Here is a 55,414-nt window from a genome sequence, read left to right on the forward strand (position 1 = left end):
TCGTACCACGAGCCGTACAGGGCCCGTTCCCGCTCCACCAGCAGCGGCATCGGATCCGAGGCGGTCACCAGCTCCCGCAGCGGATGACGGGCCAGCAGCGCCTCCACCTCCGGTGACAGGGCGGCCTTCAACCGGTCGTGCACCGACAGGGAGTCGTCGCCGAGGGCGTGCGCGGCGGCCAGGACCAGCTGGCGCTCCGGGCCCTTGGGCACGCCGGCGGCGGCCCGCTCGTACAACTCGGCGCCCTCCTCCAGCACCAGACCGGTGTCGATCCCGGCCGGCACCTTCACGGAGGCGGTGTGCCGCCACGTCGCCAGCGGATGGCTCCACGCCTCCACCCGGAAGGTCCAGCGGCCGGTCGAGTCGGGGGTGACCTCGGCACCCCAGCGGTCGCTGCCCGGGGACAGCTCCCGCATCGGTGTCCAGGGGCCGCGGCGGCCCTTGGGATCGCGCAGGACCACGTTCGCGCCGACGGCGTCGTGCCCTTCTCGGAACACGGTGGCCGTGACCTCGAAAGTCTCCCCGGCCACCGCTTTCGCCGGGCGCCTGCCGCACTCCACGGCCGGCCGGACGTCGCGTACCGGTACACGGCCGATGGCCGGGGTCCTGCGCATGTATCTCACCTCCGCCGTGCGCGGAGCCGGGCACCCGGCCCGGCTCCGCGATCCAGGGATCGGGCCGGCGTGTGCCGGTCCCGAGAGGAACGCCTTGTACGGTGCCAGGTCAGGGGCTTGACGCCGTGGAACGCCGCTCCGGTGGCGGCGCTCTTCTGGCCGCCCGACGCGGCTGCGGCCGTCCGTCCTGCTCGCGCAGGTAGGTGACCAGGTTCGTGCGGAGATAGCGCTCGGCGGCGTCCGCGGCCTCGCGGGCGCAGCGTTTGCCCATCAGCACGCACAGGGTGTAACCCGAGTCCTCGAAGGTGGCCCGGACCGTGCGGTCGTAGGGCGAGGCGAGCATGACGCGCTCCCACGCCCGGTAACGCCGCAACTGCCGGGCCACTTCGGCCTTGGCGGGTAGCAGCATGGCCCTCATTCACCTTCCACGCTCTCGACTGGGCGCGTTCCCGACGGTCGGGTGGTGTCCGCGCAGGGGAGGGCACGGCACCGTTACGGCGATCGAGGCTTTCACTTATGGTGCACGGGTGACGACGCAGCGTCTTGTTGGAGCTTCAATTAACGGGGTGTCGGTGGCTCCTGTTGCACGAATGGCGTAGTGCCCTCACCGTGGAGGTGACTCAGAAGCGATCAACGCTCACGCTGGGTGTCCGGGATCCCTCCCGGAGGGGCGAGGGGAGCGATGAGCTTCGCCGGTGAGGAGCAAGCGACGATGAAGACCGCAGTGCCCTGCTACTACCACCTCGACGTGGAAGTCAGCCCGGAACGGGTGGGACAGGTCAGCCGCATCCTGGCCGCCCATCTCCGCTACTGGGACCTCGACAACCTCGTGGACCCCGTCTGCCGCGGCACCGAACTGCTGCTGCGGGCGATCGACGCGCACGCCAACGACAAGCACACCTCCATCGAGATGTGGTGGAACGGCCAGCACCTCATCACCGCCTTCGGCGACGACGACCCGGACCTGCGCCCGGACACCGACCTGCGGTCCTGCCTGGCGGACATCGCCGCCATGAGCGACGGCTGGGGCTGCTGCGCCTCCGAGACCGGCAGCAAGATCATCTGGTTCTCCCGGCGCGCCCGGGCCGGCCAGCGCGTCCCGCTGGTGCCCATCGCCCCCGACCCCGCGCTGCGGGAAGGGCTCCGGGTGCCGCGCGAGGAGGCCGTGGCCGTACTGGCCGCGCCGGCGCCCGCCGCCGACGACGCCCTGGAGGGCCGCCGGTGACCGCCCGCAAGTCCCGCAAAGGGGTGCCCGTGTGGAGCGGGCACCCCTACCCGTTGGGTGCCGCGTTCGACGGACAGGGCACCAACTTCGCCCTGTTCAGCGAGGTCGCCGAGCGCGTCGAGCTGATCCTGGCCGACGACGCCGGCACCCTGACCCCCGTCCGCCTGCACGAGGTCGACGGCTTCGTGTGGCACGCCTACCTGCCCGGCGTCGGCCCCGGCCAGCGCTACGGCTACCGGGTGCACGGCCCCTGGCAGCCGGCGCTCGGCCACCGCTGCAACCCGGCCAAGCTGCTGCTCGACCCCTACGCCCGCGCGGTGGACGGCCAGATCGACAACCACGCCTCGCTGTACGAACGCGCCCCGGACGGGCCGGCCCCGGCCGACAGCGCCGGGCACTCCATGCTCGGCGTGGTCACCGACCCGTTCTTCGACTGGGGCGACGACCGCCCGCCCCGGACGCCGTACGCGGACTCGGTGATCTACGAGGCCCACGTCCGCGGCCTCACCATGACCCACCCGGACGTCCCGGAGCGGCTGCGCGGCACCTACGCGGGCCTCGCGCACCCCGCCGTGACCGAGCACCTCACCTCGCTCGGCGTGACCGCCGTCGAGCTGATGCCGGTGCACCAGTTCGTCCAGGACGGCGTGCTGCAGGACCGCGGCCTGTCCAACTACTGGGGATACAACACCATCGGCTTCTTCGCCCCGCACAACGCCTACTCTGCCTTCGGCACCCGCGGCCAGCAGGTCAACGAGTTCAAGGCCATGGTGAAGGCGCTGCACGCGGCCGGCCTCGAAGTCATCCTCGACGTCGTCTACAACCACACCGCCGAGGGCAACGAGCTGGGCCCCACCCTGTCCTTCCGGGGCATCGACAACGCCTCCTACTACCGCCTGGTCGACGGCGACTGGGCGCACTACTACGACACCACCGGCACCGGCAACAGCCTGCTGATGCGGCACCCCTACGTGCTGCAGCTGATCATGGACTCGCTGCGGTACTGGGTGACCGAGATGCACGTCGACGGCTTCCGCTTCGACCTCGCGGCCACCCTGGCCCGGCAGTTCCACGAGGTGGACCGGCTCTCGGCCTTCTTCGACCTGATCCAGCAGGACCCGGTGATCAGCCGGGTCAAACTGATCGCCGAGCCCTGGGACGTGGGGGAGGGCGGCTACCAGGTCGGCAACTTCCCGCCGCTGTGGTCGGAGTGGAACGGCAAGTACCGGGACGCCGTACGGGACTTCTGGCGGGCCGAGCCCGGTTCGCTCGGCGAGTTCGCCTCCCGGCTCACCGGCTCCTCCGACATCTACCAGCGCAGCCGGCGCCGGCCGCGCGCGAGCGTCAACTTCGTCACCGCGCACGACGGGTTCACCCTGCGCGACCTCGTGTCGTACAACGACAAGCACAACGAGGCCAACGGCGAGGAGAACCGGGACGGCGAGAGCCACAACCGGTCCTGGAACTGCGGGGCCGAGGGCGAGACCGACGACCCGGCCGTCCTCGAACTCCGCGCCCGCCAGCAGCGCAACCTGCTGGCCACGCTGCTGCTCTCGCAGGGCATCCCGATGCTGTGCCACGGCGACGAACTCGGCCGCACCCAGCGCGGCAACAACAACGCCTACTGCCAGGACAACGAGATCTCCTGGGTGGACTGGAACCTCACCGACGGCCAGCGCGGCCTCGCCGAGTTCACCCGGCACCTGATCGCGCTCCGCGCCGCGCACCCGGTGCTGCGCCGGCGGCGCTTCTTCCGCGGTGAGACCGTGACCAACGCCGAACAGCCGCTGCCCGACCTGATGTGGCTCAGGCCCGACGCCCGCGAGATGACCGACCGGGACTGGCAGCGCGGCGACGCGCACTCGGTCGGCGTGTTCCTCAACGGCGACGCCATCGCCGAACGCGACCCCTACGGCCGCCGCATGATCGACGACTCGTTCCTGCTGCTCGTCAACGGCTACTGGGAACCGGTCGTCTTCCGCCTGCCCGACGGCTCCTTCGGCGAACGCTGGACCACCCTGATCGACACCGCCGACCCCGACGGCATCCCCGACGAACGCGAGCACAAGGCGGGGACCAGGCTCCGCGTGGAGGCGCGCAGCCTGGTCCTGTTGTCACGTCCGTCGCGTGCCGGTACCTGACCCGCTCGCCCGGCGGGGCCGCGGACGGCCGCTCCGCCGGCTCAGCGGGCGCCCCGCGACGTCACCGTGAACTGGGCCCCGTCGGCGTCCCGCAGGATCGCCTCGGTCTCGCCCTCGCGCAGGACGCTCCCGCCGTGCTTCTCCGCCGCGCGGGCGCAGCCGGCCACGTCGGCCACCGAGAAGTGGATCTGCCAGTGCGGCCGTACCGAGGGGTCCGGAGCCGCCTCCACCGCGCCCGAGTCGATCCGCGCCACGATGTCACCGCGGCTGCGCAGCACCACCTCGCCACCCTCGTACTGCACCTCGCAGCAGCCCGGCAGCCCGCTCGCCCAGTCCAGCACCTCGCCGTAGAAGATCGCGGCGTCGAAGGCGTCCCGGGTGTGCAGCCGGACGAAGGTCGGCGCCGCCTGCCGCCAGACCTCCCAGTTGGTGACCAGCTCGCCCTGCCAGATCCCGAAGGTGGCCCCGTCCCGGTCGGCGAGCAGAGCCGCCCGGCCCGGCGGGAAGGACAGCGGCCCGACCGCCGACGTGCCGCCCCGCTCCCGGACCCGGGCCACGGCCACGTCCGCGTCGGGCACGGCGAAGTACGGCGTCCAGGCCACCGCCATCTGCCACATGGAGGCGACGGCGGCGATCCCCGCCACCGGGACCCCGTTGGCCAGGGCGATGCGGAAGTGCTCGCCGAGCTTGGCGCCGCGCCAGCGCCAGCCCAGGACGGCCGCGTAGAAGTCCTGGGTGGCCTGGAGATCGCGGCTGGTCAGACTCACCCAGCAGGGCGCACCGAAGACGGAGTCGGTGGAGATGACTTCTTTTCTGCGCGGTCCGGAGCCGGCGGGGGTGTCGTGGTTCATGGCAGTCGCGTCCTGCTCTCGGGGCCGGGCGGCCACCGGTCTGACACCAGTGTCCAACCGGAACGGGGTGGGGTGCCTCCCGAGTACCCCGGGTGGCGGGTGTCCAGCCCCCTGCGCAGGATGGAGGGATGGGAGAGAGCGAGCCGGACCGGGTGGCCGCGCTGCAGGCGGAGGTCCACCAGCTGAAGGAGGCCATGGTCTCGCACGCGGTCGTGGACCAGGCGATCGGCATGATCGTGGCCCTCGGCCGGGTCACCCCCGACCAGGGGTGGCAGGTGCTGAAGGACGTCTCCCAGCACACCAACATCAAGCTGCGCAACATCGCGGAGCTGATCCTGATCTGGGGGCGGCGCGGCGACATCCCCCCCGACATCCGCGCCGCGCTGGAGGACGCCCTGGACCGGTACGGTCCCACCCAGGTGCCGGGCTCCGAGGAGAAGTAGCCCTCAGCGGGCGCGGACCTCCGCGAGCAGTTCCTCGCGCAGCCGGTCGAAGCAGCCGCTGAGCAGCCGGGAGACGTGCATCTGCGAGATACCGAGCTGCTGGGCGATCCGGCTCTGGGTCATCCCGCCGAAGAACCGCAGGTAGAGGATGGTGCGCTCGCGTTCCGGCAGGGCCGCCAGGCACGGCTTGACCGCAGCCCGGTCCACGACGAGGTCGTACCCCGGATCCGGTCCGCCCAGCGAGTCACCCAGGGCGTACCCGTCCGTGCCGGCCACCTCGGCGTCCAGGGACAGCGCGGAGAAGCACTCCAGCGCCTCCATCCCGGTGCGCACCTCGTCCTCGCTCAGCCCGGTGTACGCGGCGATCTCGGCGACGGTGGGGGCCCGGCCCGGCGTCGTCTGCGCCAGCTCCTTCGTGGCGGTGCGGACCCGGTTGCGCAGGTCCTGCACCCGGCGGGGCACGTGCAGGGTCCACATGTGGTCCCGGAAGTGGCGCTTGATCTCGCCGGTGATGGTGGGGACGGCGTACGCCTCGAAGGCACGGCCGCGGGCGGGGTCGTAGTGGTCGACGGCCTTGACCAGGCCCAGGGCGGCCACCTGGTAGAGGTCCTCCAGGGCCTCGCCGCGGCCACGGAACCGTACGGCGATCCGCTCGGCCATCGGCAGCCAGAGCCGGACCAGCTCGTCCCGGAGCGCCTGGCGCTCGGGTCCGTCGGGCAGTCCGGCGAGGCGCTCGAAGGCGCCTCCCGTGTCCGGGGCGTCGTCGTGGGGGTGGGGCTTCGTACTGCCAGTGACACGCATCGGGCGCACCTCTCTCAGCAGGTGCCGGATGGACAGACACCGTGGGAGGTGCGCTCGGACCTTGGATGACACCGGGGCGCCGGCAGGTGCCGCCTCCCACGGACGTGCCTCCTGTCCGAAGCACTGTTGTGCCCTTTCCCGCTGATGGACATCTCAAAACAAATACGGGCAAACAGGAATTTCGGTCCGGGGTGCTCTGGACCCTGCGCGCGGCCCTGCCGGCCCTGCGCCACGACCGACACCCCGAACACCCTCAGTCGGCGATTTCAACGCGATCTTCCACGGCGTCCAGATCATCAAGTCACCGGCCCGGGCGGTCGTCTTGATCCGCATCGCCGCGCTGCTCGGCCGGCCGGCTGATCTTGTCGCGGACGTGATGTGCCACACGCGCCCGCGGCCGGCCGGAAGGCGCCGCGAACGAGTTCTTCCTGCGCAGCGCTTGATCACTGATCAAAGCGGGTGAATTCCCTGGCCACAGCGCATTCTGCTCATTTGACAGTGCGCTCAGCGCACAGATAGACAGCAGCTCTCGAAGGTCGAGAGGGGCACTGTGTACGAGCCGAACGTGGTCGGGGACTGGCAGGAGTACGAGGAGCATGCCGGTCTGCGGGTCCGCGTCCACCGCCTGGAGGCGGCCGAGCCGCCGCGTGGACGCGACGACGCCGCGGCCGGCCTGACGTACTTCAGTGTCCGCGTGACCGTCGAGAACCGCGGTGCGCGCCACTACGGCATCCACCTGGAGGACGGTCAGATCGACGTCCGGGTCGGCCCGGACGGCGAAGGCGCCTTCATCGACTGGCGCAACTCCCAGTTCATCGAGGGCTTCGACGTCTATCCGCTGCGCCGGGCCACCGCGGTCCTCTACGCCGCCGCGCCCGAGGCCGCCCTCACCCACGTGGACGTACAGGTGCAGCTGCGGGTGGACGACGAGTGGACCGACCGCCGGCTGTGGGCGGGCGGCATCGGCACCCTGGAGTCCACCGCGCCGGCCGCGCCCTCGGGCACCGGCCAGAGCAGCCTGGCCCACCAGGTCAGCGCCTTCCTGAGGGACCAGGCGGAGCCGGGCTCCGCCTGATCCGGGCGGGCGGCACCCGCCGTACGGCGTCTCAGTGCGGGATGCCGTCGATGATCTCGCGCGCGCCCTGCCGGAGCAGCGCCACCGCGACCGACGTGCCGAGCGTGGCCGGATCCAGCCGGCCCGCCCACTCGTGGGCGTTCAGCCGGGTCTTGCCGTCCGGGGTGAAGACACAGGCCCGCAGGGACAGTTCACCGCTGCGGTCCACACGCGCGTACCCGGCGATGGGGCTGTTGCAGTGGCCCTGCAGCACATGCAGGAACATCCGCTCGGCCGTCGCCTCCCGGTGGGTGGCCGGGTCGCCGAGTCCGCTGACCGCGTCGATCAGTTCGGTGTCGTCCTCCCGGCACTGCAGGGCGAGGATGCCCGCGCCGATCGGCGGCATCATCGTCTCCGGGGACAGCACCTCGCTGACCACGTCCGTCCGGCCGATGCGCTCCAGGCCGGACACCGCCAGCAGCAGCGCGTCCGCCTCGCCGGCGGCCAGCTTCTCCAGCCGCCGGTTGGCGTTGCCGCGGAACGGCACGCACTCCAGGTGCGGGTGGGTGGCGGCCAGTTGGGCGATCCGGCGCACCGCGGAGGTGCCGATCCGGGTGCCGGCCGGCAGCTCGTCCAGGGTGAGGCCGCCCGGGTGCACCAGCGCGTCCCGGATGTCGTCCCGCTTCAGGAACGCGGCGAACACCGTCCCGGCCGGCAGCGGCCGGTCGGCGGGCACGTCCTTGACGCAGTGCACCGCGAGGTCCGCCTCGCCGGCCAGCAGGGCGGCGTCGACCTCCTTGGTGAACGCCCCCTTGCCCTCGACCTGGGACAGATCGCCGAGCCACTTGTCGCCGGTGGTCTTCACCGGGACGACCTCGGTGCGTACGCCCGGATGCAGGACCGCCAACTCGGCGCGGACCCGCTCCACTTGGGCCAGGGCCATGGGTGAGTCACGGGAGACGATTCGGATCAGTTCGGGAACCGGCATGCGCACACGATAGACCCCCGCGCCTCATCCCACGTCCTCGGGCAGGTCGGCCGCCGACTCCTCCGGGGAGAGGTCGGGGCGCAGGCGCAGCCAGGACGGCTGGCGCAGCATCCCGTGCCGGGTCCGGGTGCTGTAGCCGACCTCGCCCACCAGCCGGGGCAGCACCCAGCGGGCGCCCGGCACGCGTGGCACCGGGTCGAAGGGGCACCGGTCGCTCGCCGCGTCCCGCAGCAGTTCCGCCAGCCGGACGCGCTCGGCCTCGCTCCAGCCGGTGCCCACCCCGCCGACGTACCGCAGCCGGCCGCCGGCGTCGCGCTGGCCGGCCAGCACCGCGCCGGGCAGCCCGGTCAGCCGCCCCTTGCCGGGCAGCCAGCCGCCGACGATCACGTCCTCGGCCCGCATGTTCCGGATCTTGATCCAGGCGCGGGAGCGCACCCCGGGCTCGTAGACCGAGTCCAGCCGCTTGCACACCAGGCCCTCCAGGCCGTGCTCCCGGGTGGCGCGCAGCGCCTCGGCGCCGTGCCCGGTCACGGCGGCCGGCGTCGACCAGTACGGCCCGGCCAGCCCCAGCTCCTCCAGCCGCGCCCGCCGTCGCGCGTACGGCAGCCGTACCAGCGGTTCTCCCAGGTACGGCACGTCGAACAGCACCAGGTGCACCGGCACCTGGGCGGCCCGGCGCGCGGCCCGTGCGGGAGCGTGCGCCAGGCCCATCCGGCTCTGCAGCAGCTGGAAGTCGGCCCGCCCCCGCTCGTCCAGGGCCAGCACCTCGCCGTCCAGCACGGCGGGTGCGGTGCCCAGCGCACCGCCGAGCGGCCGGAGTTCGGGGTAGGCCGCGGTGATGTCGTCGCCCGAGCGGGCGCGCAGCAGCACACCGCCGTCGCCGGGCAGGTAGACCATCACCCGCTGCCCGTCCTGCTTGGTCTCGTACGCCCACCGCGCGTCCTGGGCGGCCGGCGGCAGCGTCCCGGGGGTGGCGAGCATCGGCGGGATGAGCGGCAGGGTCACGGCGGTCACGGCAGAAGGTCTCGACCGGGCCCGGCACGCTCACGCTCCTTTCCGCGCGGGTTCCCCTGAACGGGCCCGCCGCGCGGCGCCGTAGCGCACCGCCCGCGCGGCGGGGTCGGGTACGGCACGCCCGCGCGGGCACCGGACCCGCTCGGCCGATCCGTTCGGCCGACCCGCTCAGCCCACCCGCTCAGCCCACCCGTTCGGCCGACGGCTCGGTGGCCGACGGTGTGGCGGCCGGGCCGTCGGGGCGGTGGCGGGGCAGGAAGGAGGCGAGGACGAAGGCGAGGGCCGTGGCGCCCGCACCGAGGGCCATGACCGCCTTGAAGCCCTTCGCGGCCGGCAGTGCGTACCCGCCGAGGCTGATCGCCGGATGTCAGGCTGTTGATCCTGCACACCTGCGCCGAGCGGGAGCGCGCTCTGGCCCAGGGCACCCCGACGCCGCGGGCCACCTGGGACGAGGCGGCGACCGGCCTCGCGGACGCGATCGTGGGCCGGTGGCCGGCCCCCGTCGGCACCCCCGCCGGCCTGGGAGCGGCTGAGCCCGGGCGGCGCCGCCCGGCGAGGACTCCCCTCGGGTCAGGGCGTGCGGGGTGTTCTGACCCAGCCCAGCGACCGTTCCACGGCCCGCTGCCAGTTCTCGTACTCCGCCTCCCGCCGCTCGGGGTCCATGGCGGGCAGCCACTGCCCGGCCCGGTGCCAGTTGCGGTGCAGCACCTCGAGGCCGGGCCAGTAGCCTGCGGCCAGCCCGGCCGCGTAGGCCGCGCCGAGGGAGACGGTCTCGGCGACCATCGGCCGTACCACCGGCACGTCGAGCACGTCGGCCACGAACTGCATGAGCAGGTTGTCCGCGGTCATGCCCCCGTCCACCTTGAGCTGCTGGAGGGAGACGGCGGAGTCGGCGTTCATGGCGTCGACGACCTCCCTGGTCTGCCAGCCGGTGGCCTCCAGGACGGCGCGTGCCAGGTGCCCCTTGGTGATGTACGAGGTGAGGCCGACGATCACCCCGCGCGCGTCGCTGCGCCAGCGCGGCGCGAACAGTCCCGAGAAGGCGGGGACGATGTAGCAGCCCCCGTTGTCCTCCACCGTCCGCGCGAGGGTCTCGATCTCCGGGGCGCTGCTGATCAGGCCCAGGCGGTCGCGGAACCACTGGACGAGGGCGCCGGTGATGGCGATCGACCCTTCCAGGGCGTACACCGGCGGCTGGTCCCCGATCTGGTACGCGACGGTCGTGAGCAGGCCGTGCCGGGAGCGCACGAGGTCGGTGCCGGTGTTGAGCAGCAGGAAGCTGCCCGTGCCGTAGGTGCACTTGGCCTCGCCCGGGGAGAAGCAGGTCTGGCCGAAGAGGGCGGCCTGCTGGTCGCCGAGGGCGGCCGTGATGGAGACGCCCGGCAGCAGCGAGCGGGCCTCGCCGTACGGCTCGGCGGACGACCTGATCTCCGGCAGCATCGAGCGGGGCACGCCGAAGAAGTCCAGCAGCTCGTCGTCCCAGGTGAGCGTGCGGATGTTCATCAGCATCGTGCGGCTGGCGTTGGTGGCGTCGGTGATGTGCAGGCCCCCGTCGGTGCCCCCGGTGAGATTCCAGATCAGCCAGCTCTCCATCGTCCCGAACAGCACCTCGCCGTCCCGGGCGCGCTCCTCGATCCCCTTGACGTGGTCGAACAGCCACCGGATCCGCAGCGCCGAGAAGTACGTCGAGGGCGGCAGCGCGCACCGGTCGAGGAAGAACTCCTCGCCGGGGTGCTGTCTCAGTTCGTCCACGAGCGGCGCCGTACGGGTGTCCTGCCAGACGATCGCCCGGCTCAGCGGGGCGCCGGTGCGCCGGTCCCACAGCACCGTCGTCTCGCGCTGGTTGGCCAGACCGACGGCGGCGATCTGGTCCTCCCCGACACCGGCCTCGGACAGCGCCTCGGGTACGACGCGCCGCAGGTTCTGCCAGATCTCGACGGCGTCGTGCTCGACCCATCCCGGCCGGGGGAAGTGCTGCTGGTGTTCCTTCTGCGCGACCGAGACCAGCCGCCCACGGTGGTCGAAGAGGATGCAGCGGGTCGAGTTGGTGCCCTGGTCGATGGACATCACGTACCGTTCGGCCATGATCGGGTCTGCCTTCCGACGGATCGAGGGCGGCTGTCCTGGGCTACCAGCGGGCGGCTCCCAGGTCTCTGGAGATCGCCCGCGCGGCCTCGCGGATCAGGCTGATCAGAGGGGGGCGGGGGTGGCCCTGGCTGTCGCAGATCCGCTCGACCGGCCCGGACAGCCCGATGGCGCCGACGACCAGGCCGCCGTGCCCCCGGATCGGCGCGGCGAGCCCGGCCTCGCCCATGCTCATCTCCTGGATCTCGGCGGCCCAGCCGACCTCCCTGACCTCGGCGAGCGCCCGGGCGAGCCGCTCGGGGTCGACCAGGGTGTGCCGGGTGTAGGCCTCCAGAACCGGCTCCCGGCCCGGCTCGGCGACCGCGGTCCCGAAAGCCAGCAGGACCTTGCCGAGCGAGGAGGCGTGCAGGGGGAGCAGCGCGCCCACGTCCAGCGTCTGGAAGGTGTCGTCCGGCCGGAAGACGTGGTGGACGATGAGCACCTGGCCCTCCAGCGGGGTGCCCAGGCGCACGGATTCCCCGCTGCGGGCGGCCAGCGCGTCCGCCCAGTTCAGGGAGCGCGAGCGTAGCTCGTTGACGTCCAGGTAGCTGGTGCCCAGGTGCAGCAGCGCGGCGCCGAGCTGGTACTTCCCGGTGGCCGCGTCCTGCTCCACGAAGTCCACGTGCTGCAGCGTGCGCAGGATGCCGTGGGCGGTGCCCTTCGCCAGGCCGAGCGACGCCGCCACCTCGCCGAGACCGAGTCGGCGGGGGCCACCGGCGAGCAGGCGCAGAATCGCCGCCGCCCGTTCGATCGACTGGACTGGGCCGGCCATGAGCCGAGCCTATTACCGCCGCGGACGCTTCGCCGTGCGGGCGGGATGCGGCGGGCGGGGCGGTGCGTTCGGTAATGCCGACCGCTGTTCATTGACCAGACCGATTTGTCTCCATAGCGTGCATGAGAGCCCGGAAGACGCCGAGCACGGCGCCCGACCGGGCGGCACACACCATCGGGAGAGAAAATGGCGGCACAGCTCAACACGCTGCTCCGGGCGGCATGCGAACACGTGTGTCCGGTGCCGCCCGTCGCCGGCGCGGTCTCGGCCGTACGCCGGCGCGCGGCGGCGGTCCTCGCGGACTGGAGCGTGTCTTCCGAGATCGTCGAGGACGCCCTGCTCGTCGTGTCCGAGCTGACCACCAACGCGGTCATCCACGCCCGTCCCCCGGCCGAGCTGCGGCTCTCATGGGGCGGCGGCGACGGCGACCGCACCCTGCGCGTCGAGGTCACGGACGCGGGACCCGCGCGTCCGGCGGTCCCACCGCTCGGCGAATTCGACCCGGACGAGCACGGCCGGGGCGAGGCGATCGTGCGCGCGCTGGCGACGCACTACGGCATACGGATCCACCCGGGCGGGGTCACCCGCTGGGCCGAGCTGGTCGCCGGCTGAGGCGAACCCGTGACGGTGTGGAGAGCGGCTTCCGGCACGGAGGGCCCCGGGGGCCCGGAGACCGGCTCCTGCGCGCTCTCCTTGCGGAGCAGGAGCAGCGCGGCGTCGTCGTGCAGCCGGCCGCCGACGTGCGCCAGCAGCTCGTCATGGAGCGCGGTGAGCGTGCGGGCCGGCTCGTCGCCGGCGTGGCGGGCCACGCCGTCGGCCAGCGGATAGAACTCGCGCGCGTGATCGCGCGCCTCGGTGACCCCGTCGGTGTAGAGCAGCAGCTGCTCGCCCACCGCGAAGGGCAGCCGCTGCAGGCGGGGGGCCTGGCCCGACAGGGCGCGCAGGCCGAGGGGCGGCGCGGCAAGGTCGGCCTCCAGCGCCTCGACCTCTCCGGACGCCGATATGAGCAGCGGGGGCGCGTGCCCGCAGTTGACCACCTCCAGGTGTCCCGACCCGGGGCAGCCGGCGACCACGGCGGTGACGAAGTCGTCCGGGCCGAGGTTGCGCGCCAGGCTCCGCTCGATCCTGCCGACGACGGCGAGCAGGTCGGGCTCGTCATGCGCGGCCTCGCGGAACACCCCGAGCACGAGCGCGGCGGTCCCGACGGCGGGCAGCCCCTTGCCGCGCACGTCGCCGACGATCAGCCGGATGCCGTGCGGGGTGGGTACCAGGGCGTACAGGTCCCCGCCGATCCGGGCCTCGGCCGCCGCGGCGCTGTAGCGCACGGCCACCCGGAACGGGCCGACCGTCTCCGGGACGGGCTGGAGCAGGGCCTGCTGGGCGGCCTCGGCGACCGAGCGGACGGCCGCGAGGACCCGCTCCCGGCGGCCCCGCAGCACGCTGGCCAGGCCGCTCGCCGCGGTGACGGCCAGCAGGGCGCACAACACGGCCACCAGGTCCCGCGCGGGGGTGCCGTGCATCGTGCCCAGCGCCGTGCCCGTCGCCGCGGCGAGGAGACCGGCGCCCAGCACACCGCGCGGCCCGTTGGTGCTGGCCGCCAGCGCGGGTCCGGCGGCCAGCAGCGGCAGCCAGACCATCCCGGCCCCGCCGGCGACGTCGACGAGCACGACGACGGAGACGACCAGGACCGGGAGTGCGGGCATGCCCGCGGCCAGCTGCCCGGAGGCGCGCCGGCGGACGGATTCCCAGACCTCGGACGCCCTCCTGGAAAGCCGCGTCGGTGCGTGGTCATCACCATGGTGTCGGGGCTGGCTCATGTCTTGTCCGCAGTCCTCGCCGGTAGGGGGTGCACACCCGGAATGTCCGTTTCATCCAGCAAACGGGGTGGGTGAGGCGGCGGCAAGGAGGAGATTTTCAGATAGTGAGCGAGAGCCCCCTGGTCACCCGGCTCGCGATCGGCAGCAGCCGGGCCCGGATCTCCGGCAGGCGGTCCCGCCGCTCCACCGGCAGGGAGACGCCGAGCGAGCCGAGGACGCCGCCGCGGTAGACGGGGACGGCGACGCACACGGTGCCCAGCGTGTACTCCTCCAGGTCCGTGACGGCCGGTGCCAGCGGGGGCGACTGGATCCTGCGCAGCAGCTCCGGGACGCTGGTGACCGTCCGGGGCGTGAGGTCGGCCATGTGGTGCCGGGCGAGGTAGTCCCGGCGGGCTTCCTCGTCCATCTCGCGCAGCACGGACTTGCCCAGCGCGGTGGCGTGTCCGGCGTCCTCGAACCCGACCCAGAGGTCCACCCGGGGAGTGCGGGGCCCGTCGACGATCTCGGCGACCCTGATCTCGCCGTCCTCGTAGAAGGTGAGGTAGGCGGCGGTGGACAGCTCGTCCCGCAGGGCGGCCAGCGTCGGGCGCACGCGGCTGAGCAGCGTCTGGGTGCGGCCCGCCGCGTGCAGCGAGTTCAGCCGGTCGCCGAGGACGAAGCCGCCGTCGTCCAGCTTCCGCACGTACCCGTCGTGCACCAGGGTGCGCAGCAGGTGGTAGGCGGTGGCCAGGGGCAGCCCCGTCTCGCGTGCCAGCTGTTTCGCGGGCGCGCCGTTCTCGTGCTCGCTCATCGCCTCCAGCAGCCGGAACGCCCGCTGCACGGAGCCGATGAGGGTGGGCCCGTCCTGACCACCCATAGCACCAGGCTGCCCCGCGCTACCCGGCGTCGGCAAGAGTGGGATCACCCCACGGCCGCCCCGGTCCCGCGCACGGGTCCGCCTCGGTCCGGCGCACGGGTCCCTCTGGTCCCACGCATGGGTCCGCTCCGGTCCGCGCACGGGTGCGCCCCGGTCCGCCATCGGCGTCCGCGGCCCTGCGCACGTCCCGGCGTGCCGAGCCCAGCGAGCCCGGACAGCGGCTGGTCACCGCCGGCTGACGCCCGCGCCTCGCGCCCGGCGCCGGCCCAGCTCCAGGGCGCGGCGCCGGGCCGCTTCCCGTGCCGGGGATGCCGAAGGTGCCGCAGGGTCGGGTGCGGAGATCCGGGGCGCCCGACGATCACCCGGCCTACCGTCCAGTAATATCCGGCGGCAGGCCACCTGAGGAGGAACCGTGTCCCGGTCCGAACGCTCACCCCTGCTGCTCGCCGGTCTGCTGGCAGCCGCCGGAGTCGCCCATTTCGCCGCCCCGCGCCGGTTCGACGCGACCGTCCCCCGTGCACTGCCGGGCTCGCCCAGGGCCTGGACGTACGGCAGCGGGGCCGTCGAGCTGGCCCTGGCGGCCGGGATCGCGGCGCCGCGGACGCGCGCGGTGACCGCGAGGGCGGCCGCCGCGTTCTTCGTCGGCGTGTTCCCGGCGAACGTCAAGATGGCGGTGGACTGGCGCGACCGGCCGGCGCCGCTGAAGGCCGCGGCCCTGGCCCGGCTGCCCCTCCAGCTGCCCCTGGTGCTGTGGGCGCGCGGGGTGGCCCGCGGCGGGGAGGGACGGTCGTGACCGAGCGCCTCGCGATCGGCGACAAGGCCGAGGACTTCGCCCTGCCCGACGAGACCGGCACCACCCGTCGGCTCACCGACCTGCTCGCCGACGGCCCGGTCGTCCTCTTCTTCTACCCCGCCGCCCTCACCCCCGGCTGCACGGCCGAGGCCTGCCACTTCCGCGACCTCGCCGCCGAGTTCGCCGCCGTGGGCGCCCGGCCGGTCGGGATCAGCGGGGACACCGTCGACAAGCAGCAGGAGTTCGCCGGCCGGCACGGCCTCGGCATGCCGCTGCTCTCCGACGCCGACGGCGCGGTCCGCGAGCGGTTCGGCGTCAGACGCGGCTTCTCCCTCGCCCCGACCAGGCGCGTGACCTTCGTGATCGCCCAGGACCGCACGGTGCTGGACATCGTCCGCAGCGAACTGCGCATGAACACCCACGCCGACCGGGCCCTCGCCGCCCTGCGCGCCCACCAGGGCTGAACCGGCCCGCCCCGCGCTGCACACGCGGCGCCCTCCAGGGACGCGAGCGGATACCGCCGCGCACCTGGAGGCACAGTGATCCGGATTCGTCCGACGGTGCGCCGCGGTGCGGCCGTCAGCACCGGGGTGATCGCCCGGGCCTCGTCCAGCGCGTCCCGGAGCGGTGGCTCACCGGACACGGGCCGACTCCGGCGGCGGCCGCCGTCGCCGGGCCCGGACGTAGAGGGCGGTGACGCAGCCCGACAGTCCCGCCACGCACACCAGGGCCGGCCCGGGACCCAGACGCAACAGCAGGGCGCCCACGATCCCGCCGACGAACACGCCGAACACGGTTCCGGCACGTCGCACCTGAGCCGGCAGCGGCTCCCGGGGCACCGCGGAGCGCCCCGGCAGGAGGTCCGCGAGCAGTTTGACCAGGGTCATCTGCAGCACCGTGGTCGGCATGTCCGGGATGCGTGCCTGCACCATGACGCGACTGCGCCACCCCATGGCGGCCGCGAGCAGGGCGACGGCCACGGCCGTGACCGGCTCCGAGGGGGTGTGCCGCCCGCTCGCGCCGGCCACCAGCAGCCCGGCGAGCAGCACCGTCACGCTCTCCGCGGTGACGGCCCGCACGAACCACCGGCGTCCGCGGCGGACGAGCCCCGTGACGACCAGGTGGGCGGCCGCGGCCCCGACGGCGAAGGCGGCCAGGGCCTCGGCGGGGCGGGCGACCGGTGTCCCCGCCCGCACCGTCCCGAACCCGAGGAACAGCACATTGCCGGTCGTCAGCGCGGCGAACGCATGCCCCAGCCCGAGAAAGGTGATGGCGTCGATCGAGCCGGCGGTCACGGTCAGCGCGAACAGCACGACGGCGATCCGGCCCTGCTTGGGCGTCGGTTCACTGTTCACACCGTCCACCGATCGGCCGCTCGGCAAGGAACCGGCCGGCGCCCGGAGCGGGCCGTCGCACCGGCGCGCGAGCCGACTTCATCCTGCGGCCGCCCGCCGCCGCCCGCATCCGGTGCTGACCCGACCGGCCCCACCGGCACCTTCCGAACGCCCATGTCGTCCTCCCGGTGTCCCGGATAGGGTGAACAGCGATCAACGTGGCGGGCGGGGAAGAGAGCAACGGACGGCATGGGTGGCGGCGTGGACAGCAACGGCGTGGGCGGTGGGCGGCCCACCTCGCGGGACGTCGCCCGGCTCGCCGGTGTCTCGCACACCGCCGTCTCCTTCGTCTTCAACGGCCGCGCCGAGGGCAACCTGTCACCCGCCACCCAGGAACGCATCCGGCAGGCCGCCGCCCGGCTCGGCTACCGGCCCGACCCCGTCGCCCGCGGCCTGCGCAGCCGCCGTACGGCCGTGATCGGCCTGGTCACCGACGAGATCGCGTCCTCCCCGTTCGCCGGGCGGCTGCTGCGCGGGGCCATGGAGACCGCCTGGGACAGCGACCATCTGGTGCTCACCGTGGACTCCGGCGGCGACCCCGCCAAGGAGGACGCGGCCGTCGCCGAACTCCTCGACCGGCGCGTCGACGGCATCATCTACGCCGCCATGTCCCTGCGCCGGGTCCGGGTCCCCGAGGGCCTGCACCGCACCCACTCCGTGCTCGCCAACTGCCTGCCCGCGGACGACTCGCTGCCCGCCGTCATCCCCGCCGAGCGGGCCGGCGGCCGCACCGCCGCCCGCCTGCTGCTGGAGGCCGGGCACCGCAGGGTGGCCCTGGTCGGCGGGCAGGACGACATCGCCTCGGTGGAGCGGCTGCGCGGCTTCCGGGACGCGCTGCGCGCCGAGGGCATCACCGTGCCCAAGGAGTGGGTCGTGCGCACCGGCGGCGAGATCACCGGCGGCCACGAGGGGGCGGTCCGGCTGCTCGACGGCACCGCCCCGCACCAGCGGCCCACCGGGATCTTCTGCTACAACGACCGGGTCGCGGCAGGCGTGCTGCACGCCGCGACCCGGCTCGGGATCGCCGTACCCGGCGAGCTGTCGGTGGTCGGCTACGACGACCAGGAACACATGGCCGCCTACCTCACCCCCGCCCTCACCACCGTCGCGCTGCCGCACCGGGCGATGGGCGAGGCCGCGGCCCGGCTGCTGCTCGACGCCATCGGCACCGGCCGCACCCCGCCCGCCACCGTACGGCGGCTGGCCTGTCCCGTGGTCAGCCGCGCCTCGGTGGGACCTGCTCCCACCCGCTGACCTCGGCATCGCCCTCGACCAGCAGCTCGGGCACGTCGTCCGGCCGGTGGTAGACCCGCTCGGTCACCGTCGCCCGGTCCGCCACGAACAGTTCGAGCAGCGAGCCGTCCCCGAGCACCCGGACGGCGAGCGGGCCCGGCGGCACCCGCACCGTCACCGGGCCCGAACCCCCGGCGCCCGCGCGGGGCCAGCCCGAGCGGTCCAGAACGACGGTGCCCGTGTCCGGGTCCAGCCGGACCGCCAGCGCCCGGCCCGCCGACCGCAGCAGGGTGACCGTGGTGGCCCCGCGTGCCGTCACGGCCAGGTCGTACGCCGGCGGCAGCGGCACCGCCCGGCCCGGTCCGGTGGCGAACGGCTCGGCGGCGCGCAGGAGTTCCAGCTCCGGGGCCGGTACGACCCGCAGCGCGCCGTCGGGACGGGCGTCGACGACCCGGGGCGCGGTCAGCGTGCCCGCCCAGCCCGCCGCCAGCACCGCCGTCTCCTCCCTCGCCTCCCACGACCAGCCCCACAGCAGCGCCCGGCCGGAGTCCTGGCGGACGGCGGGAGCGTAGAAGTCCCGGCCGTGGTCGAGCCGGCCACCGGCGCGGGGAAGCAGGCTGAGCGTGCCCGCGTCGGCGGCCAGCCGACCCGTGACGTAGCCGGTGGTGAGGGGCGTGCCGTCCCACAGGGACACCACCAGCACGTGGTCGCCGGTGGAGGTCTCGAACAGCTGCGGGCACTCCCAGCCGGCCGCCTTGTCGCCGAACGCGTCGGCGGCGACCGGGTCGTGGCCGTCCAGCAGGACGCCCGCGAACCGCCAGTCGGTCAGCTCCTCGCAGTCGTACAGCAGCACGGACGGGGTTCCGTCGGCGTGGCCGGCTCCCACGAGGGCCCAGCGCCGGCCGGCGTGCCGGAAGACGAAGGGGTCGCGGAACATCACCACGCCGAGCCCCGGGGGCGGCCCCGGGACCACCGGGGCGGGCAGGGGCCGCCAGTCGAGGAGCCTGTCGTCGGCCGGGTCGGCCGCCCGGGCCAGGCAGACGGTGCCGAGCCCGGTGTGGGCGTGGTCGACACCGGTGTACACCGCCGTCGGCACCCCGTCGTCGTCCACCACACAGCCCGACCAGCAGCCCGCCTCGTCGGGTCCGCCGGGCGTCGGCGCCAGGGCGACCGGGTGGTGCTCCCAGTGCACCAGGTCGGGGCTGGAGGCGTGGCCCCAGTGGACGTTGGCGTGCACCGGCGCGTCCGGGTTGTGCTGGTAGAAGAGGTGGTGGCGGCCACGCCAGCGGAAGGGGCCGTTCGGGTCGTTGATCCACTGGGCGGGCGGGCGGACCCGGAAGCGGGGGGCGGCCGGGTCCGGGGCGGGAGCGGCGAGGCTCAACGGTTGACTCCTGCGGAGGTGATGCCCTCGCGGAGAGGGCGCTGGCCGACGACGAACACGACGACGGCGGGGATCATGGAGAGGACGACACCGGCGAGGACGACCGAGATGGACCCGGTGCCGAGATTGCCCTGCAGGGAGACCAGACCCAGCGGCAGGGTGTAGTTCTGGCCGGAGGTCTCCAGGATCAGCGGGCGGAAGAACTCGTTCCAGTGGTAGTTGAAGGCGAGTACGCCGACGATCGCCAGGCCCGGCCGGGCCAGCGGCGCGTACACGGACCGGAAGATCCGCCAGGGCCCGGCGCCGTCCAGCATCGCCGCCTCGCCCAGGTCCTTCGGCATGCCGAGGAAGTACTGGCGCATCAGGAAGGTGCCGAACGCGGTCGGGAACGCCGGGACGATCAGACCGAGCAGGGTGTCGGTCAGGCCCGTCGTCTTGAGCACCAGGAACACCGGGACGATCGTGACCTGCAAGGGGACCATCATGGTCGCCAGCACCAGACCGAACAGCGGCTTCTTGAAACGGAAGTCGAGCCGGGCGAACGCGTAGCCGGCGAGCCCCGCGGTGATCATCTGGCCGATCGCGATCAACGCGGTCACCAGGGTCGAGTTGAGGGCCAGCAGCCACACGTCGATCTGCCCGAAGACACCGTGGTAGGCGGCGGTACTGGGGTGCGCCGGGATGATCTGCGGCGGCAGGTCGAACGAGTCCGCCGGCGTGCGCAACGAGGTGGACACGGTCCAGACGACCGGCCCGAGCGTGAGCAGCGCGCACACGGTCAGCCCGGCGATCCGCGCCCACGGTCCGAGCGTGTACCGGGCACGGCTGAGGGTCAGGGTCGGTTGGCTCATGGGACTCCCCCGGCTCACTGGTAGTGGACGAAACGCCGGCTGAGCCGGAACTGGACGGCGGTGATCGCCATGATCAGCACGAACAGCAGCACGCCCACCGCGGACGCCTCGCCGAACCGCAGCTGCTCGAACGCCCGCTCGTAGATGACCATCACCACCGTGCGGGTGGAGTCACCCGGGCCGCCGTCGGTGAGGACGTAGGGCTGCTCGAATACCTGGAGTGCGTTGATGATGCCGACCACCGAGGCCACCAGCAGCGTGGGGGAGAGCAGCGGCAGCGTCACGGCCAGGTGCTTGCGCAGGCCGGTCGCGCCGTCGAGAGCGGCGGCCTCGTGGATCTCCTTGGGGATGTTGTTCAGCCCGCCCACGAACAGCAGGAACGAGAACCCGAACTGCTGCCACACGTACACGATGACCACCGTGGCCATCGCGCCGTGCTCGGAGGTCAGCCAGGGCACGGGAGCCAGACCGAACTGGCCGATCAACCAGTTGACCACGCCGAAGTCCTGGTTGAACAGGTACTTCATCACGACCGAGATGGACGCGGCGGAGAGCACCAGCGGGAAGAAGAACGCCGACCGGAACACCGGGCGCAGCCACGCCGGCAGCCGGCCGTTCAGCGTCAGGGCGAGCGCGAGGGCGATCAGGAGCTGCGCGGCGACCGCGAAGACCATGAAGACGAGCGTGTTGCGGAAGGACACCAGGACGGTCGAATCGCCGAACACCTCCCGGTAGTTGGCCGTCCCGGCGAACTCGGGCGGGTCGATCACGTTCCAGTGGAAGAGGCTCAGCACGACCGAACCGATGATCGGTACGACCGTGAAGACCACGATCCCGGCCACGGTCGGCGCCAGGAACAGCGCCGCCAGCAGCCGCGTCCCCCGCTCGCGCGCACCGGGCCGCACGGCCGCCACGGCCGGGCCCGCGGCCCGCGGCCGGACGGCGGGAATCCGGGTGTCCGTCATACGTCACGCTCCATGGCCTTCTCCAGGTCGCCCTGCATCCGGCGCAGCGCCGGTCCGACCGCGCCCGGGCTCGACAGCGCCGTCCCGGTGTGCTTCAGCAGCACCTGGGTCACCTCCGCGACCTGCGGAGGAGCCGGGATCGGCCCGGTGTCGGGGAACTCGTCGAGGGTGTCGTAGAAGACCCGCCAGTGCGCCGGGCCGGTCTCCCGGTAGCGGTCCGCGGTCAGCATCGAACGGCGGGCCGGGGTCGTCTGGTTGGTGGTGAACAGCTTGGCGAGGGTGTCCCGCCGGGCCGAGTACTTGATGAACTCCCAGGCCGCGTCCTGCTTCTTCGAGGTGCGCAGCAACGCGTAGCCGGCCGCGCCGAACTGGTGCCGCTGGGTGTGCCGGCGCGGGAAGTACTGCACGTCGAAGCCGTCGGCGCGCATCCCGGCCAGGTGCAGGCCGCCCGCCCAGAAACCGCCGGCCGGGGTGACCCCGACCCGGCCGGTGGAGAACACCCCGATGAGGTTCTGGCCGTTGCCTCCCTCGGGACGGGTGCACAGTCCGTCGTGGACCAGGGAGGCGAGATAGTCGTAGGCCTCCGCCACCCCGTCGGCCGTGGCCTGCGGGGTCGTCCAGCGGAAGCCGCCCCCGCGGCCCCGCCGCCGGTCCGCCGGATAGAAGCCGTCCCACAGCCAGGAGCCGCCCGGTGCCTTGGACTCGGCGAGCAGGTTGGTGCCGTTGGCGAACAGCCAGGGGACCACTCCGCCCCACAGCCGGTTGGTCCAGAAGTACGGCGTGAAGTGGGAGTCGCTCGCCTTCTTCATCCGGCGCAGCAGCGCGGTGAAGTCGTCCCGTGTCCAGTCGGCGGCCGGGAACTCCGCGCCGGCCCGCCGCAGCACCCGGGTGTTGAGGTACATGTCGGCGGCGTTGAACTCGATCGGCAGCTGGAACAGGCTGCCCTCGTACATCATCGACTCCACCAGCGAGGGGTGGACGTCGGCGAAGTACTCCTTCAGTTCGGCCGCGTCCCGCCGCACCCAGCGGTCCAGCGGGACCCCCAGGTGCCGGGCGAACAACTGCACGCCCTCGGTGGCCACGTAGACCAGGTCGGGCGCGGTGCCCGCCGCGATCTGCGTGAGGATCTTGGCGAAGAAGTCCGACCAGTCCACGGCCTGCACCGCGTTGATCCGGACCTTGATGTCGGGGTGCAGCGCGCGGAAGCCGTCGACCAGGGCGCGGACCCCGGCCGGAGCGAACGCGGAACCCAGGGTCGCGACGACCAGCGAGCCGTCGTCGCGGCCGGGTATGTCGGCCCCGGTGAGCCGGTCCCAGCTCGCGGCGGTGCCGGCGAGCGCGGCGGCCCCCGCGCCGTAGGCGCCGTAGCGCAGCAGGGCGCGGCGGGAGAGGAGCGAGTCGGTCATCCAAACGTGCCTAACTCGTGTTAGTCGAGGGGTGATGCCCCAGATGATGAGAAGCGGGCCGGAGCCGTGTCAAGGTGCGGGACCGCTTGACCTTTAACGAGTTAGGTCTACAGTCCTGGAAGCCGACGACCCGTCAGGAAGGGGACCATCCATGACGCGTGGCCTGAGCAGAAGAGCCCTGTTCGCCTCTTCGGCGGCCGGTGCCGGCGCGGCGCTGCTGCCCGCGGTGCCCGCCCGGGCGAAGCCGGGACACGGACCGGCGGCCGGATGCGCGAGGTACCGTGCCGACTACCACTTCACCGTGCCGGACCAGTGGAAGAACGACCCGCAGCGGCCGGTCTGGATCGAGGACCATTCCCTGTTGCATTAGCGTGTTGATGAGGCACAACAGGCAGCGGTGGCAAGTGGGTTGGCGGGTGTAGTGGGTACCCGAGCGGCGATCGGTACCCGCGGAACGGGTACCCGTACTCACGGGAATGGAGGACCTGGTCGACCGTGAGGATCGGCTCGGACTCCATCCGGGAGACCCGATCATGCTGTCGCCGGACTACCGGATCGACGAGCTGTTGAGCCTGTGCCTGTGCCGATCGGGGTTCGCGAGGCTGGAGCCGGGGACCAGGCGCAACTACGCGGACGACTACCGCTTGTTCTTCGACTTTCTGTGGGACCGGGGCAAGGTCTGGAACCAGGCCACAGACGAAGACGTCGCGGACTTTGAGTACTGGAGGACCCGGGCCGGCGCGAACCCGGGAAAGGTTGGCGGTTCACGGTGGAACCGGGGGCTTGCCGCGCTCACCCGTCTCTACCAGTGGGCCGAGCGACGTGAGTACATCGGACGAAGTCCGGTGCTGATGCGTGACTTCATCGGTCGCACAGGCGAGTTGATCCGGGTTCCGCAGGCGCGGGCGAAGGAGGCACTGGTCGGCGCACTCCACCAGGTCCTGATGGGAAGCCGTCGGCTCCGCCTCCAGGCTGCCGAGCGGCCCGACAATCCACATGTCCTGCCGAGCCAGTCCCGACCACCAGCGCGGCGAGAGACCCAGGAGCGGACTCACCGTCGCTGAACAGGCAAAGCCAGGGCACTGCCCCTCGGCTCCACCGATGCTCGACGGGGCCCCGAAAAAATCTTGGTGCGAAGCAGTGATGATCCGCGGCCATCCGCGTCTGTGTCTGCGGGAGATGGACGATGCGCACGTCGCTCCTGCCGCCGCCGGCGGCTGGTCCGTGGAGAGGGACGCCACCTTGGCCCGATCCAACCTGAAGCCGCACCCGGTAGTGAGTGAAGCCACTTACCGAAGGCCGAAGGACGCCGTTCGAATGGACGGCACGCGTTCGAAGCGCTTTCCCGAAGAAGGCGCGAGTGGATAGCCCGAAACCTCAGGATGCCGCGACGTGGCTGACTGAGAATATCGGAGCGCTCCACACCTTCATGCGGCGAAGGGAAAGCAATCCTCACACCGCTGAAGATCTCAGCCAGAAATTGGCTGAGAAAATATTAAAGAGCGAAGCAAGTGGCATAAGGATCGAAAACATCGGTGCTTACGCCTGGCGAGCTGCGCACACAACCCTGGTCGACCACTACAGGGCCAAGGCGCAGATCCCTCTCGATGAGATCGGGGATGAGTTCTCCGACCGACGAGAGCCTGCTGAGCATATTCACGAACTCCGGGCACTGCTTCACCCTGAGATCAAGAATCTGCCCATGCGCATGAAGCAAGTCATTTGGCTTCGCTACTACGAGGGTATGAGATCGAAGGAAGTCGCGGAGGTCCTCGGCATTGCCGAGGTGACCGTGAATAACTACCACCATCTGGCTGTCAATCGACTGAGAGTCGAGCTGGCCAAGCGTGGAGTTACTGATCTGGAGGGCGCACTTGAGCATTGAGGCGATGCTCCGCCGAGATGCTCAGGCCCTCACCCGGGGCGCGACACCTGTCGAACGGCAGCAACTGCGGGATGAGTTCTTGTCCGCAGGTCAAGCACCGGAGAGTACGGCCGAAGGGCGGGTCGGCAGCCTCGCGGCTGCCGGCTTCGCCCCCGACCAGGGCCTGAGCGCAGCACAAGAAGCGCAAGCAATGGCGGCGGGAGACCACACGGTCCTCGACCGCTACCTACGAGAAGGGAGCCAAGGGCACGCGACGAGCGCACGTCGCGCGGCAGAACTGCTGGAACTGATCGGAGACAACGAGTCGGCACGGAGCTGGTGGCGCACCGCAGCTCGACTCGGTGACGAGGACGCACTCGACTATGTCGAGGCAATCCTGTTCGACGTCCTGGACGAAACCCGCTCATCGCGGGCTGAAACAAAGGAGGTGAACTTCAATGACCGATGACCGCCCTGAGCGCACGAACGGGGAAAAGTGCTTTCTGCTCGCCCTGCTGATCGCTTGCGGGACGTGCTTCGTGACGATGTCCGGGGGGACTCCGTCACGCACGCACTACAGCACTCGCAAAGGGGCGGCAATCCGGCCGCTTCGCATGGGAGCTAGTCTGATCTACTCTCTCATAGAGTGACCGACGGCGACGGCCCCAACCCTTTGGGTGGGGGCCGTCGTTCTCCTTTTTGCACAGTGATATTTCGCTGCCTCACGCGTCTCCTATGGCAACACTGCCTACAAAGAGGGGGCTCGGCATGGCGGCCGCGTCCAATGAGTCAGGTTCCAACCGCAACGCCGGGGCGCGAAGGACCGCACGGAAGAGGCTGCTGAAGCGCATCCTCTTCAAGGTCGGTATCGGCCTCCTGTTTCACGAAGGAGCCCCCGAGCTGGACGATCTGCTCGACGACGCATCGGAAGCTGCACAGGATGCTCTGGAGCAGCTCGAAGATCATTTCGCGGACGATGACGGCAGCGACGAACCGCCCTGTTGACGAGGGGACGCGGCCGTCACCTTCGAGAAGCGGGACGCGGCCGGCACCCCGGACCCCGCCGCGCGCCACGCCCTGGGCTGGCTGAACAACTGGGCCTACGCGCACACCACACCCACCATCGACTGCGACGGCTTCAACGGCACCGACTCGATCGTCCGCGAGATCACCCTGAAGAAGTCCGCCGCCGGCGGCTACTACCTCGCCTCGCGCCCGGTCGCCGCGCTCGACGCGTACGTCTCCCGCACCGTACGGCTCGGCGACCTGACGGTCGACGGCACCCGCCTGCTGGACCACACCGGCATCTCCTACGAGCTGACCACGGAGATCACCTGGTCCCACCTCACCGGCGCGGGCGTCCAGGTGCGCCGCTCCCCGGACGGCGGACGCCACATCGACGCCGGGGTCTACGCCGACTACGCCTTCCTCAACCGGCGCGGCACCGTCAACCCGGACACCGGCGGCGCCCGGCAGGAGAGCCGTACACCGTTCGACCCGTCGGCGGGCCGGGTCCGGCTGCGCATCCTGGTGGACCGCACCTCGGTCGAGATGTTCGTGGACGACGGCCGGTACGTGCACTCCGCCGCGGTGTTCCCGTACCTCGTCGACAACCGCCTGGCCCTGTTCGCCGTCGGCGGCCCGGCCGTGTTCCGGAACACGGTGATACGGGAGTTCGCCGTCTGAGGCCCGCGGGTGCCACGATCTTCCGGTAGCGGTACGGACGAGCACCGGAGGACGCATGAGGACCGACAGGGCGGCCGGGGACGGGACGGAGCGCGTCGTGGGCGTGGAGGTGACACCGGTCGCCGGGCACATCGGCGCGGAGATCACCGGCGTGGACCTCGCCGGGCCGCTGGAGGACGCGGTGGTGGCCCTGGTCCGGCAGGCCGTGCTGCGCCGGAAGGTGGTGTTCTTCCGGGGGCAGCGCCTGGACCACGCCGGGCATGTCGCCCTCGCCCGCCGCTTCGGCGAACCCGTGGTCCCGGGCCGGCGGGGCAGCGTCTCGCCGGCCGGCTTCCCCGAGGTGGAGACCACGGCGGATCGCCTGGAGCTGGGCGGCCGGTTCGGCATGGACCACGCGGAGTGGCTGGACCGGCGGCGGCACACCCTGCTGCGCGGCTGGCACTGCGACCACGGCGCCCGGATCGACCCGCCGGCCGCGACGATCCTGCGCGCCGAGACCGTCCCGCCCTACGGCGGCGACACCACCTGGGCCAACCTGGCCGCCGCCTACGCGGGACTGTCCGCCCCGGTCCGCGCCTTCGTGGACGGGCTGCGCGCCGAGCACCGGCTCGGTGTCGGCTACCAGCCCCGGTCCGGCGACGACGCGTACGTCCGCCATCTGCTGGACCATCAGGTGGCCTCGGTCCATCCGCTGGTGCGGGTGCACCCCGAGACGGGGGAGCGGGTGCTGTTCGTCAACGGCTACTACCTGGAGCGGATCACCGGCGTCTCCCGCCCGGAGAGCGCGGCCCTGCTGGAGATGCTGCTGGAGCAGGCCGTCCGCCCCGAGTACACCGTGCGCTTCCGCTGGGAGCCCGGCAGCGTCGCCTTCTGGGACAACCGGGCCACCATGCACCTGGCCCCGAGCGACCACGCGCACGTGGGTGCCCCGCGGATCATGCACCGGGTGATGCTCGCGGGGGAGGTGCCCGTCGGTGTGGACGGCAGGCCCTCCGAGGCGGTCGTGGGGACGGAGCCGGGACGCTGGTGACCGCCGGCGGGCGCCCGTGCGACGGCGGTACCGCTGCTGAGGAGGTGGCACTCGGCGGAGGCCGGCCTGTTCGGGCAGGAGAGGTGTCGCCCCGGGCGTCCGGCCGAACCACCGCGTTCCGCTGCGCCGGCACCGCGCCCGCCGTACCGGCCTGCCGGCGCGGGGGACGGGGCGAAGGCGGCGATCAGTCCGCCGCCGGCCGCCAGCCCAGCGCCGGACCCAGCTTCGTCGCCATGTCCGTCAGGATCTGGACGTAGTCCTCGTGACCGAAGGTGAACGGCAGCGCGAACGCCACCTCGTCCACCTCACGGAAGGCGGCGTGCGCGTGGAGCCGTGCGGCGATCTCCTCGGAGGTGCCGACCAGGTCCGGGGCGAACAGCAGGCGCCCCGGGCCCTGCGGGGAGGCCGTGCGGGGCAGGCGCTCGGCCGCGTACGCCGCGTACCTGGCGCGCTGCTCCGGGCTCGCGGAGTCGGTGGGGATCACCACCAGGCCCTGGGAGACGCGGGCCGCCTCGCCGTCGGGGTGGTGGGCCCGGAACTCCCGGATGTGGGACAGCTGGATCCCCGCGAAGTCCGGCGGCCCGTCGCCGTCCCCGGCCTTGACGACGCTGCTGGTCAGGAAATTCATGCCGTGCTCGCCGGCCCAGCGGGCCGAGCCGAGGCTGCCGCCGCCGTACCACAGCCGCCGGCCGAGCCCGGGGGAGTGCGGCTGGACGACGTCACTGAACACCTCGAAGCCCTCCACCCCGCTGAAGTCGGTGGCGGGCTCGCCGCGGACCAGGTCCAGCAGCCGCCGTACGCGCTCGTACCCGAAGTCCTCCGCGTCGGCGGTGTCCGGGTAGAGGGCGTCCTTGACCTGCGCGTAGTGCATCGGCGGGCCCACGCTGACGCCCGGGTTCAGGCGGCCGCCGGACAGGATGTCGACCGTCGCCAGGTCCTCGGCGAGCCGCAGCGGGTTCTCCCAGCCGAGCGGGATCACCGCCGTGCCCAGCTCGATCCGGCGGGTGCGCTGCGAGGCGGCGGCCAGGACGGCGACCGGGGACGAGATGCCGTACTGGAGATGCCGGTGGCGGACCCAGGCGCTGTCGAAGCCCAGCCGCTCGCCCAGCTCGATGATCTCCAGCGTGGACTCGTGTCCCCGGGCCGGGTCCGCCGCGTCGAACAGGCCGATGGTGAGGAAACCCAGTCTGCGCAGCGGGCGAGGGGTGGACGGCACGGCTCCTCCAGCGGTCGTACGTCGGCTCCGCCCCGATTCTCGCAGGTGAGTGTGACAACCGTGTGATCACTTCAGCGGGATGACGACCTCGTCCTCGACCGGCGGATCGAGTTCCTGCGCGCGGTTGCCGGTCGCGGCGAAACAGCGCAGCCGCACCGCGTCCGGGCCCACGTCCAGCCGCAGGAAGCACTTGAAGAACGGCGGGCTGTACGTGGTGGACGACGGCGAGAACAACCGGGTGTAGATCTTCCGCACGGGCAGCCGGAACCGGGCGGGACGGTCCGGGCGGCGGCCGGCCCCGAGCAGCCCCGCGACCAGGCGGACCCGGCGGGTGACCCGGGTGCCCGGGGCGGGCGCGCGGGTCGGCTCGATGCCGAGGCGTTCGGCGATCACGGCCGTCGCCTGCGCCTCGGTCAGGGTGAAGAAGCGGCGCAGCCGGAGCCGGCGGCCGTAGAGCCGGCTGTAGAAGGCGAGCGAGTCGCCGCGCAGCGGGTAGCAGCGGAACTCGCGTTCGGTGACGCCGCCGACCGACACCCGCGGGATGGTGTGCGTGGCGTGCGTGAACGCGCCGCCGCCGCCCGCGACGACGTACTGGACGGTGCGGCCGTCGACGTCGACCGGGTAGCGCTGGTAGTTGTGGATGTCGCCGCCGATCGCGGCCACGTAGTGGTGCTCGGGGGCCCGGACGATGTCGTCCACCGTGCCGCCCCCCTCGATGGGGCAGGGGTGGTACTCGCCGTCGACGTACAGCGGCGACCCGGTGACCAGGATCTTCGGCCGGGGACCCGTCGACACCTCCCGCAGCCAGGCGCCCTGTTCGGCGTCGACCGTGCCCAGCAGGCCGGTGTCGATCCCGACGATCCGCACCGGGCCCGCGTCGATCGCCCAGTACGGGCCGGGCTGTTCGGCCTGCTGCCCCGGCGCCGCGCGCAGCTTCCGTGCCTCCGCGAGCCGTCGTCCGTCGGTGGGGCGCGGCCGGTGCCACAGCAGGGAGCGCCACCAGGCGGCGGTGAGCGGACGCGGCCGGGGCTCCGGGTCGAGCGGCGGGGTGTCGGCGCAGAAGACGCGCATGAAGGCGCCGAGGTCCTCGTACCAGTCGTGGTTGCCCGGAATGGCGTAGATCGGCGCGGGATAGTCCTGGTAGGGACGGAAGAACTTGTCGCCGTAGTCGTCGGCGGCGCCGACGGGGTAGATGACGTCGCTGGCGATCACCGCGAAGTCGGTGCCCCGGCTCTCCTTCAGGAAGCCCGGGACGACGGCGTACTGGGAGTCGTCACCTTCGCCGGTGTCCCCTATCACCATGAAGGAGAACCGCTCCGGCACCTCCCGCCGGATCACCTTGTCGGCGGGCGCCCCCGTCGCCGCGCGCCGGGCCACCCAGCGGCTGCGGGTACGGCCGGTCGGGTCCCCGAACCAGGACGCCAGCACGCCGTTGCGGGCGGCCCACAGGATCCGGGGGTTCAGCCACGACAGCTTCTCGACGTGGCCGGGCATCAGCTGTTTGTAGGTGCCGGGTTCGGCCGCGCCCCAGCCGGCGCCCTGTGCGGTATCGCGTGAGGAGTCAGACACGCGGTGCACGGTAACAACGCGCCGGCCGGAAGCGGGCTGCCGGGGTCCGACCCAACGCACGTGCCGACCAGGAGGGTTCCCGCACCGGCGCCGAACGGCGGCGGTCCGCCGGGCGCCGGCGTGGGAGTGGTCACCGCTGTTCCCGCGGCGGTCACGGCTTCCGCGCCAGGCCCCCGTGCTCGGCGACGGTCTCGGGGGCGGGCGAACCGGGCTCCGGGCGCCACCGGGTGACCGGTACGACGCCGGGTTCGACGAGTTCCAGGCCGTCGAAGAACGAGGTGATCGCCTCGACGGTGCGCAGGTTGTACGGGACGGCACCGCTCTTGTTGTAGGTCTCCTGGGCCTGCTCGAAGACCGGGTCGATGCCGAGCGACCCGTCGTTGACGGCGAGGTAGCTGCCCGGCGGCAGCGCGCCCATGAGCCGGTCCACGATCGAGCGTGCCTGGTCGTGGTCGGCGACATGACCGAGGATGTTGCTCAGGATGAGCGCGGTGGGCCGGGTGAGGTCCAGCGTCTCGGCGGCGGCGGCGAGGATGCGGTCCGGGTCCCTCACATCGGCGTCGATGTAGGCGGTCGCGCCCTCGGCGGAGGAGTACAGCAGGGCCCGGGCGTGGGCGAGCACCATCGGGTCGTTGTCGACGTACACGATCCGCGCCTCGGGGGCGAGCCGCTGGGCCACCTCGTGGGTGTTCTCGGCGGTCGGCAGGCCGGTACCGATGTCCAGGAACTGCCGGATGCCCGCTTCCGAGACGAGGTACGCGATGCTGCGGCGCAGGAAGGCGCGACTGCCGCGGGCGATGGCGACGATGCCGGGGAAGACGGCGGTGTACGCGTCGCCCGCCTGCTCGTCGACCGGGTAGTTGTCCTTGCCGCCGAGCCAGTAGTTCCAGATACGGGCCGAGTGCGGCACGGACGTGTCGATCTTCTGGAGCGCGGCCTGCTCGGGCGTCGTGGCCGGATCGGTCATGAGTCGTGTCCTTCTTTCAGCCAGGGCGTGGAGTCAGCCACGGCCCAACCTATGCCGAACCCCCGCCTCCCACCTCCCTGTTCGGGTCCTCGGACCGATAGGGAAAACCCTCGATTGACCCGCCAGAACGTGACATGACTCGGTCAATGGTGTCATTCTCGCCGCACGCTGATCCACCCCACCGCAGCACGGATCACGGTCCCGCACAGCTCAGCTCACCCGGGCAGCAGACCCCTCTGCCCGTCTGTCACCGGCCGCCGACCGGCGGCCGCAGCAGGAGGAGTACGAGTGAGACCCCACAGACCCCTTCCCCACAAGCGAGCCACGGTCGCAGCCGCCCTGGTCTCCACCGCGGCCTTCCTCGCCGTCGGCCTCCAGGCCGTTCCGGCGACCGCCGCCCCGGCCGCGGCCCACCCCAGCCCGCTGCGCGCCGGCGGCCTGGAGGCCGAGCTCAGCCCGGCCCAGCACCAGGCGCTGATCAAGAGCGCCCGGCAGCAGACCGCCACGACCGCCCGCAGCCTCGGCCTCGGCACGCAGGAGAAGCTGGTCGTCAAGGACGTCGTCAAGGACAACGACGGCACCCTGCACACCCGGTACGAGCGCACCTACGCCGGGCTGCCCGTCCTCGGCGGCGACCTCGTCGTGCACACCCCGCCCGCCTCGCTGGCCAAGGGGACGGTGAGCACCACCTTCAACAACAAGCGCACGATCAAGGTGCGTTCCACCACCGCGACCGTCAGCAAGGCCGCCGCCGCGACCTCGGCCCTGAAGGCCGCGAAGTCCCTGCGCGCCGAGAAGCCCACCACCGACAGCGCCCGCAAGGTGATCTGGGCCGGCCACGGCACCCCGAAGCTCGCCTGGGAGACGGTGGTCGGCGGCCTCCAGGACGACGGCACGCCCAGCCAGTTGCACGTCGTCACCGACGCCACCACGGGCAAGGAGCTGTACCGGTTCCAGGCGGTCAAGACCGGCACCGGCAACACCCAGTACAGCGGCACCGTCACCCTCAACACCACGCTGTCGGGCTCGACGTACCAGCTGTACGACACCACGCGCGGCGGTCACAGGACGTACAGCCTCAACAAGGGCACCTCCGGCACCGGCACCCTGATGACCGACGCGGACGACGTCTGGGGCGACGGAACCGGCTCCAACACGCAGACCGCGGGCGCCGACGCCGCCTACGGCGCGCAGGAGACCTGGGACTTCTACAAGAACACCTTCGGCCGCAGCGGCATCCGCAACGACGGCGTCGCCGCCTACAGCCGCGTCCACTACAGCAGCGGCTACGTCAACGCCTTCTGGGACGACAGCTGCTTCTGCATGACCTACGGCGACGGCTCGGGCAACACCCACGCCCTGACCTCGCTGGACGTCGCCGGCCACGAGATGAGCCACGGCGTCACCTCCAACACCGCGGGACTGGAGTACAGCGGTGAGTCGGGCGGCCTGAACGAGGCGACCTCCGACATCTTCGGCACCGGTGTGGAGTTCTACGCGAACAACTCCAAGGACGTCGGCGACTACCTCATCGGCGAGAAGATCGACATCAACGGCGACGGCTCGCCGCTGCGGTACATGGACAAGCCCAGCAAGGACGGCGGCTCCGCCGACAGCTGGTACTCCGGCGTCGGCAACCTGGACGTGCACTACTCCTCGGGCCCCGCGAACCACATGTTCTACCTGCTGTCCGAGGGCAGCGGCACCAAGGTCGTCAACGGCGTGACCTACAACAGCCCGACCTCCGACGGCGTCGCCGTCACCGGCATCGGCCGCGACGCCGCGCTGAAGATCTGGTACAAGGCGCTGACGTCCTACATGACGTCCAGCACCGACTACGCCGGCGCCCGCACCGCCGCCCTGAACGCCGCGGCCGCGCTCTACGGCACCAACTCCACGCAGTACGCGGGCGTGGGCAACGCCTTCGCGGGCATCAACGTCGGCGGTCACATCAACCCGCCGAGCAGCGGGGTGACGGTCACCAACCCGGGCAGCCAGTCGTCCACCGTCGGCACCGCCGTGAGCCTGCAGATCCAGGCGAGCAGCACCAACAGCGGCGCCCTGACGTACAGCGCCTCCGGTCTGCCGGCCGGCCTGTCGATCAACAGCTCGACCGGTCTGATCACCGGCACGCCCACCACGGCGGGCACCTCCAGCACCATCGTCACGGTGAAGGACTCCACCGGCGCGACCGGCACCGCCACCTTCGGCTGGACGGTCAGCACGACCGGCGGCGGCTGCACCTCCACGCAGCTGCTGAGCAACCCCGGTTTCGAGTCGGGCGGCACCGGCTGGACCGCGACCAGCGGCGTCATCACCACCGACAGCGGCGAGGCGGCCCACGGCGGCTCGTACAAGGCCTGGCTGGACGGGTACGGCTCCTCGCACACCGACACGGTGTCCCAGTCGGTGACGATCCCGGCGGGCTGCAAGGCGACCCTGACCTTCTACCTGCACGTCGACACCGCCGAGACCACCACCAGCACCCAGTACGACAAGCTGACGGTGACCGCCGGTTCGAAGACCCTCGCCACCTACTCGAACCTCAACGCGGCCTCCGGCTACAGCCAGAAGACCTTCGACCTGTCCTCGCTGGCGGGCTCGACGGTCACGCTGAAGTTCAACGGCGTGGAGGACTCCTCGCTGCAGACCAGCTTCGTCGTGGACGACACGGCCCTGACGACCGGCTGAGCACTCGACAACGCCGCGGTCCCGCACCCCGTTTCCCCGGGGTGCGGGACCGTGCCGTGTCAGCTGAGCGGATCCAGCGTCAGGTACGCCTGCTGCGGTCCGCCGTCGTGCACCAGGGACTCCTGGTTGCCGACGTCGTCGAAGGCGAACGCGTACGCCTTCCCGTCGGCCATCTGCGCGTGGATCTTGCGCGCGTAGTGGTTGGTCACCGTGTCCTGGTAGAAGTTCGCCGTCGTGGTGTCCGGCTGGTTGGGGTTCACCAGGAGCGTCGACCGGTTGAAACCGGCGCACAGCGTACGGGAGATGGGCCCGCGGATGTTGTCGTTGGGCGCGTCCAGCAGCTTGTGGCAGCCGAAGATGCTCGCCGCGTCCGGCTTCTGGAAGCTGGTGACGACCGCACCGGAGGTGTTCGTGAAGTTCATGACGTTCCCGGAGACCCGGCCGTAGTACTTCGTGTTCGGCTGGTCCGCGAACGGCGTGACGGTCAGCGTGGAGGTCGTGTACTTCTGCCAGACCCGGTTGACGTAGTCGTCCATCACGTTCGCCGGCAGCGCGCCGGTCTCCACCCCGTACAGCGGGGACAGCGCGCGCAGCACGGTGCCGTCGGAGCGGGTCTGGATCAGGCCGGACCAGCCGCCCGGCTGTCCGCGCAGCGCGTTGAAGAAACCGGTCCAGCCACCCGACTTCAGGTGCCCGGTGCTGCTCACACTGCCGTCGGCCCGTTGCACCCCCACCGCGTACGGCGCCGAGAACATGTCCACCTGGGTGCTGTTGAGCCACAGCCCGGAGCCGTTGAGCGTGTACTCCGACCAGTTGAAGAGGATGTTCCGGTTGGGGTCGGAGGGGTTCTGCACGGCCGGCTGGACCAGTCCGCCGGTGGTGAGTCTGAAGTCCAGCTTCTGGCCGTAGGAGAAGTAGATCCGGCCGGAGAACTTCGGGATGCGGATCGTCTTGGACTGGCCGGCGGCCGGACCGGGTATCGCCGCGTCCGGCGCGGGCGTCGGCGGGTTGCCGCCCGCCGGCCACGCGTGGAAGACGCCGTTCGCGTCGGCCCAGCCCTGGCGTCCCGAGGACAGCTGGGTGCCGAGGTCGTAGACGTAGACGGGCTCGGAACGGCCCGAATTGTTGGTGATCTTCAGGGGAATGGTGTCGGGGACGGCGGCCTCGGCGTGGTCCGGCGCGCCGAGGGCGAGCAGCCCGCCGAGCAGCGCCGTGGCGGCGGTAAGGGGCAGCGCCCGGCGATTGAGCCTGTGCGGCACTCTCCACCTCCGTGTGGGGTCGGGGTCGTACGGAATTGGTCCGTACCTGTTTTGAGAGCGCTCTCAGATTCCGGCCGGGGCGAGTTCATGTCAATGACATGGACAGGAAATGTCGGCGGCGGGAGGGGCGTGGGCGGGAAAGGCGTGGGCGGGAAGGGGCGGGCACGGGCCTGGCCCGGCGCGCACCGTCGGGCGGGCGCCGGGGACCGGTGTCAGAAGGTGCGCTCCAGCAGGTCCAGCAGCGCGGCCCAGTGCCGCTCGGCGGCCTCCGGGTGGTAGGCGGGGGTGTCCGCCTGGGTGTAGCCGTGCGCGGCCCCGGCGTACACCTCGCAGGTGTGCCGTACGCCCGCTGCGGTCAGGGCCTCCTCGAAGCGCGCGATCTGCTCCGGGGGCAGCGACGGGTCCTCGTCGGCGTGCCCGAAGTACAGCTCCGCGGTGATGTTGCGGGCCTCCAGGTGCGGGCTGTCCAGGTCGTCGGTGGCCAGACCCCCGCCGTGGAAGCCGGCCGCCGCCGCGACCCGGTCCGGGTGGGCGCCCGCGGTCCACAGGACGAGCCGGGCGCCCATGCAGTAGCCGGTCAGCGCCACCGGGCCGTCGGCCGTGAGCGGGCTGTCGGCGAGCCACCGCAGATAGGCGTCCGAGTCCCGCTTGACCAGGTCCGGGGTCAGGGCGGCCAGGATCGGGCCGATCCGCTCCCAGATGGTCGGGTCGGCGCCCGGGTCGATGAACTCGGGCAGCTCCACGACCGGCGCCCGGCCCTGGCGGTAGAAGACGTTCGGCACCAGCACCGTGTAACCGGCGCCGGCGAGCCGGTCGGCCATCGCCCGCAGGTGCGGGCGCAGGCCGTAGGCGTCCTGGTAGAGCAGCACGGCCGGACGGGGGCGGCCGTCGGCCGGGTGGGCGAGGTAGGCGTCGGCGACGCCGTCCTCGGTGGGGATGTCGACGGCGGTCGCCTGGACATCGGTCATCGCGAGAAGGCCCTCCCTCGGGGATGGGCGGCGGGCGGCGGATGCCTGCCCGGCGCCGCGGCTACGGCCATGCTGCCACGCGCCCCGCGGGCGACCGCACCCGGCATCCGGCCTGGTCACCGAAGAGGCCGGGGTTTCCGGCGTCCTGTCCGCCGGTCCGGGGCGGCCGGTGTTCCCGGCGTCCCGGTTGCCGCCCGGAGTGGCCGCGGTGGCCCGTCTGCTACCGGGGGTCGGTCGGTGGCCCGTTTGCTACCGGGGTCGGCCGGTGTCCCGGCCGTTCACTCGAAGCGGTCGGTGTCCCCCGCGCCCCGCCGGACGATCTCCGCCTCGCCGCCGGAGAAGTCGACCACCGTCGTCGGCTCGGTGCCGCAGTCCCCGGAGTCGACCACCGCGTCCACCACGTGGTCGAGCCGGTCCTTGATCTCCCAGCCCTGGGTCATCGGCTCGTCCTCGTCCGGCAGCAGCAGCGTGCTCGACACCAGCGGCTCGCCCAGCTCCTCGAGGAGCGCCTGGGTGACCACGTGGTCGGGGATGCGCACGCCCACGGTCTTCTTCTTCGGGTGCTGGAGCATGCGCGGCACCTCCCGGGTGGCCGGCAGGATGAAGGTGTAGCTGCCCGGCGTCGACGCCTTCACGGCCCGGAACACGTCGTTGTCCACCCGGACGAACTGGCCGAGCTGCGCGAAGTCCCGGCACATCAGCGTGAAGTGGTGCCGGTCGTCCAGCCGGCGGATGGAGCGGATCCGGTCCATGCCGTCCCGGCTGCCCAGCCGGCAGCCGAGCGCGTAGCAGGAGTCGGTCGGGTATGCGATGAGCGCGCCCGAACGGACCGCGTCGGCGATCTGGCCGATGCTGCGCGGCTGCGGGTTGTCGGGGTGCACGTCGAAGTACTTCGCCATCCGCCGAGCTTATGCCGTCCGAAGCGGCGAGGCGCGCAGCGGCAGCCCCCGCCCGGGATACCTATGACCTCCTACCTGTTTGACATGGTGCTCAGGCGGGCGTGCGCACCCTGCCGTTGAGTCTCGCCTCGCTCGTCGCCTCCCCGCTCGGCGCCGCCCTCGGCACCTCCGTGCTGGTCTCCGTCATCGGCGCCCGCGTCGGCGCCACCCTGCGCACCGAGCCTCTGCCTCCTGGGCGCGGCGCTCGCGGCGGCGGGGCCGCGGGGAGGGGCGACAGCCGAGACGGAGTGAGGGGAGTGCGGGGCGTGCCGACCGGGTTGGCTGAAAATAAGCACTGACCCGCCTGGTCATGCCCCTTGTCACACCCCCCTGGCCAGGCATTACCCGTCCCGTCGCGCTATCTGCCGCCGTCGCTCGAATCGGCTTGATTTCTCCGGTGTACGGCCCGGATTCCCGGGCATCCGACCTCTGAGCCGCCCAGGGCACTCCCCCCGCCCCGGGCGCGGCGTCTCCGCCGGCGGCCGATCCCCCCCCCGGCCGCCGGCGGAGCCTTCTCCGCCGGCACCTGCCTCCACGGCCCGGACCGGGACGGACCTCAGCCCTCCAGCCGTACCGGGATCTCCTGCCAGCCATGGGCGATGAACGACGGCACGTGGCGCAGTTCGCCGGCCGGGACGGCCAGCCGCATCGCCGGGAAGCGGGAGAACAGGGCGGGCAGCGCGGTCAGTGCCTCCAGGCGGGCCAGCGGAGCGCCGACGCAGCGGTGCACGCCGATACCGAACGCCAGATGGTCCTCGGCCGCCCGGGCCGCGTCGAAGACGGCCGCGTCGGGACCGTAGTGCGCCGGGTCCAGGCCCGCGGCGGCGTACGTCGTGATGATCGCGTCCCCCGCCGGGATCGTCACGCCCCCCACCGTCAGCTCCGTCACCGCGAACCGCAGCGGCAGCGCGGCGATGGACGGATACACCCGCAGCGTCTCCTCGACCACCGCCTCCCAGCCCACCGCTCCCGCGCGCACCGCCGCCAGTTGCTCCGGGCCGGTGAGCAGCGCGACCGCGGCGTTGCCGATGAGGTTGACGGTGGTCTCGAACCCCGCGCCGACCACCAGCAGCAGGGTGTGCAGCAACTCCTCGTCCGAGAGCCGGTCGCCGTCCTCGTCCCGCACCCGGATCAGCTCCGTGGTGATGTCGTCGCCGGGGTGCGCCCGCCGGTGCTCGATCAGCGCCCCCAGCACCGTGCCGATCCGCTCGTGCACCGATGCCGCGAACTCGGGGCCCGGGTCGGAGGTGTCCATGACGTCGGCGATGAGACGGGCCGCACCGGGCCGTAACTCCTCCGGCACACCCAGGAGTTCGCAGATCATCCGCATCGGCAGGGGATGCGCGAACCCGGAACGCAGATCGACCGTGCGGCCCCCGGCTCCCTCGGTCTCCAGCGCGGCCAGCAACTCGGCCGTCAGGGCGGCCACGCGGGGGCGCATCGCCTCGGTGCGCCGGCGGGTGAAGCTCGGCGCCACCAGCTTGCGCAGCCGGGTGTGGTCGGCGCCGTAGGTGGAGAGCATGTTGACGACGCCCACCCAGTTCGCCATCCAGTGCCAGGACGGGTGCCGGTCCACCTCCGGCCACAGCCGCCAGTGCAGACGCGCGTCCTTGCTGACGCGGGGGTCGAGGATCAGCTCCCGGAGGGCGTCGTAACCCGTGGGCGCCCAGGCGGGGATGCCGCCGGGCAGTGCCACGGGGACGACGGGGCCGAGAGCGCGCAGCCGGGCGGCCTCGGCCACGAGGTCGGAGCCGAAGGGGTCCAGGGCGGTACGAACGGTGACGGTCACGACGGTCTCCAGACGGTCGGCCTCTCGCGAGTCGGTCCCCGTCCAGTACACCGCGTCAGCGGCCGTGTGCACCCCGTGCGGGCCCGAACCGCCCGAAAACTGGCCGAATCGGCACCTCACCTGGCCGCCGGCTCGGCCGGCAGGTCGAACACGTGCCGGGGGGAGATGATGCGGGTGATCGCCTGGCCGAACAGCGTGCTGGGTTCCTGGCCGTCGTGGTCGATGTCGGTGTTCAGGACCACCACGAGGGTCGTCCGCGTCGCCGGGAGGTAGACGGTCAGCGACTCGTAGCCGGGCAGCGAGCCGTTGTGGCCGATCCAGCCGTGCACGTCGAAGATGCCCAGCCCGTACCCGACACCCGGGATCGGCGTCGCCGGCGTGATGAGGCGCTGCCGCTGCGCGGCGCGGCTGATCAGCCGCTTGCCGTCGGGCAGTTCGCCGGTCGCCACCGTGGGCGCCCAGACGCGCAGATCGTCCAGGGTGGAGTACATCGCCCCGGCCGCCCAGCCCCAGGACGGGTTCCACCCGGCGGTCTCGGCGACCTTGCCGTTCGCCGTCTGGTCGGTGTAGCCCTGTGCGTGCGGGCGGGGGAACCGGCTGCCGCTCGGCAGGGACGTGTCCCTCATGCCGGCCGGGTCGAGGATGTGCTCACGGAGGTAGTCCCCGAGCCGCTGACCGCTCTTCTTCTCCACGACCAGACCGAGCAGGATCAGGTTGGTGTTGCAGTAGGAGAACTTCCGGCCGGGCTGGAACAGCACCGGGTGCCGGAAGGAGTAGGCGAGCAGCTGCTGCGGGGTGAAGGGGCGCCGGGGGTCGGAGGTGAGCGCCTTGAAGAAGTCGTCGTCCTCGGAGTAGTTGAACAGCCCGCTGCGCATGCCGGCCAGCTGGCGCAGGGTGATCCTGTGTCCGTTCGGTACGTCGTCGACGTACTTGTCGATCGTGTCGTCGAGGCCGACCTTCCCCTGGTCCACCAGTTGCAGCAGCGCCGTCACGGTGAACGTCTTGGTCTCGCTGCCGATGCGCGTGTACAGGTCCGGGGTCATCCTCCGGCCGGACGCCTTGTCGGCGACGCCGAACGAACGGACGTAACCGGGCTGTCCCGGCGTCCAGATGCCGACGGTCACGCCCGGCACGTTCGCCTCGCGCATCACCCGCCGCACGGACGCGTCGAGTTGGCGTGCCACGTCGGTCGAGAGGCGGTGGACGTCCGGCTCCGACGGCGACGGACCGGGCGGGCCGGCGGCGAACGCGGCCGGTGCGGCGGCCGGTGCCGCTCCCGCCGCGACCGGCGCGAGCAGCGTGCCGGCCAGTACGGCGACCATCGCCCCCCGGCGCAGGCGTGCGGACGTAGGCGACATGGCTGACTCCAAGCACGTGAGAGGCGACCGTGCGCGGGGCGGACGTCGGAGCCCGGACCTTGCCCGCAGGAGCGTTCCGGCAGGCCTTCGAGCAGGCCCTTTCCGGCAGGACCTTCCCAGCATAGGAGCGGGACGCACCCGGCGCGCGGCGGCCGGAGGGCACCGACCGGGGCCGGCGCCACAGGGCCGTCCTCCGAGCGGAGCGACATGCTTGTCCGACAGGCGGAACGCCTCGTTCGGGCGATGGCCTCACCCGACTCGGTGAGCGGGCGGTGCGGGGCGTACCGGTCGCGGGTCCCGGACGTTGCCCCGGCATGAACCGCTTGGACTGGATGGACCGGATGGAGCGCCTCGACCGGATGCGCGGGCTGCACCGGGTGGACCGCACCCGGGAGCCGATCTACGCCGGGCTCGTCGCTGAGTGGCGGGCGCAGGGGCGGACCGTCCCGGCGGAGCCCGACGGGCTGTGGTCCGTCCTCTCCGGCCTCCCCGTCGACGCCCGGCGCGAGCCCGGGCACCTCTGACCGGCTACCGCCCGCACAGCGGCGCGAGCACCGCCAGCGTGCCGTTGGCCTGCTGCAACGCGTCCTCCAGCGGGCCGGGCGCATGGAGCGTGCCGGCGCCGTCGGGCGGGACGAGCCACTCCAGGGAGCGGGCGGGCCGGTACGGCGGCGGTACGGCGACCCAGGAGCCCTTGGTCGCGTAGCGCAGCCCGGCGCCCACCCAGCCCCCCGACGGGTCCGGCGGCAGGAAGAAGCCGACCCGGCCCGCCGCCGTGTCCACCAGTGTCGGCCCCGGCACCGGCAGCGCCGGCCGCCACAGCAGGTCCAGGGTGAGCAGTCCCAGCCGCTCGGGGACGCTCAGCACGTCCCAGAATCGGCCCGCCTCCAGCAACGCGAAGCCGTCGCCGTGGTCCCATTCCCATTTGCAGGCGCGCGGGTCGGCCGACGCCGCCGCCAGCCACTCCACGCCCCGCATCCACATCGTGTTCGTCATGCACAGCTCCGGGTGTCACTCGTTCGCCTGCCCGAGCGCAGGGAACGGCCGTGACCGGGCACTTCGCGCTTCCGCACGCCAACCCGGCATATGCATCGTTGTAGATATTTCTACCTGGCGGAAGGGGTGGCGAACCCTGGCGTTTAAGCCGGGACGTTCGAACTCCGCGTACCGGTTCGTCAGTTGAGGGAAGGCGCGCGTCACCCGTCCGTGGCCGATCACCACGAGGACGCTCGATTCCGCTGTTCAGACAATCGAATCGAGCGCGAGGTATTGCTGACGTCCACTTTTCCGCCGTAGTCTCACGACATCCCGTCGCCATCCCCGTCGAGGTGTCTCATGGACCGCACGCGTCTGCACGCCCTCCTCGCCCGCGAGAGCGCCGAGGCCGAACGCCGGAACCCGCGCTCCCGGGCGGCCTACGCACGCGCCGAGCACCTCTTCGGCCGGGTGCCGATGACCTGGATGAACAAGACCGCCGGCGGCTTCCCGCGCTACCTGGCCGAGGCCCGCGGCGCCCGCGTCACCGACGTCGACGGCCACACGTACATCGACTTCTGCCTCGGCGACACGGGCGCGATGGCCGGCCACTCGCCCGCGCCCGTCACGGAGGCGGTCCACCGGCGGTACGCCGAACTGGGCGGGGCCACCGCCATGCTGCCCACCGAGGACGCCGAGTGGGTCGGCGCCGAACTGACCCGCCGGTTCGGGCAGGCACGCTGGAGCTTCTCGCTCACCGCGACCGACGCCAACCGCTGGGCGATCCGGCTCGCCCGCGCCGTCACCGGACGGCCGAAGATCCTGGTCAACAGCTACTGCTACCACGGCAGCGTGGACGAGTCGCTCATCGTCACCGGCCCCGACGGCTCCGGGCTGCCCCGCCCCGGCAACGTCGGCGCACCCTGCGACGTGACGCTGACCAGCAGGGTCGCCGAGTTCAACGACCTCGCCGGCCTGGAGCGGGAGCTGGCCCACGGTGACGTCGCCGCCGTGCTGATGGAGCCCGCCCTCACCAACATCGGCATCGTGCTGCCCGAACCCGGCTACCTCACGGGCGTCCGCGAACTGACCAGGCAGTACGGCACCCTGCTCATCAACGACGAGACGCACACCTTCTCCGCCGGCCCCGGCGGCTGCACCGGCGCCTGGGACCTGGCACCCGACCTGCTCACCATCGGCAAGGCGATCGGCGGCGGCATCCCGGCCGGCGCCTACGGGCTCTCCGCCGAACTCGCCGAGCGGCTGCTGGCCCGCGGTGACCTGGACCTCGTCGACATGGGCGGCGTCGGCGGCACCCTCGCCGGCAACGCCCTGTCCGTCGCGGCCACCCGGGCCACCCTCGAACACGTGCTGACCGACGAGGCGTTCGCCCGGATGGGCACCCTCGCCGAGCGCTTCGAGGCGGGCGTCCTGGCCGGCATCCGGGCGCACGGGCTGCCCTGGTCGGTCAGCCGGCTCGGAGCCCGCACCGAGTACCGTTTCACCTCCCCGGCCCCGCGCACCGGCACCGAGTCCGCGGCGGCCTCCGACCCGGAGCTGGAGGACTTCCTGCACCTCTACCTCGCCAACCGGGGCATCCTGCTCACCCCGTTCCACAACATGGCGCTGATGTGCCCGGACACCACCGAGCGGGACGTCGACACCCACACCGAGGTGTTCGCCGCCGCCCTCGCCGAACTGGCCGGCTGAGAACCGGCCGGGGGAAGGAACCGCGAGACGTGAAGGACATGGACGACATCGACCGGGCCATCCTGCGCGAGCTGCAGACCGACGGCCGTATCGCCTACGCCGACCTCGGACCCAGGGTCGGACTGTCGGCCTCGGCGGCCCGGCAGCGCCTGCAGCGCCTGCTGGACTCCAAGGCGGTGCAGGTGGTCGGTGTCACCGACCCGATGGCCATGGGCGGACAGGCCATGGCGCTGCTCGGCATCGGCGTCGACGGCGACCCGCGGGCCGTCGCCGACACCCTCGCCGAACGCCCCGAGGTCGTCTACTCGGTGCTCACCTCGGGCGGCTTCGACCTCTTCGCCGAGGTGGTCGCTCCCGGCCCCAAGGCGCTGCTCGACTTCGTCAACGACGTGGTCCGTCCCATCGAGGGCGTCCGCGAGATCCGCTCCTTCCCGTACTTCGGCATCCACACCCACCGCTTCCTGTGGGACGTGGGCTGACCGGCGGGCGGGGGCCGGGTCAGCGGGCCGGTGGTTCGGGCGCCAGCACCAGGATGGTCGCGTCGTCGCGGACCGCGTAGTGCCGCCGCAGCAGGTCCGCCCACACCGCGGCGGGCAGCTCGGCGGACGGGATGCGGGCCAGGGCGGCCAGCCGCTCCGGCAGCGGATAGAAGGCGCCGGCGGCGTCCCGCGCCTCCCACACGCCGTCGGAGGCCAGGAAGATCCGGTCGCCCGGACCGAGCGGCACGGTGACCTCCTTCGGCCGGTCGACGTCGAGGAGCCCGATGCCCAGCGGCGGACCGGGCGCGGCGCTCACCTCCCGCGCCCGGTCCCCGTGCAGCAGCACCGGCGCGGGATGGCCGCAGGCCACCACCCGCACCGCGGTCGAACCGGCGGCGAACTCCAGCAGCAGGGCCGTCGCGAACAGCTCCGCGTGCCGTACGTCCGCCGAGTCCACCGCGAGCCGGCGGTCCAGCCGGGCCGCCACCGACTCCAGGTCGGGCTGGTCCAGCGCCGCCTCCCGGAACGCGCCCAGCAGCGACACCACCGTCGCGACCGCCGACAGCCCGTGCCCCTGCACGTCCCCCATCACCGCGCGCACCCCGTGCGGCCCGTGCCGCACGTCGAAGAAGTCGCCGCCCACCAGCGTCCCGTCCTGCGCGGCCCGGTAGAAGGCCGCGCAGCCGACCCGCCCGACCCGCTCCGGCAGCGGCGGCAGCACGGCTCGCTGCACCGCCTCGCCGATCGCCCGTTCGGTGTTCAGCTGGGCGTCCCGGTGGCTGCGCACGTAGGACACGAACACGCTCAGCGCGGCCACGAACACGATGGTGAGCAGATCGGTGTCGCCGGGGCGGTTCAGATGCGTGGCCGGCACGTTCAGCACCACGACCACGCCCACCCCCAGCGCACCGGTCGCCGCCGGACCGTACGACAGGACCGCCAGCGGCGGGATGGCCCCCAGCAGGAAACCGAGATCGCGCGCCTGGGGCGTGACCAGCGTCGCCGAGCCGACGGCCACGAGCAGCAGCACCGGCAGCACCCGTACCCACCACGGCGGTGGCGCGCCCCGCAGCCAGCCGCGATCCTCCAGGTGCCCGCGCGACGCCCAGCCGCGCACCGATGCCACATCCCCAAGCTACGCCGCCGACGGAACGCTCCGCGCGCAGGGCGAAGTACCAGGGCCGGGCCGGCCGACTCGGCGCGGCCCGTCGTCACGCTCTGCTCAAGGGGAAGCGGTCGTCCCGCGGTCGGTCCCGCGCGCAGCGTGTGGCCGACGCACGGGCTTCCGGCGTCCTGGTCGTGCCGGCCGAGACGGTCGGGTGTCTACAGGGCCCGGGCCACGAGCAGGGCGACGTCGTCGTGGTCGTCGGGGTGCCTCAGGCCGTACAGCAGGAGGTCGCAGGTCTCCTCCAGGGGCCGCTCGGGCGCGTCGAGGAAGCCGAGCATGGTGTGCAACCGGTCGTCGATCGAGTGCTGCCGGGTCTCGACGAGGCCGTCGGTGTAGAGCACGAGCAGGTCGCCGGGCCCCAGCTCGGCCGTGGTGGTCTCGAACCGGATGCCGCCGACGCCCAGCGGCGCACCGGAGGGCAGGTCGAGCAGGACCGCGGCCTCGCCGGTGCGGGCCAGCGCGGGCGGCATGTGTCCCGCGTTGGCCATGCGGCACTGTCGGGTGTGCGGGTCGAACACGGCGTAGAGACAGGTCACGATGTAGTGCTCCAGATCGCAGGTGATCTTGTCCAGGTGCTGCAGCACCTCGCCCGGATCCAGGTCCAGATCCGCATAGGCGCAGGTGGCGGTGCGCAGCCGGCCCATCGTGGCGGCGGCGTCGATGCCGTTGCCCATGACGTCCCCGACGACCAGGGCGGTCTTCTCACCGGTCAGGGGGATGACGTCGTACCAGTCGCCGCCCACCTCGCTGGTGGCCTGCGCCGGCTGGTACCGAGAGGCCAGCTGCAGGCCGGTGTGGTGCGGCGGATGGTCGGGGAGCAGGCTGCGCTGGAGGGTCAGGGCGGTGTTGCGCACGCTCTGGAACCAGCGGGCGTTGTCGATGGCGATGGCGGCACGGCTCGCCAGCTCACCGGCCAGGACGACGTCGTCCTCGTCGAACGGGGCCGGATTGCGGGTGCGTTTGAGGTCGAGGGCGCCCAGCACCTCGCCGTGGGCGGTCAGCGGTACGGCGAGGTACGAGTGGACACCGGAGCGCTCGAGCAGCTCGGCGGCCTCGGCGTCCCGGGCGATCCGCCGCAGATCGTTCTTGCCGACGTGCCGCACCAGGACCGGGCGGCCCGTGTGCACGCACAGCGTGACCAGGCGGTCCCCGTCGTAGGAGGCGAGGTCGCCGGGGGCGTCGGCGGCGCGCAGCGCCACGGTGGGGTGGGCCGCCCTCAGGGCAAGGGCGCGGAACAGCTCCGGCCCGTTGTCCGGCTCGCGCACGCGGCGGCAGGCCAGAGCGGAGTCGAGTATGTCCACCGCGACCACGTCGGCGAGTTCACCGGCGGCGATCTCGGCCAGCTCGGCGGCGGTCTGCTCCACCTCCAGGCTGGTGCCGACGCGGGTGGAGGCGTGGGCGATCAGGGCCAGCCGGCGCCGGGCCCGGTCCGCCTCGGCCGCCGCGCGGTGCCGTTCGGTGACGTCGACGACCGACATGGCGGCGCCGAGGACCCGCCCGCTGGGGTCCTCCAGGCGGTAGAACGACAGGGACCAGGCGTGCTCGTGCTCGGGGTCCGAGCGGGGCCGGCCCACGTGGTACTGGTCGAGCAGCGGGGTGCCGGTGGTGAGCACCTGGCGCAGCGCGGACTCGACGGTGTCGACATCGGGGAAGGGCAGGGTCTCGCGCAGCCGGCGACCGAGGTGGTCCTCGGCGGGGATGCCGTCGATCCGCTCCAGCGCCGGGTTGACCAGCAGGTACCGCAGCTCGGGGTCCATGAGGGCGAGACCGATCGGGGACTGGTTGATCAGCCGCTCGCACAGGGCGAGGTCGGTCTCGACGCGCTGGAGCAGGCTGTGGTCGGCGGCGAGGCCGAGGGCGTAGACGTCCCCGAGGTCGTCGAGCAGCCGCATGTTGCGGAACTCCATCACGCGCGTGCTGCCGTCCTTGTGCCGGATGGGGAACGCGCCGGCCCAGCTCCGGCCCGTCTCCATGACATCCGCGAACAGCTTGACGACCGATTGCAGGTGCTCGGGATGGATGATCAGACGCGCCGCCGGGCTGCCGAGCGCCTCGCTCGCGGAGTAACCGAACAGATCCTCGGCCTGCGGCGTCCAGAACACGATGCGCCCGTCGGTGTCGAGGACCAGCGCGGCCACGCTGAGCACGTCCAGCAGGCTGGTCCGCCGGGGCGGATCGGACTCGTACGGATCACCGTCGGGCGGGAAGGATTCGGCTGTCATCCCTGAGCCTCCTGTACCGGCCGGCGGCACGCGCCGGCCACCGCACCGCCACCGGTCGTAGCGCGGCGAGCCCGGCCCGGGTCCGGTTCCTTCCATGCTCCCTCCGGTCCTGCGCGAGGGCGACACAGCGCTGCGCCCCCCATCCGGACCGTGCCCGACCGCCGCACAAGCAGCACCATGATCATGTGCAAGGACGGAACCCATGGCCGAGGCGGCCACCGGTGCGGCCGTCGTGCTCCCCGGCCGCGGCGTCGTGCGCGGCTGGGCCCGGGGCGCCGAGGACCTGCCGGGCTACCCGGCACCGGAGGCCGTCGGCCGGCCCGCCGCCCACCGCGCCGCCATGCCGACGGTGGGCGAGTCGGTCGTCGGCGGCTTCCCGGCCGGCGGCGGTGATGGACCGGGAGCCGCGCTCCGCCTGGGCGGTGTGCCGGCCGCTGCCCGGACTCCGGACCGACACCCTCGGAGGGCCGAGGCGGAAGGTCCTGGTGACCGGGGCCCCGGTCACCGACTCGCCGAGGACGTGGGAGGGAGCTGGTCCGGCCCCGAGCCGGCGGCGACTGGTTCGACGTGATCCCGGTGTCCGGCGCCCGCATGGGCCCCGTGACCGGCGACACCGACGACATCGCCCTGCTCCTGGCCCGCACCCGGACCCTACGGCCCGACCACGTCCCCTCGTCGGACGTCACCCCGGGCCCGGCCGCCGTCGGCGACGTCCCAGCCCGTGACGCCCGCCTGACCTGCGAGGTCGCCGACGCCGGCAGCACCCCCCACGACTGCTCCACGCCGTGTCACGGACGAGGGCGACCGGGACCCGTTCCTGGCTCCCCAGCGGGCCCACCGCTGGGGAGCCCGGTACACGCCCGCCGCCTACTCCGTCCCGCTCGTCAGGCGGGACTCCGCCGCCGCCAGGATCTCGGTGACCCGGAGGCCGAACGCGGCGTCGCAGGAGTGCGGTCGGCCGGTGCGGGCCGCCCGTACCAGGGCGTCCGCGGCCCGGGCGAGCGCGGGGACGGCCCCCTCCGAACTGCCCGGAAGGACCGTCACCCCCGCCTCGCCGCGCAGTTCCACGTCCGCCCCGGCCGCCGCCGGCGGGGCCGACAGGCTGAGCGTGAGGGTGCTCGACGCGCCGGTGGCGTGGTCGAGCACCAGGTGCACGGTGTCCGCCGGACCGTGCGCCGCCGCCACCACGTGCCGTACGTCGCCGAGGACCGGCAGCAGCACCGACAGGGCGTGCGGACCGACGTCCCACAGGGCGCCCTTCTCCCGCCGCCACGGCGAGGCCGCGAACGGGCTGTCACTCGTGAACACCGCCCCCAGCCACTGGGCCCGCGCCGTGAACCAGCCCGCCTCGGCGGCCTGCTCCTCGATCCAGTCCTCCGGCTCCTTCTGGAAGCGCGCGGTGAAGAACACCACCGAGGCCACCCCGGCCCGCTCCACCGCCTCCGCCACGGCCCGCCCCTCGGCCACCGACAAGGCCAGCGGCTTGTCCAGCAGCAGATGACGGCCCGCCCGGGCCGCCCGTACCGCCAGTTCGGCCTGCACGGAGGGCGGCAGGGCCACCGCCACCGCGTCCACGTCGGCCAGCAGCGCGTCCACGTCGGCGTACGCGGCGACGTCGTACTGCTCCGCGAGCGCCGTGGCCGCCTCCGGCCGGCGGCCCCACACCCCGGCGAACTCCAGACCGGTGTGTCCGGCGAGGGCGGGTGCGTACGCCGCCCGCGCCCACGGGCCCGTCCCCAGCAGTCCGATGCGCATGTCGCGTTCCCTTCTCCGAGCCGTTCCAGGACCTGTTGTGCGAGCCGTTCCCCGCCCCCTCAAGAGGCTGCGCTCCGGTCGCCCTCCGCACACCTGCGGCCCGGAGCGGCCTGCCCCGCGAGCCAGTCGGCGATGGTGGCGGCGATCGGCTGGCCGGTGTCCATCTCCACGAAGCCGAACTGGCCGGACTGGTTGCACTCGAGGAACCACCAGATCCCGTCGGCGTCCTCCGCGAAGTCGAAGGCGCCATAGGCCAGTTCCGCGCCGGCCATGTAGCGCAGCACGCCCTCGGCGACACGCGGTGGCACGTCCGCGGGCAGCCAGGGGGAGACCGACGGGGCGAAACGCACGTCCACGTCGTCCGGATGGGCGTCCGGATCGGCGGGCTTGCGCGCGGCCAGCAGGGTGCCGCCGACGACGGTGAGCCGGATGTCGGCCCGTTTGGCGACCCGCCGTTGCAGCAGCGTCGGGCCGAAGGCCACCGCGGTGAAATCGGTGTCCGGTGCCACCCGGCTGGTCGGCACCGCCCGGGGCGGCTCCTGCGGATGCGCGCCGGAGACCGGTTTGACCACCAGGTCCGGGAAGCGATCCGCGAACTCCCGCGCGGCCTGCGGGAACGTCGTGATGAGGGTGGCCGGCACCGGCAGGCCGCTGCGTTGGGCCAGGTGCAGCTGCCAGGGCTTGTGCCGGGCCCGGCGGGCGGCGTCCGGATGGTTCATCCAGCGGGCGTCGCTCCAGCGCAGCATGCCGTACAGCGCCTGCGCCGACTCCTCCGTCAGCCAGGCGGACGGCTGGGCGGCGCGGGCGGCCGGGGTTCCCGGTCTGCGCACCCAGATGGAGCGCAGGCCGTTCATGCTCACCAGGCGCCCGCCGACGGACAGGTGTCCCCGGCAGGCGCCCTGCACGTACTCGCCCGACAGCGCCACCCCGTTGGTCAGATCGGCGGGGTCGAGCCGGACGACGGGCACCCCGGCCTCGCCCAGCCGGAGGACCACCATGTCCGCCGTCACGTCCTCTTCACTGGTCAGGATGAGCACGGTCATCTGTCGAGGTCCGCGCTTCAGTCGTCGAAGTGCGTCTTGGAACCGGCCGTCGAGGTCGTGGTTCCCAGCGCCCTCAGGGTCACGTGGTCGGTGGCGGCGATCCGCCCGTCCGGGAGGACGTTCAACTGCAGTCCGGAGTCGTACGCGTACGGTGCGGTGACGTCCAACTGCACAGCGGGGCGCGCGTAGTTGAGCGTGAACGGTTGCATGGTCTCTCCCTGATTAGGCTTTCACGTCCTTATACGAGTCGAACGGGTGATTGGTTTCCTTACGCACCGTGATCGCGGCCCGGAGGGGTGGCCCGGCGAGGTCATCCCGAAAGCGCGTTCCGCGCCGCCGCCAGGGCCTGTTCGGCGTATCCCCGCCCGAACAGCACCGCGTGCACCAGCAGCGGAAAAAGCTGGTGCAGTCCCACCCGGTCCCGCCAGCCGTCGGCCAGCGGTGCCGCCTGCCGGTAGCCGGCCAGTACCCGGTCCAGGTGGGGGCAGCCGAACAGCCGGAGCATCGCCAGGTCGGTCTCCCGGTGGCCGCCGTGCGCGGCCGGGTCGATGAGCCGGACCTCGCCGTCGGCGCCCCACAGCACGTTCCCGTTCCACAGGTCGCCGTGCAGCCGGGCGGGCGGCTCCGGCGGACCCGCCAGCTCCGGCAGCCGGGCGCAGACCTGCTCGAACACGGCCGCCTCGCCCGGCCGGAGCGTGCCGCGGTCGACCGCGCCGCGCACATAGGGCAGGACGCGGTGCTCGGCGTACCAGCGGGGCCAGTCGGTGCCCGGTGCGTTCCGCAGGGGAGCCCGGCCGATCCAGGCGTCCTCCGGGCCGTCGGGCGGCGGTGCCCCGAAGTGGGGCGCGCCGGCCGCGTGCAGAGCGGCCAGTGCTTGGCCGAAAAGCAGCGCTGCCGCGGGGTCGGGGGAGCCCGTCGGCACCCGTTCGGTCACCATCCAGTGCTCGTCGTACCCGAGCACCGCCGGCACCCGCACCGCGTCCGCGGCGGCCAGCCAGCGCAGCCCCGCCACCTCGGCGCGCACCGCCCGCGGACCGTCGCCACGCTTGACCATCACCGGAGTTCCGTCGTCCAGCAGGACTTCGGCGGGTGACCCCGAGGCCCGCCGGCCTCCGGTGACCGGCCGCCCGGTGAGCCGGGCCGCCACCTGTCCTGGATCCTCGTCTCGGTTGACCACGGCCCCAGGGTACGACCCGCAAACAAGGCCGCTCGCCGAGGACTTCAACCATTGATACGACTGTTTTCAGCCAAACCCAGGCGGTAACTACCCGTATTGATCTCATGCCGCTAGCGTGAGGGCGCCGCGTCGCCACACCGGGGGCACAGGGCCTCCCAGGGACTAGCGCGCGGCGGAGGATCTCCCCCGTGACCACAGCATCCGTGCTGATGGCCGACGTCTTCGAAGTCCAGCCGTACACCTCCCACTGCGAGGTCATCCTCAGCGAGGGCGCACACGCCGTGATCGGTGTGTCCCCGGGCAACAGCTACTTCTCCGCCCGGCGCCTGCACGACCTCGCCCGCTGGGGGCTGGACCACTTCGACCGGGTCGACTTCGTCTACACCGACCTGTACGTCGCCGAGATGTACGAGGCCTCCGGCTATCCGCCGGACGAGGCCCGCCGCAAGGCCGTGAAGAACCTGCGCGGGGTGCGCGCCAAGGTCCGTGACGCGGTGTCGGCGGCCGACCCGGACGGCGTCCGGCTCGACTGGCATCCGATGTCCGAATTCCGCACCAACCCCGCCTATCAGGAGATCCACCGCCAGCTGAAGGAGCGGCTGGTTACCGACGGTGCCTTCCGGTCCGTCTGCGAGACCCTGGTGAATCGTTTCCTCGCGGCGCGCGGCGAGACGCCGACCGAGCGGCAGCGCGCCGTGTGCCTGGAGTACGTCTGCGCCGAGGCCCCGCTGTTCCTGGACACCCCGGCCATTCTCAAGGTGCCCTCCTCGCTCAACTGCTACCACCAACTCCTGCCGATGGCCGAGCTGCTGTACTCCCGCGGCGCCGGCCTGCGTGCCTCCCGCAACCAGGGCCACGCCATCGTCACGCCCACCGCCCTGGAAGGAGCCGCGGTATGACCACCGCCCCCGACACCCGCACCGACCATCCTCCCCTGCCCGCCTTCCCGTTCTCCTGGGACGGCACCCGGGTGCCCGCCGAGGTCGCCGAGCTGCGCGAGGCCACGCCGGTGCGGCGCGTGCGGACCATCGCCGGCGACGAGGCCTGGCTGGTCTCCTCCTACGAGCTGTGCGCACAGGTGCTCAAGGACGACCGGTTCTCCCTCAAGGACACCTCCGCACCGGGCGTTCCCCGCCAGTACGCGCTCACGATCCCGCCCGAGGTCGTGAACAACATGGGCAACATCACCGGGGCGGGGCTGCGCCGCGCGGTGATGAAGGCGCTCAACCCCAAGGCGCCGGGGCTGACCGACTGGCTGCGCGCCGAGGCCCACCGCCTGGTCGACCTGATCGTCGCCGACGGGCCGACGGCCGACCTGCGCGGGGCGTTCTGCGAGCCGTACTCGGCCGGGATGCACTGCCGCATCCTCGGCATCCCGCAGACCGAGGCCCCCGCCTTCCTGCGCAGCCTCGACATCGCCTTCATGAACTCGCCGTGCCCGATCACCGGCGCGCGGCTCAACTGGGACCGGGACATCGCCCGGATGACGGCCCTGCTCGACGACCCGGCGACGCACGGCCTGATGGGGGAACTCGCCGCCCTGCGCGAGGACCCCGAGTACGCGCACCTGAGCGACGAGATGCTGGCCACCGTCGGCGTCACCCTGTTCGGCGCCGGGACCATCTCCACCTCGGGCTTCCTCGCCATGGCCCTGGTCCACCTGCTCACCCACCCCATCGCCCGCGACCTGCTGCGGGACCGCCCCGACCTGATCGGCCCGGGGGTGGAGGAACTGCTCCGGGTGAACCTCTCCATCGGCGACGCCCTGCCCCGCCTCGCCCTGGAGGACGTCCGGCTCGGCGACGTCGACGTCCGCGCCGGCGAACTCGTCCTCGTCCTGGTGGAGGGCGCCAACCTCGACCCGGAGAAGTTCCCCGACCCGCACCGCTTCGACGTCCACCGCGACAACGCCGCCGACCACCTCTCCTTCGGCGGCGGCGCCCACTACTGCCCCGCCACCGCGCTCGGCCGCGCGCACGCCCGCATCGCCCTGGAGGTCCTGCTCGACCGCCTGCCGAACCTCGCCCTCGCGGTCCCGACGAGCCAACTGGTGTGGCGCACCGGCTTCATGAAACGGATCCCCGAGCGGCTACCGGTGACCTGGTAGCCCGCGGCGCCGCACCCTCCGTACGGCACCCCGTCCCGGCCCTCCCGGGCGGGGACGCCGGCACCGAACCGCTCCCCAGCGGCCGACAGCCCCACCGGCTCCCCGCCCGACAGCATGGGCTCCGCGGGCGTGGGCGACCGTCTGTCGTGCGGGTGCTTCTCAGCGGCCGACGGGGTACGTCCTCCGGTCAGCCCCACCCGCAGCACCCTGGGCTCGCCGACCGCGCGGGCCGCCGGCTCCATGACTGCGACCAGCCTCCCGCTTTCTTCCGCACCCCGGGCGCTCCACGGCTCCTGGGTCTTCGCGGGCGTGGGCGACCGTGCGCCGTGGGTCGTCCGTCGTGCGGGTGCTTCTCAGCGGCCGGTGGGGTACGTCGTCGCGGTCAGTCCCACCGGATTCCCGGCCGGCAGTAGTCCCGACTCGCCGACAGCGCGGGCCAGTGGCTCCAGCAGTGCGGCCAGGTGACCGCTGCGCTCGGGGCCGAGTGTGTTCCACGGGCCCTCGGCCGCCGCGTCGGTGAGCGCCTCGGCCTCTGCGCGCAGGGCCGCCCCCGAGGGCGTGAGCGAGCCGTCCGCCGCGAGTCGGCCGTCCGCGCTCAGTCGCGCCACGGCCGTCGCCCAGTCCTCCTCCGGCCACTTCCGCGTCTCGCGCAGGAAGGACCCGTCGGACTCGCCGGCCGCCGCCTTGAGGACCATGGCCTCGACGGGCCCGATCCCCAGGCCGACCAGCACCGCCACATGGGAGTCGCCGCGGTGCTCGCGCAGGGTCGTCAGCGCCTGCCACAGGCGTGCGGTGGGCAGGTCCGGGCGTTCCAGCGCCTGATTGGCGGCGCCCAGCACCCGTCCCGCTGTATCCGCGCCGGCGGCGGCCTCCCAGGCGAGGTCCGCGGTCTCCGCGAACGCGGCCGATGCGACGGTGTCCGCCCCGAACAGCCGGGTCATCGCCGCGTCCACCGCATCCCGGCGGGCCGCCAGCGCGTCCGCCGGAGCGGCGTACGCCCAGGCGTCGGGCAGGGCCCGGCCCACCCGCGCGGGGTGGAAGACGTAGAAACAGCTCGTCACCACGGACGGGGACGCCGCGCCGAGCGGGGCGGCGCGCAGTGCGAAGTAGCCCATCCAGAACCCGCGCAGCCCGAGCCCCTCCGCCGCCCGGTGCGCCTCCGGTGCGAAGTACACGAGCTGGTGCACCGGTTCGTACCGTTCCCAGAGGGCCCGGGCCATTCCGTCAGCCACTGCTTCCTCCCGCCGCCTCGGCCTGCCGTGCTGTCGGCACCAGCCTGCGTTATGACGGCGGTCATAACAAGAGGGGGACTCGGCTCCGCCCGTCCGGCCCCCGCGGCCGTCGTCGGTGCCGCTTCGGCGATTGGCCCGTACGAGGGGCCCCGGACCCGGCGCGCTGGGGCAGACGGGTGGCGTGGTGACCCGGCTGGGCGGCTCGGATGGTGGGAGTCAGGGGCCTCACTGACGGTGGTTCATGTCGAGGCCGGGTTCACCCAGCTGATGAGGTATCCGCTGCCCGGTCACGGCGGAAGGACATCACTATGCGCTCTGCCCGCATGTTCCTGGCAACGGCGGCTGCCGCCGCCGCCCTGGCCTTCGCCACACCCGGCGCCGCGTTCGCCGTACCGGCCGAGCGCGACAGCGGCGGGGACGACTCCTCGTACAGCAAGGAGCACGACAGCGACTCCGACCGTGAGGACAAGGGATCCGACAGCGACCAGGACAAGGACTACGGCAACAAACGCGGCTCCGGGCGGGAACACGACGGGCCGCGCGGCGGAATGCACACGGGTGGCGGAGCCCTCGCCGCGGTGAGCAGCGACGACTGGGGCTCGGGCGACGACAGCCGCTTCGACCCCGAGAGCTACAAGGACAAGGGCGGCGACAGCGGAGAGGAGAGGGGCGAGAAAGGCGAGAAGGGTGAGAAGGGGGAGAAGGGGGAGAAGGGCGAGCGGGGCGAGAGAGGTGACAAGGGCGACAAGAGCGAGTGGGGTGACGACCACGAGAAGCCGCGCGGTGGCATGCACACCGGCGGCGGCGCGCTCGCCACGCCGGGCGTCACCGCGGGCGGCCTCGCCGTGCTCGCCGTAGGTGCCGCCGGCGCGTACACGCTGCGCCGCAAGAAGGCCGCCGAGCCGGTGTCCTGACGGGCCGGAACGTCCCAGGGGCTGCGGGCACCGTCGGCGCACGCACCGCGTCGGCGGCCCGTGCCCCCTGCGTCCCGCCCCGGACGCCGGCCCCGGCCGCGTCCCGATCCCGTCCCGACCCCCGTGCTGCCCTTGTCGAGCGAGGTGGTGTCCGATGGCAGCAGATCCCTCCTCCCCGCCCCCCTCAGGGGCCGCCGGCCGCGGCGGGCGGCTCACGCTGTGGGGCGTGGCGGCCGCCTTCCTCGCCGTCAGCATGTTCGGCGGTCACCAGCAGCCGGACGACACCCCGCAGGCGCCCCGCGCCTCGGGCACCGGCGCCGCCGCGCCGGTCGACCCGCGCGACACCGGCGAGTCACTGCCCCGGTCCACACCGACCCGGCTGCGCATCCCGAAGATCTCCGTGGACGCCCCCTTCACCACCCTGTCCCTCGGTGACTCGGGCCAGTTGCAGCCGCCGCCCGCGGCCGACACCAACCTCGTCGGCTGGTACTCCGGCGGTGCCTCGCCCGGCGAGGAGGGCACCGCGATCATCGCCGGGCACGTCGACACGGTGACCTCCGCGGCCGTCTTCGCC

54 protein-coding genes and 3 pseudogenes (1 of these 57 cut by a window edge) are annotated in these 55,414 nt (G+C 72.7%); 25 read left to right on the forward strand and 32 right to left on the reverse strand.

Features of this window, described 5'->3' with window-relative positions; all coding sequences use genetic code 11:
* The coding region (locus ABZ923_RS21420) for a maltotransferase domain-containing protein (RefSeq protein WP_361474072.1) at window positions 1–614 on the reverse strand (614 nt) is incomplete at its 3' end.
* 109 nt (window positions 615–723) lie between these two features.
* On the reverse strand, window positions 724–1,023 hold the full coding sequence (locus ABZ923_RS21425; RefSeq protein ID WP_361474075.1) for a DUF5133 domain-containing protein: 300 nt from the start codon (window positions 1,021–1,023) through the stop codon (window positions 724–726).
* Between the two features lie 303 nt (window positions 1,024–1,326).
* On the opposite strand from ABZ923_RS21425, the gene ABZ923_RS21430 reads away from it, so the two are divergent.
* Window positions 1,327–1,839, forward strand: coding sequence for a pep a2 (locus tag ABZ923_RS21430; RefSeq protein WP_361474078.1), 513 nt, complete (start codon window positions 1,327–1,329; stop codon window positions 1,837–1,839).
* A complete protein-coding gene (gene glgX / locus ABZ923_RS21435) occupies window positions 1,836–3,980 on the forward strand; it encodes a glycogen debranching protein GlgX (protein ID WP_361474081.1) in 2,145 nt (714 codons plus the stop codon). Before ABZ923_RS21430 ends, glgX begins: the two co-directional genes overlap by 4 nt.
* Window positions 3,981–4,021: 41 nt before the next feature.
* On the opposite strand, the gene ABZ923_RS21440 is transcribed toward glgX, so the two are convergent.
* Window positions 4,022–4,831, reverse strand: a complete 810-nt coding sequence (locus tag ABZ923_RS21440; protein WP_361474084.1) for a VOC family protein — start codon at window positions 4,829–4,831, stop codon at window positions 4,022–4,024.
* Window positions 4,832–4,959: 128 nt separating this feature from the next.
* Between ABZ923_RS21440 and ABZ923_RS21445 the strand changes: the two genes are divergently transcribed.
* On the forward strand, window positions 4,960–5,274 hold the full coding sequence (locus ABZ923_RS21445) for an ANTAR domain-containing protein (protein ID WP_361474087.1): 315 nt from the start codon (window positions 4,960–4,962) through the stop codon (window positions 5,272–5,274).
* Between the two features lie 3 nt (window positions 5,275–5,277).
* Here ABZ923_RS21445 and ABZ923_RS21450 read toward each other — a convergent pair whose 3' ends face one another.
* Window positions 5,278–6,075 carry an RNA polymerase sigma factor SigF gene (locus tag ABZ923_RS21450; RefSeq protein WP_361474090.1) on the reverse strand — a complete coding sequence of 266 codons (798 nt, stop codon included), beginning with the start codon at window positions 6,073–6,075 and terminating at the stop codon, window positions 5,278–5,280.
* Window positions 6,076–6,625: 550 nt separating this feature from the next.
* On the opposite strand from ABZ923_RS21450, the gene ABZ923_RS21455 reads away from it, so the two are divergent.
* Window positions 6,626–7,150: a hypothetical protein gene (locus ABZ923_RS21455; RefSeq protein WP_361474093.1), complete on the forward strand. Its 525-nt coding sequence runs from the start codon at window positions 6,626–6,628 to the stop codon at window positions 7,148–7,150.
* Between the two features lie 31 nt (window positions 7,151–7,181).
* Here ABZ923_RS21455 and hemC read toward each other — a convergent pair whose 3' ends face one another.
* The 3 genes from hemC to ABZ923_RS21470 form a co-directional block, all read right to left on the reverse strand.
* The gene (gene hemC, locus ABZ923_RS21460; protein ID WP_361474096.1) at window positions 7,182–8,123 is read right to left on the reverse strand and encodes a hydroxymethylbilane synthase; all 942 of its coding nucleotides are present in this window, start codon (window positions 8,121–8,123) and stop codon (window positions 7,182–7,184) included.
* Between the two features lie 18 nt (window positions 8,124–8,141).
* Window positions 8,142–9,122 (reverse strand): ATP-dependent DNA ligase, encoded by a 981-nt coding sequence (locus ABZ923_RS21465; protein ID WP_361474229.1) that lies wholly within the window; start codon window positions 9,120–9,122, stop codon window positions 8,142–8,144.
* Window positions 9,123–9,312: 190 nt separating this feature from the next.
* Window positions 9,313–9,438 carry a hypothetical protein gene (locus ABZ923_RS21470; protein WP_361474099.1) on the reverse strand — a complete coding sequence of 42 codons (126 nt, stop codon included), beginning with the start codon at window positions 9,436–9,438 and terminating at the stop codon, window positions 9,313–9,315.
* A gap of 62 nt (window positions 9,439–9,500) precedes the next feature.
* Between ABZ923_RS21470 and ABZ923_RS21475 the strand changes: the two are divergent.
* Window positions 9,501–9,641, forward strand: a pseudogene (locus ABZ923_RS21475) (TetR/AcrR family transcriptional regulator); the annotation flags it as partial.
* 60 nt (window positions 9,642–9,701) lie between these two features.
* Here the strand turns inward: ABZ923_RS21475 and glpK are convergent.
* Both glpK and ABZ923_RS21485 read right to left on the reverse strand, forming a co-directional pair.
* Entirely contained in the window at window positions 9,702–11,216 is a 1,515-nt protein-coding gene (glpK, locus tag ABZ923_RS21480) for a glycerol kinase GlpK (protein ID WP_361474102.1), read from the reverse strand.
* A 43-nt stretch (window positions 11,217–11,259) separates the two neighbouring features.
* Window positions 11,260–12,027 (reverse strand): IclR family transcriptional regulator, encoded by a 768-nt coding sequence (locus ABZ923_RS21485; RefSeq protein WP_361474105.1) that lies wholly within the window; start codon window positions 12,025–12,027, stop codon window positions 11,260–11,262.
* 186 nt (window positions 12,028–12,213) lie between these two features.
* Here ABZ923_RS21485 and ABZ923_RS21490 point away from each other — a divergent pair, with 186 nt between their 5' ends.
* Complete coding sequence (locus ABZ923_RS21490; RefSeq protein WP_361474108.1) at window positions 12,214–12,639, forward strand: ATP-binding protein; 426 nt, start codon at window positions 12,214–12,216, stop codon at window positions 12,637–12,639.
* Here ABZ923_RS21490 and ABZ923_RS21495 read toward each other — a convergent pair.
* Together ABZ923_RS21495 and ABZ923_RS21500 are read right to left on the reverse strand one after the other, a co-directional pair.
* Complete coding sequence (locus ABZ923_RS21495) at window positions 12,579–13,730, reverse strand: PP2C family protein-serine/threonine phosphatase (RefSeq protein WP_361474111.1); 1,152 nt, start codon at window positions 13,728–13,730, stop codon at window positions 12,579–12,581. The two genes, ABZ923_RS21490 and ABZ923_RS21495, sit on opposite strands and share 61 nt — an antisense overlap.
* 211 nt (window positions 13,731–13,941) lie before the next feature.
* The gene (locus tag ABZ923_RS21500) at window positions 13,942–14,700 is read right to left on the reverse strand and encodes an IclR family transcriptional regulator (protein ID WP_361474114.1); all 759 of its coding nucleotides are present in this window, start codon (window positions 14,698–14,700) and stop codon (window positions 13,942–13,944) included.
* 412 nt (window positions 14,701–15,112) lie between these two features.
* Here ABZ923_RS21500 and ABZ923_RS21505 point away from each other — a divergent pair, with 412 nt between their 5' ends.
* A complete protein-coding gene (locus tag ABZ923_RS21505) occupies window positions 15,113–15,493 on the forward strand; it encodes a hypothetical protein (protein ID WP_361474117.1) in 381 nt (126 codons plus the stop codon).
* On the forward strand, window positions 15,490–15,957 hold the full coding sequence (locus ABZ923_RS21510; RefSeq protein WP_361474120.1) for a peroxiredoxin: 468 nt from the start codon (window positions 15,490–15,492) through the stop codon (window positions 15,955–15,957). Before ABZ923_RS21505 ends, ABZ923_RS21510 begins: the two co-directional genes overlap by 4 nt.
* Before the next feature lie 168 nt (window positions 15,958–16,125).
* Here ABZ923_RS21510 and ABZ923_RS21515 read toward each other — a convergent pair whose 3' ends face one another.
* A complete protein-coding gene (locus tag ABZ923_RS21515) occupies window positions 16,126–16,848 on the reverse strand; it encodes a YoaK family protein (RefSeq protein WP_361474123.1) in 723 nt (240 codons plus the stop codon).
* A gap of 228 nt (window positions 16,849–17,076) precedes the next feature.
* Between ABZ923_RS21515 and ABZ923_RS21520 the strand changes: the two genes are divergently transcribed.
* Window positions 17,077–18,141, forward strand: a complete 1,065-nt coding sequence (locus ABZ923_RS21520) for a LacI family DNA-binding transcriptional regulator (RefSeq protein WP_361474126.1) — start codon at window positions 17,077–17,079, stop codon at window positions 18,139–18,141.
* On the opposite strand, the gene ABZ923_RS21525 is transcribed toward ABZ923_RS21520, so the two are convergent.
* Genes ABZ923_RS21525 through ABZ923_RS21540 form a run of 4 tightly spaced genes read right to left on the reverse strand, consistent with a single transcriptional unit; the run spans window position 18,104 to window position 22,723 of the window.
* Complete coding sequence (locus ABZ923_RS21525; RefSeq protein ID WP_361474129.1) at window positions 18,104–19,501, reverse strand: glycoside hydrolase family 32 protein; 1,398 nt, start codon at window positions 19,499–19,501, stop codon at window positions 18,104–18,106. The two genes, ABZ923_RS21520 and ABZ923_RS21525, sit on opposite strands and share 38 nt — an antisense overlap.
* On the reverse strand, window positions 19,498–20,352 hold the full coding sequence (locus ABZ923_RS21530; RefSeq protein WP_361474131.1) for a carbohydrate ABC transporter permease: 855 nt from the start codon (window positions 20,350–20,352) through the stop codon (window positions 19,498–19,500). The genes ABZ923_RS21525 and ABZ923_RS21530 overlap by 4 nt, the downstream gene beginning before the upstream one ends.
* Window positions 20,353–20,366: 14 nt before the next feature.
* Entirely contained in the window at window positions 20,367–21,317 is a 951-nt protein-coding gene (locus ABZ923_RS21535; RefSeq protein ID WP_361474134.1) for a sugar ABC transporter permease, read from the reverse strand.
* Complete coding sequence (locus ABZ923_RS21540) at window positions 21,314–22,723, reverse strand: extracellular solute-binding protein (RefSeq protein ID WP_361474137.1); 1,410 nt, start codon at window positions 22,721–22,723, stop codon at window positions 21,314–21,316. The genes ABZ923_RS21535 and ABZ923_RS21540 overlap by 4 nt, the downstream gene beginning before the upstream one ends.
* Window positions 22,724–22,874: 151 nt before the next feature.
* On the opposite strand from ABZ923_RS21540, the pseudogene ABZ923_RS21545 reads away from it, so the two are divergent.
* The 7 genes and pseudogenes from ABZ923_RS21545 to ABZ923_RS21575 form a co-directional block, all read left to right on the forward strand.
* Window positions 22,875–23,072, forward strand: a pseudogene (locus tag ABZ923_RS21545) (glycoside hydrolase family 32 protein); the annotation flags it as partial.
* 127 nt (window positions 23,073–23,199) lie between these two features.
* On the forward strand, window positions 23,200–23,787 hold the full coding sequence (locus tag ABZ923_RS21550) for a site-specific integrase (RefSeq protein ID WP_361474140.1): 588 nt from the start codon (window positions 23,200–23,202) through the stop codon (window positions 23,785–23,787).
* Between the two features lie 296 nt (window positions 23,788–24,083).
* Window positions 24,084–24,608, forward strand: coding sequence for a sigma-70 family RNA polymerase sigma factor (locus ABZ923_RS21555; RefSeq protein ID WP_361474142.1), 525 nt, complete (start codon window positions 24,084–24,086; stop codon window positions 24,606–24,608).
* Window positions 24,598–25,056 carry a hypothetical protein gene (locus ABZ923_RS21560; protein WP_361474145.1) on the forward strand — a complete coding sequence of 153 codons (459 nt, stop codon included), beginning with the start codon at window positions 24,598–24,600 and terminating at the stop codon, window positions 25,054–25,056. The genes ABZ923_RS21555 and ABZ923_RS21560 overlap by 11 nt, the downstream gene beginning before the upstream one ends.
* Window positions 25,057–25,355: 299 nt before the next feature.
* Entirely contained in the window at window positions 25,356–25,592 is a 237-nt protein-coding gene (locus tag ABZ923_RS21565) for a hypothetical protein (protein ID WP_361474148.1), read from the forward strand.
* Between the two features lie 12 nt (window positions 25,593–25,604).
* Window positions 25,605–26,273, forward strand: a pseudogene (locus tag ABZ923_RS21570) (GH32 C-terminal domain-containing protein); the annotation flags it as partial.
* Window positions 26,274–26,328: 55 nt separating this feature from the next.
* Window positions 26,329–27,303, forward strand: coding sequence for a TauD/TfdA family dioxygenase (locus ABZ923_RS21575; protein ID WP_361474151.1), 975 nt, complete (start codon window positions 26,329–26,331; stop codon window positions 27,301–27,303).
* A gap of 184 nt (window positions 27,304–27,487) precedes the next feature.
* On the opposite strand, the gene ABZ923_RS21580 is transcribed toward ABZ923_RS21575, so the two are convergent.
* The 3 genes from ABZ923_RS21580 to ABZ923_RS21590 form a co-directional block, all read right to left on the reverse strand.
* Window positions 27,488–28,519, reverse strand: a complete 1,032-nt coding sequence (locus tag ABZ923_RS21580) for an LLM class flavin-dependent oxidoreductase (protein WP_361474153.1) — start codon at window positions 28,517–28,519, stop codon at window positions 27,488–27,490.
* A 66-nt stretch (window positions 28,520–28,585) separates the two neighbouring features.
* A complete protein-coding gene (locus ABZ923_RS21585; RefSeq protein WP_361474156.1) occupies window positions 28,586–30,088 on the reverse strand; it encodes a metallophosphoesterase in 1,503 nt (500 codons plus the stop codon).
* 151 nt (window positions 30,089–30,239) lie between these two features.
* Window positions 30,240–31,055 carry an SAM-dependent methyltransferase gene (locus ABZ923_RS21590; RefSeq protein WP_361474159.1) on the reverse strand — a complete coding sequence of 272 codons (816 nt, stop codon included), beginning with the start codon at window positions 31,053–31,055 and terminating at the stop codon, window positions 30,240–30,242.
* A gap of 288 nt (window positions 31,056–31,343) precedes the next feature.
* On the opposite strand from ABZ923_RS21590, the gene ABZ923_RS21595 reads away from it, so the two are divergent.
* The gene (locus ABZ923_RS21595; protein WP_361474162.1) at window positions 31,344–33,746 is read left to right on the forward strand and encodes a M4 family metallopeptidase; all 2,403 of its coding nucleotides are present in this window, start codon (window positions 31,344–31,346) and stop codon (window positions 33,744–33,746) included.
* Window positions 33,747–33,805: 59 nt separating this feature from the next.
* On the opposite strand, the gene ABZ923_RS21600 is transcribed toward ABZ923_RS21595, so the two are convergent.
* The 5 genes from ABZ923_RS21600 to ABZ923_RS21620 all read right to left on the reverse strand — a co-directional run bounded on the left by ABZ923_RS21600 (window position 33,806) and on the right by ABZ923_RS21620 (window position 40,058).
* On the reverse strand, window positions 33,806–35,005 hold the full coding sequence (locus ABZ923_RS21600; protein WP_361474165.1) for a glycoside hydrolase family 64 protein: 1,200 nt from the start codon (window positions 35,003–35,005) through the stop codon (window positions 33,806–33,808).
* A 212-nt stretch (window positions 35,006–35,217) separates the two neighbouring features.
* Window positions 35,218–35,973, reverse strand: coding sequence for a dienelactone hydrolase family protein (locus tag ABZ923_RS21605; protein WP_361474167.1), 756 nt, complete (start codon window positions 35,971–35,973; stop codon window positions 35,218–35,220).
* A 278-nt stretch (window positions 35,974–36,251) separates the two neighbouring features.
* On the reverse strand, window positions 36,252–36,872 hold the full coding sequence (locus ABZ923_RS21610) for an L-threonylcarbamoyladenylate synthase (RefSeq protein WP_361474170.1): 621 nt from the start codon (window positions 36,870–36,872) through the stop codon (window positions 36,252–36,254).
* Window positions 36,873–37,467: 595 nt separating this feature from the next.
* Window positions 37,468–38,700, reverse strand: coding sequence for a cytochrome P450 (locus ABZ923_RS21615; protein WP_361474173.1), 1,233 nt, complete (start codon window positions 38,698–38,700; stop codon window positions 37,468–37,470).
* A gap of 116 nt (window positions 38,701–38,816) precedes the next feature.
* Entirely contained in the window at window positions 38,817–40,058 is a 1,242-nt protein-coding gene (locus ABZ923_RS21620; RefSeq protein ID WP_361474176.1) for a serine hydrolase domain-containing protein, read from the reverse strand.
* 314 nt (window positions 40,059–40,372) lie between these two features.
* Here ABZ923_RS21620 and ABZ923_RS21625 point away from each other — a divergent pair, with 314 nt between their 5' ends.
* Window positions 40,373–40,582 carry a hypothetical protein gene (locus ABZ923_RS21625; RefSeq protein ID WP_361474179.1) on the forward strand — a complete coding sequence of 70 codons (210 nt, stop codon included), beginning with the start codon at window positions 40,373–40,375 and terminating at the stop codon, window positions 40,580–40,582.
* Window positions 40,583–40,586: 4 nt separating this feature from the next.
* On the opposite strand, the gene ABZ923_RS21630 is transcribed toward ABZ923_RS21625, so the two are convergent.
* Window positions 40,587–41,054: a hypothetical protein gene (locus ABZ923_RS21630; RefSeq protein WP_361474182.1), complete on the reverse strand. Its 468-nt coding sequence runs from the start codon at window positions 41,052–41,054 to the stop codon at window positions 40,587–40,589.
* 339 nt (window positions 41,055–41,393) lie between these two features.
* Between ABZ923_RS21630 and ABZ923_RS21635 the strand changes: the two genes are divergently transcribed.
* The gene (locus ABZ923_RS21635; protein ID WP_361474185.1) at window positions 41,394–42,743 is read left to right on the forward strand and encodes a transaminase; all 1,350 of its coding nucleotides are present in this window, start codon (window positions 41,394–41,396) and stop codon (window positions 42,741–42,743) included.
* 38 nt (window positions 42,744–42,781) lie between these two features.
* Window positions 42,782–43,222: an Lrp/AsnC family transcriptional regulator gene (locus ABZ923_RS21640; protein WP_361474232.1), complete on the forward strand. Its 441-nt coding sequence runs from the start codon at window positions 42,782–42,784 to the stop codon at window positions 43,220–43,222.
* A 19-nt stretch (window positions 43,223–43,241) separates the two neighbouring features.
* Here ABZ923_RS21640 and ABZ923_RS21645 read toward each other — a convergent pair whose 3' ends face one another.
* Entirely contained in the window at window positions 43,242–44,348 is a 1,107-nt protein-coding gene (locus ABZ923_RS21645) for a PP2C family protein-serine/threonine phosphatase (RefSeq protein ID WP_361474188.1), read from the reverse strand.
* Window positions 44,349–44,545: 197 nt separating this feature from the next.
* Window positions 44,546–46,612 (reverse strand): SpoIIE family protein phosphatase, encoded by a 2,067-nt coding sequence (locus ABZ923_RS21650; protein ID WP_361474191.1) that lies wholly within the window; start codon window positions 46,610–46,612, stop codon window positions 44,546–44,548.
* Between the two features lie 202 nt (window positions 46,613–46,814).
* Between ABZ923_RS21650 and ABZ923_RS21655 the strand changes: the two genes are divergently transcribed.
* Window positions 46,815–47,183 (forward strand): hypothetical protein, encoded by a 369-nt coding sequence (locus tag ABZ923_RS21655; RefSeq protein WP_361474241.1) that lies wholly within the window; start codon window positions 46,815–46,817, stop codon window positions 47,181–47,183.
* A gap of 296 nt (window positions 47,184–47,479) precedes the next feature.
* Here the strand turns inward: ABZ923_RS21655 and ABZ923_RS21660 are convergent, their stop codons facing one another.
* The 4 genes from ABZ923_RS21660 to ABZ923_RS21675 all read right to left on the reverse strand — a co-directional run bounded on the left by ABZ923_RS21660 (window position 47,480) and on the right by ABZ923_RS21675 (window position 50,587).
* Window positions 47,480–48,367, reverse strand: coding sequence for a Gfo/Idh/MocA family oxidoreductase (locus tag ABZ923_RS21660; protein ID WP_361474194.1), 888 nt, complete (start codon window positions 48,365–48,367; stop codon window positions 47,480–47,482).
* A gap of 59 nt (window positions 48,368–48,426) precedes the next feature.
* Entirely contained in the window at window positions 48,427–49,410 is a 984-nt protein-coding gene (gene tgmB / locus ABZ923_RS21665) for an ATP-grasp ribosomal peptide maturase (protein ID WP_361474197.1), read from the reverse strand.
* 17 nt (window positions 49,411–49,427) lie between these two features.
* Window positions 49,428–49,619 carry a putative ATP-grasp-modified RiPP gene (tgmA, locus tag ABZ923_RS21670; RefSeq protein ID WP_030340556.1) on the reverse strand — a complete coding sequence of 64 codons (192 nt, stop codon included), beginning with the start codon at window positions 49,617–49,619 and terminating at the stop codon, window positions 49,428–49,430.
* Between the two features lie 101 nt (window positions 49,620–49,720).
* Window positions 49,721–50,587, reverse strand: a complete 867-nt coding sequence (locus tag ABZ923_RS21675) for a fructosamine kinase family protein (RefSeq protein ID WP_361474200.1) — start codon at window positions 50,585–50,587, stop codon at window positions 49,721–49,723.
* A gap of 188 nt (window positions 50,588–50,775) precedes the next feature.
* Between ABZ923_RS21675 and ABZ923_RS21680 the strand changes: the two genes are divergently transcribed.
* Window positions 50,776–51,486 (forward strand): tRNA-dependent cyclodipeptide synthase, encoded by a 711-nt coding sequence (locus tag ABZ923_RS21680; RefSeq protein ID WP_361474203.1) that lies wholly within the window; start codon window positions 50,776–50,778, stop codon window positions 51,484–51,486.
* On the forward strand, window positions 51,483–52,694 hold the full coding sequence (locus ABZ923_RS21685) for a cytochrome P450 (RefSeq protein WP_361474206.1): 1,212 nt from the start codon (window positions 51,483–51,485) through the stop codon (window positions 52,692–52,694). Before ABZ923_RS21680 ends, ABZ923_RS21685 begins: the two co-directional genes overlap by 4 nt.
* 353 nt (window positions 52,695–53,047) lie before the next feature.
* Here ABZ923_RS21685 and ABZ923_RS21690 read toward each other — a convergent pair whose 3' ends face one another.
* Window positions 53,048–53,926 (reverse strand): hypothetical protein, encoded by an 879-nt coding sequence (locus tag ABZ923_RS21690; protein ID WP_361474208.1) that lies wholly within the window; start codon window positions 53,924–53,926, stop codon window positions 53,048–53,050.
* Window positions 53,927–54,234: 308 nt separating this feature from the next.
* On the opposite strand from ABZ923_RS21690, the gene ABZ923_RS21695 reads away from it, so the two are divergent.
* Both ABZ923_RS21695 and ABZ923_RS21700 read left to right on the forward strand, forming a co-directional pair.
* Window positions 54,235–54,840, forward strand: coding sequence for a hypothetical protein (locus ABZ923_RS21695; protein ID WP_361474211.1), 606 nt, complete (start codon window positions 54,235–54,237; stop codon window positions 54,838–54,840).
* A gap of 154 nt (window positions 54,841–54,994) precedes the next feature.
* Window positions 54,995–55,414, forward strand: the 5' portion of a protein-coding gene (locus ABZ923_RS21700; protein ID WP_361474214.1) for a class F sortase. 234 nt of this gene lie beyond the right edge of the window; 420 of the gene's 654 nt are visible here — the first part of the coding sequence; it begins with the start codon at window positions 54,995–54,997; the stop codon falls past the right edge of the window.

The sequence above is a fragment of the Streptomyces sp. NPDC046881 genome, from assembly GCF_040645015.1.
Taxonomy (GTDB): domain Bacteria; phylum Actinomycetota; class Actinomycetes; order Streptomycetales; family Streptomycetaceae; genus Streptomyces.

Excerpts from the sequence above, each read along its gene's own strand:
- ABZ923_RS21565 (WP_361474148.1), top strand. The coding sequence starts at position 25,356 with ATGGCGGCCGCGTCCAATGAGTCAGGTTCCAACCGCAACGCCGGGGCG.
- ABZ923_RS21485 (WP_361474105.1), bottom strand. The coding sequence starts at position 12,027 with ATGGCCGGCCCAGTCCAGTCGATCGAACGGGCGGCGGCGATTCTGCGC.
- ABZ923_RS21620 (WP_361474176.1), bottom strand. The coding sequence starts at position 40,058 with ATGTCGCCTACGTCCGCACGCCTGCGCCGGGGGGCGATGGTCGCCGTA.
- ABZ923_RS21610 (WP_361474170.1), bottom strand. The coding sequence starts at position 36,872 with ATGGCGAAGTACTTCGACGTGCACCCCGACAACCCGCAGCCGCGCAGC.
- ABZ923_RS21650 (WP_361474191.1), bottom strand. The coding sequence starts at position 46,612 with ATGACAGCCGAATCCTTCCCGCCCGACGGTGATCCGTACGAGTCCGAT.
- ABZ923_RS21605 (WP_361474167.1), bottom strand. The coding sequence starts at position 35,973 with ATGACCGATGTCCAGGCGACCGCCGTCGACATCCCCACCGAGGACGGC.
- ABZ923_RS21470 (WP_361474099.1), bottom strand. The coding sequence starts at position 9,438 with ATGGCCCTCGGTGCGGGCGCCACGGCCCTCGCCTTCGTCCTCGCCTCC.
- ABZ923_RS21630 (WP_361474182.1), bottom strand. The coding sequence starts at position 41,054 with ATGACGAACACGATGTGGATGCGGGGCGTGGAGTGGCTGGCGGCGGCG.
- ABZ923_RS21535 (WP_361474134.1), bottom strand. The coding sequence starts at position 21,317 with ATGACGGACACCCGGATTCCCGCCGTCCGGCCGCGGGCCGCGGGCCCG.
- ABZ923_RS21440 (WP_361474084.1), bottom strand. The coding sequence starts at position 4,831 with ATGAACCACGACACCCCCGCCGGCTCCGGACCGCGCAGAAAAGAAGTC.
- ABZ923_RS21530 (WP_361474131.1), bottom strand. The coding sequence starts at position 20,352 with ATGAGCCAACCGACCCTGACCCTCAGCCGTGCCCGGTACACGCTCGGA.
- ABZ923_RS21450 (WP_361474090.1), bottom strand. The coding sequence starts at position 6,075 with ATGCGTGTCACTGGCAGTACGAAGCCCCACCCCCACGACGACGCCCCG.
- ABZ923_RS21495 (WP_361474111.1), bottom strand. The coding sequence starts at position 13,730 with ATGCCCGCACTCCCGGTCCTGGTCGTCTCCGTCGTCGTGCTCGTCGAC.
- ABZ923_RS21500 (WP_361474114.1), bottom strand. The coding sequence starts at position 14,700 with ATGGGTGGTCAGGACGGGCCCACCCTCATCGGCTCCGTGCAGCGGGCG.
- ABZ923_RS21540 (WP_361474137.1), bottom strand. The coding sequence starts at position 22,723 with ATGACCGACTCGCTCCTCTCCCGCCGCGCCCTGCTGCGCTACGGCGCC.
- glpK (WP_361474102.1), bottom strand. The coding sequence starts at position 11,216 with ATGGCCGAACGGTACGTGATGTCCATCGACCAGGGCACCAACTCGACC.
- ABZ923_RS21425 (WP_361474075.1), bottom strand. The coding sequence starts at position 1,023 with ATGCTGCTACCCGCCAAGGCCGAAGTGGCCCGGCAGTTGCGGCGTTAC.
- ABZ923_RS21640 (WP_361474232.1), top strand. The coding sequence starts at position 42,782 with ATGGACGACATCGACCGGGCCATCCTGCGCGAGCTGCAGACCGACGGC.
- ABZ923_RS21550 (WP_361474140.1), top strand. The coding sequence starts at position 23,200 with ATGGAGGACCTGGTCGACCGTGAGGATCGGCTCGGACTCCATCCGGGA.
- ABZ923_RS21520 (WP_361474126.1), top strand. The coding sequence starts at position 17,077 with ATGGGTGGCGGCGTGGACAGCAACGGCGTGGGCGGTGGGCGGCCCACC.
- ABZ923_RS21575 (WP_361474151.1), top strand. The coding sequence starts at position 26,329 with ATGAGGACCGACAGGGCGGCCGGGGACGGGACGGAGCGCGTCGTGGGC.
- ABZ923_RS21660 (WP_361474194.1), bottom strand. The coding sequence starts at position 48,367 with ATGCGCATCGGACTGCTGGGGACGGGCCCGTGGGCGCGGGCGGCGTAC.
- tgmA (WP_030340556.1), bottom strand. The coding sequence starts at position 49,619 with ATGCAACCGTTCACGCTCAACTACGCGCGCCCCGCTGTGCAGTTGGAC.
- ABZ923_RS21625 (WP_361474179.1), top strand. The coding sequence starts at position 40,373 with ATGAACCGCTTGGACTGGATGGACCGGATGGAGCGCCTCGACCGGATG.
- ABZ923_RS21655 (WP_361474241.1), top strand. The coding sequence starts at position 46,815 with ATGGCCGAGGCGGCCACCGGTGCGGCCGTCGTGCTCCCCGGCCGCGGC.
- ABZ923_RS21685 (WP_361474206.1), top strand. The coding sequence starts at position 51,483 with ATGACCACCGCCCCCGACACCCGCACCGACCATCCTCCCCTGCCCGCC.
- ABZ923_RS21445 (WP_361474087.1), top strand. The coding sequence starts at position 4,960 with ATGGGAGAGAGCGAGCCGGACCGGGTGGCCGCGCTGCAGGCGGAGGTC.
- ABZ923_RS21695 (WP_361474211.1), top strand. The coding sequence starts at position 54,235 with ATGCGCTCTGCCCGCATGTTCCTGGCAACGGCGGCTGCCGCCGCCGCC.
- ABZ923_RS21590 (WP_361474159.1), bottom strand. The coding sequence starts at position 31,055 with ATGACCGATCCGGCCACGACGCCCGAGCAGGCCGCGCTCCAGAAGATC.
- tgmB (WP_361474197.1), bottom strand. The coding sequence starts at position 49,410 with ATGACCGTGCTCATCCTGACCAGTGAAGAGGACGTGACGGCGGACATG.
- ABZ923_RS21635 (WP_361474185.1), top strand. The coding sequence starts at position 41,394 with ATGGACCGCACGCGTCTGCACGCCCTCCTCGCCCGCGAGAGCGCCGAG.
- ABZ923_RS21490 (WP_361474108.1), top strand. The coding sequence starts at position 12,214 with ATGGCGGCACAGCTCAACACGCTGCTCCGGGCGGCATGCGAACACGTG.
- ABZ923_RS21430 (WP_361474078.1), top strand. The coding sequence starts at position 1,327 with ATGAAGACCGCAGTGCCCTGCTACTACCACCTCGACGTGGAAGTCAGC.